57 protein-coding genes and 1 pseudogene (2 of these 58 only partly in view) are annotated in these 57,671 nt (G+C 39.0%); 38 read left to right on the top strand and 20 right to left on the bottom strand.

Translation table 11 applies throughout. The features are described 5' to 3' along the window. Positions 1–548: the 5' end (the start) of an adenylosuccinate lyase gene (gene purB, locus C7S20_RS16050; protein WP_107013424.1), read on the bottom strand. 790 nt of this gene lie to the left of the window's left edge; 548 of the gene's 1,338 nt are visible here — the first part of the coding sequence; it begins with the start codon at positions 546–548; the stop codon falls past the left edge of the window. A gap of 97 nt (positions 549–645) precedes the next feature. Next, positions 646–1,329, bottom strand: a complete 684-nt coding sequence (locus C7S20_RS16045) for an SIR2 family NAD-dependent protein deacylase (protein ID WP_107013423.1) — start codon at positions 1,327–1,329, stop codon at positions 646–648. Positions 1,330–1,428: 99 nt separating this feature from the next. On the opposite strand from C7S20_RS16045, the gene C7S20_RS16040 reads away from it, so the two are divergent. Then, positions 1,429–2,082, top strand: coding sequence for a TrmH family RNA methyltransferase (locus tag C7S20_RS16040; RefSeq protein WP_107013422.1), 654 nt, complete (start codon positions 1,429–1,431; stop codon positions 2,080–2,082). Between the two features lie 36 nt (positions 2,083–2,118). Next, entirely contained in the window at positions 2,119–2,649 is a 531-nt protein-coding gene (locus tag C7S20_RS16035; protein WP_107013421.1) for an SRPBCC family protein, read from the top strand. On the opposite strand, the gene C7S20_RS16030 is transcribed toward C7S20_RS16035, so the two are convergent. The 4 genes from C7S20_RS16030 to rlmH all read right to left on the bottom strand — a co-directional run bounded on the left by C7S20_RS16030 (position 2,646) and on the right by rlmH (position 6,472). After that, positions 2,646–3,398, bottom strand: a complete 753-nt coding sequence (locus tag C7S20_RS16030; RefSeq protein ID WP_107013420.1) for a carboxypeptidase-like regulatory domain-containing protein — start codon at positions 3,396–3,398, stop codon at positions 2,646–2,648. The genes C7S20_RS16035 and C7S20_RS16030 overlap by 4 nt on opposite strands. 72 nt (positions 3,399–3,470) lie before the next feature. Next, positions 3,471–5,231 carry a DEAD/DEAH box helicase gene (locus tag C7S20_RS16025; protein ID WP_107013419.1) on the bottom strand — a complete coding sequence of 587 codons (1,761 nt, stop codon included), beginning with the start codon at positions 5,229–5,231 and terminating at the stop codon, positions 3,471–3,473. A 185-nt stretch (positions 5,232–5,416) separates the two neighbouring features. Next, entirely contained in the window at positions 5,417–5,995 is a 579-nt protein-coding gene (locus C7S20_RS16020) for a non-canonical purine NTP diphosphatase (protein ID WP_107013418.1), read from the bottom strand. Positions 5,996–5,998: 3 nt separating this feature from the next. Continuing rightward, positions 5,999–6,472: a 23S rRNA (pseudouridine(1915)-N(3))-methyltransferase RlmH gene (gene rlmH, locus C7S20_RS16015; protein WP_107013417.1), complete on the bottom strand. Its 474-nt coding sequence runs from the start codon at positions 6,470–6,472 to the stop codon at positions 5,999–6,001. 51 nt (positions 6,473–6,523) lie between these two features. Here rlmH and nadC point away from each other — a divergent pair, with 51 nt between their 5' ends. The 5 genes from nadC to priA all read left to right on the top strand — a co-directional run bounded on the left by nadC (position 6,524) and on the right by priA (position 11,862). Further along, complete coding sequence (gene nadC, locus C7S20_RS16010) at positions 6,524–7,381, top strand: carboxylating nicotinate-nucleotide diphosphorylase (RefSeq protein WP_107013416.1); 858 nt, start codon at positions 6,524–6,526, stop codon at positions 7,379–7,381. Between the two features lies 1 nt (position 7,382). Next, positions 7,383–8,306: a YihY/virulence factor BrkB family protein gene (locus C7S20_RS16005; protein ID WP_107013415.1), complete on the top strand. Its 924-nt coding sequence runs from the start codon at positions 7,383–7,385 to the stop codon at positions 8,304–8,306. A 28-nt stretch (positions 8,307–8,334) separates the two neighbouring features. Next, positions 8,335–8,895, top strand: coding sequence for a chalcone isomerase family protein (locus C7S20_RS16000; protein ID WP_107013414.1), 561 nt, complete (start codon positions 8,335–8,337; stop codon positions 8,893–8,895). Positions 8,896–8,905: 10 nt separating this feature from the next. Then, on the top strand, positions 8,906–9,331 hold the full coding sequence (locus C7S20_RS15995; RefSeq protein ID WP_107014275.1) for a DUF2147 domain-containing protein: 426 nt from the start codon (positions 8,906–8,908) through the stop codon (positions 9,329–9,331). 77 nt (positions 9,332–9,408) lie between these two features. Continuing rightward, complete coding sequence (gene priA, locus C7S20_RS15990) at positions 9,409–11,862, top strand: replication restart helicase PriA (protein ID WP_107013413.1); 2,454 nt, start codon at positions 9,409–9,411, stop codon at positions 11,860–11,862. Positions 11,863–11,877: 15 nt separating this feature from the next. Here the strand turns inward: priA and C7S20_RS15985 are convergent, their stop codons facing one another. Continuing rightward, on the bottom strand, positions 11,878–12,597 hold the full coding sequence (locus C7S20_RS15985; protein WP_193510773.1) for a LytR/AlgR family response regulator transcription factor: 720 nt from the start codon (positions 12,595–12,597) through the stop codon (positions 11,878–11,880). A 169-nt stretch (positions 12,598–12,766) separates the two neighbouring features. On the opposite strand from C7S20_RS15985, the gene rpsF reads away from it, so the two are divergent. The 4 genes from rpsF to C7S20_RS15965 all read left to right on the top strand — a co-directional run bounded on the left by rpsF (position 12,767) and on the right by C7S20_RS15965 (position 14,416). After that, complete coding sequence (rpsF, locus tag C7S20_RS15980) at positions 12,767–13,105, top strand: 30S ribosomal protein S6 (RefSeq protein ID WP_107013411.1); 339 nt, start codon at positions 12,767–12,769, stop codon at positions 13,103–13,105. Positions 13,106–13,107: 2 nt separating this feature from the next. Next, the gene (rpsR, locus tag C7S20_RS15975; protein WP_107013410.1) at positions 13,108–13,407 is read left to right on the top strand and encodes a 30S ribosomal protein S18; all 300 of its coding nucleotides are present in this window, start codon (positions 13,108–13,110) and stop codon (positions 13,405–13,407) included. 12 nt (positions 13,408–13,419) lie between these two features. After that, a complete protein-coding gene (gene rplI / locus C7S20_RS15970) occupies positions 13,420–13,869 on the top strand; it encodes a 50S ribosomal protein L9 (protein ID WP_107013409.1) in 450 nt (149 codons plus the stop codon). Positions 13,870–13,942: 73 nt separating this feature from the next. Further along, a complete protein-coding gene (locus C7S20_RS15965; protein ID WP_107013408.1) occupies positions 13,943–14,416 on the top strand; it encodes a DUF6495 family protein in 474 nt (157 codons plus the stop codon). Positions 14,417–14,544: 128 nt separating this feature from the next. Here C7S20_RS15965 and C7S20_RS15960 read toward each other — a convergent pair whose 3' ends face one another. After that, the gene (locus C7S20_RS15960) at positions 14,545–15,783 is read right to left on the bottom strand and encodes an ABC transporter permease (protein WP_107013407.1); all 1,239 of its coding nucleotides are present in this window, start codon (positions 15,781–15,783) and stop codon (positions 14,545–14,547) included. 128 nt (positions 15,784–15,911) lie between these two features. Here C7S20_RS15960 and hisS point away from each other — a divergent pair, with 128 nt between their 5' ends. Beyond that, entirely contained in the window at positions 15,912–17,282 is a 1,371-nt protein-coding gene (gene hisS, locus C7S20_RS15955) for a histidine--tRNA ligase (protein ID WP_107013406.1), read from the top strand. On the opposite strand, the gene C7S20_RS15950 is transcribed toward hisS, so the two are convergent. Beyond that, complete coding sequence (locus C7S20_RS15950) at positions 17,283–18,236, bottom strand: aldo/keto reductase (RefSeq protein ID WP_107013405.1); 954 nt, start codon at positions 18,234–18,236, stop codon at positions 17,283–17,285. Positions 18,237–18,456: 220 nt separating this feature from the next. On the opposite strand from C7S20_RS15950, the gene C7S20_RS15945 reads away from it, so the two are divergent. Genes C7S20_RS15945 through C7S20_RS15930 form a run of 4 tightly spaced genes read left to right on the top strand, consistent with a single transcriptional unit; the run spans position 18,457 to position 21,072 of the window. Further along, positions 18,457–19,530, top strand: a complete 1,074-nt coding sequence (locus C7S20_RS15945; RefSeq protein WP_107013404.1) for an NAD-dependent epimerase/dehydratase family protein — start codon at positions 18,457–18,459, stop codon at positions 19,528–19,530. 1 nt (position 19,531) lies between these two features. Continuing rightward, positions 19,532–20,095: a vitamin K epoxide reductase family protein gene (locus C7S20_RS15940; protein WP_107013403.1), complete on the top strand. Its 564-nt coding sequence runs from the start codon at positions 19,532–19,534 to the stop codon at positions 20,093–20,095. A 1-nt stretch (position 20,096) separates the two neighbouring features. Then, positions 20,097–20,471 (top strand): SPW repeat domain-containing protein, encoded by a 375-nt coding sequence (locus C7S20_RS15935; RefSeq protein ID WP_107013402.1) that lies wholly within the window; start codon positions 20,097–20,099, stop codon positions 20,469–20,471. 40 nt (positions 20,472–20,511) lie between these two features. Further along, positions 20,512–21,072 carry a DUF4468 domain-containing protein gene (locus C7S20_RS15930; RefSeq protein ID WP_107013401.1) on the top strand — a complete coding sequence of 187 codons (561 nt, stop codon included), beginning with the start codon at positions 20,512–20,514 and terminating at the stop codon, positions 21,070–21,072. Here C7S20_RS15930 and C7S20_RS15925 read toward each other — a convergent pair. From C7S20_RS15925 to C7S20_RS15910, 4 genes are read right to left on the bottom strand one after another with little or no spacing between them, the layout of a single operon-like run. Next, on the bottom strand, positions 21,069–22,412 hold the full coding sequence (locus C7S20_RS15925; protein WP_107013400.1) for an amylo-alpha-1,6-glucosidase: 1,344 nt from the start codon (positions 22,410–22,412) through the stop codon (positions 21,069–21,071). The genes C7S20_RS15930 and C7S20_RS15925 overlap by 4 nt on opposite strands. A 39-nt stretch (positions 22,413–22,451) precedes the next feature. Beyond that, positions 22,452–26,363 carry an SDR family oxidoreductase gene (locus C7S20_RS15920; RefSeq protein WP_107013399.1) on the bottom strand — a complete coding sequence of 1,304 codons (3,912 nt, stop codon included), beginning with the start codon at positions 26,361–26,363 and terminating at the stop codon, positions 22,452–22,454. Positions 26,364–26,375: 12 nt separating this feature from the next. After that, the gene (locus tag C7S20_RS15915; RefSeq protein WP_107013398.1) at positions 26,376–27,485 is read right to left on the bottom strand and encodes an enolase C-terminal domain-like protein; all 1,110 of its coding nucleotides are present in this window, start codon (positions 27,483–27,485) and stop codon (positions 26,376–26,378) included. A gap of 2 nt (positions 27,486–27,487) precedes the next feature. After that, the gene (locus C7S20_RS15910) at positions 27,488–29,275 is read right to left on the bottom strand and encodes a thiamine pyrophosphate-requiring protein (RefSeq protein ID WP_107013397.1); all 1,788 of its coding nucleotides are present in this window, start codon (positions 29,273–29,275) and stop codon (positions 27,488–27,490) included. A gap of 237 nt (positions 29,276–29,512) precedes the next feature. Here C7S20_RS15910 and C7S20_RS15905 point away from each other — a divergent pair, with 237 nt between their 5' ends. The 15 genes from C7S20_RS15905 (at position 29,513) to C7S20_RS15830 (ending at position 43,363) form a co-directional block, all read left to right on the top strand. Further along, positions 29,513–29,884, top strand: coding sequence for a sensory rhodopsin transducer (locus tag C7S20_RS15905; RefSeq protein WP_107013396.1), 372 nt, complete (start codon positions 29,513–29,515; stop codon positions 29,882–29,884). Between the two features lie 258 nt (positions 29,885–30,142). After that, on the top strand, positions 30,143–31,066 hold the full coding sequence (gene coxB / locus C7S20_RS15895) for a cytochrome c oxidase subunit II (protein ID WP_107013394.1): 924 nt from the start codon (positions 30,143–30,145) through the stop codon (positions 31,064–31,066). Beyond that, a complete protein-coding gene (gene ctaD / locus C7S20_RS15890) occupies positions 31,063–32,721 on the top strand; it encodes a cytochrome c oxidase subunit I (RefSeq protein ID WP_107013393.1) in 1,659 nt (552 codons plus the stop codon). The genes coxB and ctaD overlap by 4 nt, the downstream gene beginning before the upstream one ends. Next, the gene (locus tag C7S20_RS15885; RefSeq protein ID WP_107013392.1) at positions 32,721–33,272 is read left to right on the top strand and encodes a cytochrome c oxidase subunit 3; all 552 of its coding nucleotides are present in this window, start codon (positions 32,721–32,723) and stop codon (positions 33,270–33,272) included. Before ctaD ends, C7S20_RS15885 begins: the two co-directional genes overlap by 1 nt. Further along, positions 33,269–34,108 (top strand): cytochrome c oxidase assembly protein, encoded by an 840-nt coding sequence (locus C7S20_RS15880; RefSeq protein ID WP_159039959.1) that lies wholly within the window; start codon positions 33,269–33,271, stop codon positions 34,106–34,108. Before C7S20_RS15885 ends, C7S20_RS15880 begins: the two co-directional genes overlap by 4 nt. Before the next feature lies 1 nt (position 34,109). Continuing rightward, on the top strand, positions 34,110–34,328 hold the full coding sequence (locus C7S20_RS15875) for a hypothetical protein (RefSeq protein ID WP_107013390.1): 219 nt from the start codon (positions 34,110–34,112) through the stop codon (positions 34,326–34,328). After that, a complete protein-coding gene (locus C7S20_RS15870; RefSeq protein ID WP_107013389.1) occupies positions 34,318–34,839 on the top strand; it encodes a QcrA and Rieske domain-containing protein in 522 nt (173 codons plus the stop codon). The genes C7S20_RS15875 and C7S20_RS15870 overlap by 11 nt, the downstream gene beginning before the upstream one ends. Beyond that, a complete protein-coding gene (locus C7S20_RS15865) occupies positions 34,836–36,296 on the top strand; it encodes a cytochrome b N-terminal domain-containing protein (protein ID WP_107013388.1) in 1,461 nt (486 codons plus the stop codon). Before C7S20_RS15870 ends, C7S20_RS15865 begins: the two co-directional genes overlap by 4 nt. After that, entirely contained in the window at positions 36,289–36,645 is a 357-nt protein-coding gene (locus tag C7S20_RS15860) for a SpoIIAA family protein (RefSeq protein ID WP_107013387.1), read from the top strand. Before C7S20_RS15865 ends, C7S20_RS15860 begins: the two co-directional genes overlap by 8 nt. Positions 36,646–36,819: 174 nt before the next feature. Then, positions 36,820–37,887, top strand: coding sequence for a CgeB family protein (locus C7S20_RS15855; protein WP_107013386.1), 1,068 nt, complete (start codon positions 36,820–36,822; stop codon positions 37,885–37,887). Positions 37,888–37,939: 52 nt separating this feature from the next. Next, positions 37,940–38,125 (top strand): hypothetical protein, encoded by a 186-nt coding sequence (locus tag C7S20_RS15850; protein WP_107013385.1) that lies wholly within the window; start codon positions 37,940–37,942, stop codon positions 38,123–38,125. A gap of 153 nt (positions 38,126–38,278) precedes the next feature. Continuing rightward, positions 38,279–38,962, top strand: coding sequence for a TetR/AcrR family transcriptional regulator (locus C7S20_RS15845; RefSeq protein WP_107013384.1), 684 nt, complete (start codon positions 38,279–38,281; stop codon positions 38,960–38,962). Continuing rightward, positions 38,955–40,613 (top strand): peptidase domain-containing ABC transporter, encoded by a 1,659-nt coding sequence (locus tag C7S20_RS15840; protein ID WP_107013383.1) that lies wholly within the window; start codon positions 38,955–38,957, stop codon positions 40,611–40,613. Before C7S20_RS15845 ends, C7S20_RS15840 begins: the two co-directional genes overlap by 8 nt. 3 nt (positions 40,614–40,616) lie before the next feature. Further along, the gene (locus C7S20_RS15835) at positions 40,617–41,972 is read left to right on the top strand and encodes an HlyD family secretion protein (RefSeq protein ID WP_107013382.1); all 1,356 of its coding nucleotides are present in this window, start codon (positions 40,617–40,619) and stop codon (positions 41,970–41,972) included. Further along, positions 41,969–43,363 (top strand): TolC family protein, encoded by a 1,395-nt coding sequence (locus C7S20_RS15830; RefSeq protein WP_107013381.1) that lies wholly within the window; start codon positions 41,969–41,971, stop codon positions 43,361–43,363. Before C7S20_RS15835 ends, C7S20_RS15830 begins: the two co-directional genes overlap by 4 nt. Positions 43,364–43,369: 6 nt before the next feature. Here the strand turns inward: C7S20_RS15830 and C7S20_RS15825 are convergent, their stop codons facing one another. Next, positions 43,370–43,720: a cupin domain-containing protein gene (locus C7S20_RS15825; RefSeq protein ID WP_107013380.1), complete on the bottom strand. Its 351-nt coding sequence runs from the start codon at positions 43,718–43,720 to the stop codon at positions 43,370–43,372. A 174-nt stretch (positions 43,721–43,894) separates the two neighbouring features. Here C7S20_RS15825 and C7S20_RS15820 point away from each other — a divergent pair, with 174 nt between their 5' ends. Further along, entirely contained in the window at positions 43,895–44,371 is a 477-nt protein-coding gene (locus tag C7S20_RS15820; protein WP_107013379.1) for a hypothetical protein, read from the top strand. Between the two features lie 186 nt (positions 44,372–44,557). On the opposite strand, the gene C7S20_RS15815 is transcribed toward C7S20_RS15820, so the two are convergent. Next, complete coding sequence (locus tag C7S20_RS15815) at positions 44,558–44,833, bottom strand: GIY-YIG nuclease family protein (protein WP_227009035.1); 276 nt, start codon at positions 44,831–44,833, stop codon at positions 44,558–44,560. A gap of 258 nt (positions 44,834–45,091) precedes the next feature. On the opposite strand from C7S20_RS15815, the gene C7S20_RS15810 reads away from it, so the two are divergent. Further along, positions 45,092–46,423: a tyrosine-type recombinase/integrase gene (locus C7S20_RS15810; RefSeq protein WP_107013377.1), complete on the top strand. Its 1,332-nt coding sequence runs from the start codon at positions 45,092–45,094 to the stop codon at positions 46,421–46,423. Between the two features lie 735 nt (positions 46,424–47,158). On the opposite strand, the gene istB is transcribed toward C7S20_RS15810, so the two are convergent. Together istB and istA are read right to left on the bottom strand one after the other, a co-directional pair. Next, a complete protein-coding gene (gene istB, locus C7S20_RS15805) occupies positions 47,159–47,896 on the bottom strand; it encodes an IS21-like element helper ATPase IstB (protein ID WP_107012810.1) in 738 nt (245 codons plus the stop codon). A gap of 20 nt (positions 47,897–47,916) precedes the next feature. Then, the gene (istA, locus tag C7S20_RS15800) at positions 47,917–49,470 is read right to left on the bottom strand and encodes an IS21 family transposase (RefSeq protein ID WP_107012811.1); all 1,554 of its coding nucleotides are present in this window, start codon (positions 49,468–49,470) and stop codon (positions 47,917–47,919) included. A 320-nt stretch (positions 49,471–49,790) separates the two neighbouring features. Here istA and C7S20_RS15795 point away from each other — a divergent pair, with 320 nt between their 5' ends. Together C7S20_RS15795 and C7S20_RS15790 are read left to right on the top strand one after the other, a co-directional pair. Then, positions 49,791–51,161, top strand: coding sequence for a sensor histidine kinase (locus C7S20_RS15795; protein ID WP_159039958.1), 1,371 nt, complete (start codon positions 49,791–49,793; stop codon positions 51,159–51,161). Beyond that, positions 51,154–51,834, top strand: a complete 681-nt coding sequence (locus tag C7S20_RS15790) for a response regulator transcription factor (protein WP_107013375.1) — start codon at positions 51,154–51,156, stop codon at positions 51,832–51,834. The genes C7S20_RS15795 and C7S20_RS15790 overlap by 8 nt, the downstream gene beginning before the upstream one ends. A 1-nt stretch (position 51,835) precedes the next feature. Here C7S20_RS15790 and C7S20_RS15785 read toward each other — a convergent pair whose 3' ends face one another. From C7S20_RS15785 to C7S20_RS15775, 3 genes are all read right to left on the bottom strand, one after another. Further along, positions 51,836–54,445 carry a carboxypeptidase-like regulatory domain-containing protein gene (locus C7S20_RS15785; RefSeq protein WP_159039957.1) on the bottom strand — a complete coding sequence of 870 codons (2,610 nt, stop codon included), beginning with the start codon at positions 54,443–54,445 and terminating at the stop codon, positions 51,836–51,838. A 64-nt stretch (positions 54,446–54,509) separates the two neighbouring features. Then, positions 54,510–55,304, bottom strand: a complete 795-nt coding sequence (locus C7S20_RS15780) for a GLPGLI family protein (protein ID WP_107014274.1) — start codon at positions 55,302–55,304, stop codon at positions 54,510–54,512. Between the two features lie 65 nt (positions 55,305–55,369). After that, positions 55,370–55,633 carry a hypothetical protein gene (locus tag C7S20_RS15775; RefSeq protein WP_159039956.1) on the bottom strand — a complete coding sequence of 88 codons (264 nt, stop codon included), beginning with the start codon at positions 55,631–55,633 and terminating at the stop codon, positions 55,370–55,372. Between the two features lie 447 nt (positions 55,634–56,080). Here C7S20_RS15775 and C7S20_RS15770 point away from each other — a divergent pair. From C7S20_RS15770 to C7S20_RS15760, 3 genes and pseudogenes are all read left to right on the top strand, one after another. After that, positions 56,081–56,459 (top strand): annotated as a pseudogene (locus C7S20_RS15770) (BfmA/BtgA family mobilization protein). A 10-nt stretch (positions 56,460–56,469) separates the two neighbouring features. Continuing rightward, positions 56,470–57,501, top strand: coding sequence for a MobB family relaxase (gene mobB, locus C7S20_RS15765; RefSeq protein ID WP_107013372.1), 1,032 nt, complete (start codon positions 56,470–56,472; stop codon positions 57,499–57,501). 13 nt (positions 57,502–57,514) lie between these two features. After that, a protein-coding gene (locus C7S20_RS15760; RefSeq protein ID WP_107013371.1) for a type IV secretory system conjugative DNA transfer family protein crosses the window boundary here: on the top strand, positions 57,515–57,671 show its start. It continues 1,427 nt past the right edge of the window; only the first 157 of its 1,584 coding nucleotides appear in the window; it begins with the start codon at positions 57,515–57,517; its stop codon lies beyond the right edge, outside the window.

The raw sequence follows: 57,671 nt of genomic DNA, 5'->3' as shown, positions 1-57,671 counted from the left end.
AAGACATTAATCTCTTTCCCGAGCCTCGTAGGTGAAGCTGGCTGACCATGGGTTCTGGCTAAAAGCGGAATGTCTTTCCATTCCTTGGCCAATTCTTTAAGCCTTTCCAGCAATGCGTTAAGCGAGGGGATATAAACTTCATTTACAGCATCTTTAAGGCTTAATGGAATAGCGGTATTATTGATATCCTGTGAGGTGAGTCCAAAATGAATGAATTCTTTTGATTCAGACATCCCTAATTTCTCAAATTCTTCTTTTAAATAATATTCAACTGCTTTAACATCGTGGTTGGTGACTTTTTCAATCTCCTTGACAGCCTGTGCATCAATACTGGTGAAATTTTTATAAAGTTCTCTAAGCTTTTCAAAATTTCCCGGATCTACCTGTTGAAGCTGGGGTAGTCCCTGTTCATAAAGCGCTATAAAATATTCTATTTCAACTTTTATCCTGTATCGAATTAGTGCTTCTTCACTGAAATAGGCTGCCAGTTTTTTGGTTTTTGACCGGTACCGGCCGTCTATTGGAGAAATTGCAGAAAGAGAGGTCATTTTTTAGCGTTTGTAAATTAAAGGACAAAGATACTTTTTAGGAATTTAGAAAAAAATTACCTGCTCAATTTAAGTTGGAAGAAAATACTATGAAAATTCAGTTTTGGTTCAACAATCTTTCCACCAGTTTGGGTACACCTTCAACAGCCTTTTTAGGAATAACTTCTAAATTTCTGCTTTCATGAATGTTAGGTTTGGGATCAATAAAATAGATCGGAATGTCATTTGGTGCAAAATCTACCAGTCCTGCAGCGGGATAAACCTGCATAGAAGTGCCAATAATAATCAGAATATCACTTTTTTCAGTGATTTTAAGAGCTTTTTCAAACATCGGCACCGCCTCTCCAAACCATACTACATGAGGCCTTAACTGAGAATTATGCTCGCAAAAATCACCTATCCTGATATCTTTTTTCCAATCCATTACAAGGTTTTCGTCAAAAGTGCTGCGCGCTTTTAACAATTCCCCATGCAGGTGTGTGACATTGGAACTTCCAGCCCTTTCATGCAAATCATCAATATTCTGGGTTATAATTTGTACATCATATTTATTTTCTAAGCGTACCAGTGCCTTATGAGCTTCATTGGGCTCAACTTCAAGTAACTGTCGCCTCCGTTTATTGTAAAAATCCAGAACAAGTTCCTGATTTTTTTGCCACCCTACAGGTGAAGCGACTTCCATTACATCGTGGCCTTCCCAAAGCCCATCGGCATCCCTAAAGGTTTTAATCCCACTTTCGGCACTTATACCTGCTCCTGTCAAAACAACAATTCTTTCCATACCTTATTTTTCAACTGTTTAAAAGATAAAAAATTTTCTCGAGGGAAAACAGCGAATTCCATTTGTTAAAGTAAGTTTGGATTTCCTATTTTTACCTCAATGACAAATACAAAAGTTTTAGAGTACCTTCTGGAATACCTTACTCCACGGCGCCGACAGCTTTTTGACAAAGTGCTGGCGCAAAGAACTAATTATCTTACAGTTGCTACTCAGGATGTGTATCAGCTGCATAATACCAGTGCCGTCCTACGGAGCTGTGATGTGTTCGGAATTCAAAACATTCATATCATAGAAGAGCGTTTTCCCAAGCGTATCGACAAGCAAATCGCGATGGGTGCTCAAAAATGGGTTGATGTGAACAGGTATAAAACTGCAAAAGAATGCATTTCTGCACTTCGGAATAAAGGATATAGTATTGTTGCGACGAGTCCGCATGAGAAGTCCATGACTCCTGAAGATTTTTCATTTGATCAGCCAACCGCTTTATTTTTTGGTACCGAAAAAGAGGGCTTATCAGAAGAAATACTCACAGAAGCCGATAGAACCTTACATATTCCCATGGTTGGATTTACTGAAAGTTTGAATATTTCGGTTTCCGCAGCCATAATACTGCACGTGCTCACTGAAAAACTCAGAAAATCAGAAAAACGCTGGCAGTTATCTGATGAAGAGAAACTGGAACTTAAAATGGAATGGACCAAAAAAAGCATTAAAAATAGCGACCAAATTATTGAGCGCTTTTTGAATCAGTAATTATTTGTAACTTTTAATCGCCCTAAGAGCTAACCAATGACGCTGTTTTTTTATATCATTATCGCAATCATCACATTTTTTGCCTTTCTGCACGCCTGGGCAAAGAAAGAATATGACATAAACCGAACCATCGTAATCAATAAACCTCGTGAAGAGGTATTTAATTTTGTAAGGCAGTTAAAGAATCAGCCCTACTGGATTCCCTGGTTTAAAAGGGATCCTGATGCGATTAAAAAATATAAGGGTATTGACGGGAAAATAGATTCCAGTTTTTACTGGAAAGGGAACAGTAAAGCCGGTGAAGGAATTCAGAAAATTGTAAAAGCAAAACAGGGCAGGGTACTGGAAACCAAGATACTATTTATAAAACCTATAAAAGTAAATGCCCTCACTTATATTGGTGTAAAGGAAATTGAGCCCGAAAAGACCAAAATGGTATGGGGAGCGCGGGGAGCTCTGGCATTTCCACTAACTATAATAAGTCTTTTTTATACTCCTGAAAAAGCCCTGGGAGAAAATTTTGAAACCGGATTGAAAAACCTGAAGCAGATTCTTGAATCCCGCTAATTTTTTTGAAGAGCTTTATATTCTTCGTAACAGCCATTGATGGCATCCAGGATCTGAAGATCATTGGCCGTTTTCATAAAATCTTTTGAGTAGTTGCAGTGATTTAAAATCTCTTCGATTTCTGATCGATTGACCTGTAATAAAGCCATCAGTGTTTCACGGTCGAATTTTCTGCGCAGTAGATCACGGATATTTTCATCATCTTTCATCTGCCTCAATTTTCGCATCTGCCTGGGCCGTTTTCCGAAGATATTATAGACCAAATCAGCCGGATTTGATAAGGATCGAAGTGTTTTTGTCACCGCGCCCGGAGAGTGGTCGCCACCTTCATAACCAGTATTTAAACCCGAAATACTATACCTGTGATTGTCGTAGATAGGAATATTTTTCGCATCGATCTCCAGGTAACCCGTAAGTTTTACCGAATTCAGGGTAACTTCTTCCAAAGCCATGCCTATTTCGGTCATTTTAACCTTTACGTTGCCGTACTTAAGCCAGTCGTTGGTCACGCGAACACGAATGGAACGAAAACCGAGATAAGAGAAATATAACGTATCATTTACCTCGGCTTTAATTTTAAAATTTCCTTCTTCATCAGTAATAGCTCCCACCACCTGATTAAGATTCACGATATTCACATTTTCGAGAGGCTGATCATTGGCGGCGTTCATCACAGTTCCCTTTATGGTTTGCTGGGCAAACGACACTCCGGAAATCATAAGGAATAGTATAAATAGGTTTCTTTTCATAACAATCGGGCCTAAAAATATAAAATCCTGATAAAAAACAATGCCAAACTGATGCTTATTGAAAAATGAATTCTATTTCTTAGATCTTCTTCGTTTTATTGAATTCTCGATGTTTTTACCGTGACTCACTTTGCGACCGTTTTTCTTTCCATCACGTCCCCTTGTTCTTCGGCCAGATTTCTTACCTCCAAAGCCATCAGAATCTGAATATTTACTGAATTTTCTTCTTGGTGATCTTTCTTTGCTCTGTTCTTTGGTGATTTCAATAGTCACATCACGACCCTGGTAATTGAAATTCTGAAAACTTTCCAGTACATGGTTCGCAAGGCGGTCATCGGTATTAAAGAATGAAAAACTGCCTTTAACATCTACCTTATAAACATCATCGCGTTCCAGGTTCAATTGTTCTTTCAGGAAATCTTTAAGGCTTTTCCAGTCAAAACCGTCTTTTGAGCCCAAGCCCAGGAAGTAACGTGTAGAACCATCTGAAGATTGTTTGGACGCGGTAATATCAGAACCAAGTTCAGGAGCATTTTTATAGTAATTATAAAAACGTGTGAATTCAACCGAAAAAACTTTTTTGATCAGCTCTTCTTTTGAAAAACCTTCAAGAACATCCATTATGGAAGGCAAATATGGATCGATATCATGGTTGATCTCGGTTTTCTTTATGTCGCTGGCCAGGTGGAAAAGCTGAGTCTTGCAGATCTCTTTTCCACCAGGAATTTGTTTTTGTACAAATTGCTGCTGAATCATCTTTTCGATGGTTTTAATCTTCCTGACCTCACTTTTGGAGATGATCACCATGGAAGTCCCGGTTTTTCCGGCGCGTCCCGTACGTCCGCTACGGTGGGTGTAAGTTTCAATTTCATCGGGAAGCTGATAATTTATCACGTGAGTGATATCATCAACGTCAATTCCTCGCGCAGCAACATCAGTCGCTACCAGCATCTGGATTTGTCTTGTACGGAAACTCTTCATTACCAGGTCACGCTGGTTCTGACTTAAATCCCCATGAAGTGCAGCTGCATTGTAGCCATCTTCAATAAGTTTTTCGGCAACTTTTTGAGTATCTCTTTTTGTGCGGCAGAAGATCACCGAAAATATATCGGGATTCGCGTCGGCCAGTCTTTTAAGGGCATCGTAACGATAACGATGGTTTACCAGGTAATATTCATGAGAAACATTATCGGTACCCATATTTTTAGAGCCCACGGTTATTTCTACCGGATTTTTCATGAATTTAGAGGCGATTTTAGCGACCTCTTTTGGCATGGTCGCAGAAAAAAGCCAGGTTTTTTTGGTATTTGGCGTATGCGAAAGTATCGATTTGATATCTTCATAAAAGCCCATATTCAGCATTTCATCGGCTTCATCAAGAATACAATAATCGATATTCGATATATCGGCCAGATTTCTTCTTATCATATCCTGCATCCTTCCCGGAGTAGCCACAATGATCTGTGCGCCTCTTTGAAGCTGTTTGGACTGATCGGTAATGCTCGCTCCTCCATATACAGCCACCACCTGAAGTGATTTTTTGTATTTGGAATAGTTCTTCAGCTCATTGGTGATTTGAAGACAGAGCTCTCGTGTGGGAGAAAGGATTAACGCCTGTGTTTTCCGGGATTCAGAAGAAATTTTCTGAATTAATGGAAATCCGAATGCAGCGGTTTTTCCTGTTCCGGTCTGGGCAAGAGCCACAAGATCGGTCTCCTGATCTAATAAAATTGGGATTGTTTTTTCCTGTACTTCGCTGGGGGTTTCAAAACCCATGTCAGCTATGGCCTGTAAAACCTGTTGGTCCAGACCAAGTTCCTCGAATTGGTTCATTTTAAATTGTAAGTATTCCGATTATGATATGTAGGTGTTACATAAGAAGCGAATCGACATACTTAAAAACCAAAACTTCCGGTAACACATCCTCACCCTGAGGAATTTCAAGCGGCAAATATACACTTTTATTTCTGATAAATAAGCTTTGAATTTTAAATGCAGAAAAACCCCGGAATGACCTTTTATTCCTGGTCTTTCAGAAAATCAATAAGTTTTTTGAATGCCCTTGCACGGTGGCTGATTTCCGATTTTTCTTCCAAATTCATCTCGGCAAAGCTTTTTTTATGTTTTTCTGGTTGAAAAACAGGATCATAACCAAAACCTTTTTCCCCCCGTTTTCCGGTTAAAATTTCACCTTCACAAATACCCGGAAAACTGTAGTGATTTTTGCCAAGTCGTAAGGAAATTACCGTTTTGAACCTGGCTTTACGATTAGAAATATTTTCCATTTCTTTCAGGAGTTTGTTCAGGTTGGCTTCGTCGCTTTTGGGTTCGCCGGCGTACCTGGCAGAATAAACACCTGGAGCTCCGTTCAAAGCCTCAACTTCAAGTCCTGTATCATCTGCAAAACAATCGTAACCGTAATTTTCTTTCACATAATCGGCTTTAAGCTTCGCATTTCCTTCAATGGTCGCCGCGGTTTCTTCAATATCTTCTTCGCAGCCAATATCATCCAGTGAAAGTAGTTTGATATGTTTGGGAAGGATGCTTTTTATTTCCCGGAATTTATTGGGATTATGCGTTGCAAAAACTAATTTCATACTTTATCTGTGGTGATAGGGTTCATTTTTAAGAATGGTAAACGCGCGGTAGAGTTGTTCGGTAAAAAAAAGCCTGACCATCTGGTGCGAAAATGTCATTTTTGAAAGCGAAATCTTTGCATTCGCCCGGGTGTAGACTTCATCTGAAAATCCGTAGGGCCCGCCAATGACGAAAATAAGCCGTTTCAGGCCTGTATTCATTCTTTTTTGAAGGTAAGCTGAAAATTCTTCCGATGTGTATTGTTTTCCTTTTTCATCAAGCAAAACTACAAAATCTGAATTCTCAAAACCCGGAAGTAACAATTGTCCTTCCTTTTGTTTCTGCTGATTTTCATTTAAATTTTTCGTTTTCTTTAGATCGGGAATGATATCAATTTCAAATTTTATATAATGCTGAAGCCGATCAGAATAAATTTTAAGGAGGTTGTCAAGTTCTTGATTATCGGTCTTTCCTATACAGACTAATTTTATGGTCATGCCCTTAATTTAGTGGAGACTTTATTACATTTACAAAAATAAGCAGAGAAAATGATCTCATCGGAACAATTTGATAAAGAAATTGAATTAATCATAAAAAATGCGCTGCGGGAAGATATAGGCGAAGGCGACCACAGCTCCCTGGCCTGTATTCCTGAAAATGCCAGGGGAAAGGCAAAATTGCTTGTAAAAGATAAAGGCATCCTTGCCGGAGTTGAATTCGCTGAAAAAGTTTTTAAGTACCTTGACAGCGACCTGAGATTTAAAAAAGAGATCAGCGATGGTACGTATGTGAAGTATGGAGATGTTGCTTTTTATTTGGAAGGACGATCACAAAGCATTTTAAAAGCTGAGCGAACGGTTCTCAATGCCATGCAGCGTATGAGTGCGATTGCTACCAAAACTTCAGAATTTGTAAAAAAACTGGAAGGAACGAAAACCAAGATCCTGGATACCAGAAAGACCACCCCGGGGATTCGTGCATTAGAAAAATGGGCAGTGAAAATTGGTGGAGGAGAGAACCACCGTTTTGCTTTGTACGATATGATCATGCTCAAAGACAATCACATCGATTTTGCCGGTGGGATCACTCAGGCCATTGAAAAAACCAAAGCTTATTTAAAAGAAAAAAATCTAAACCTCAAAATTATTGTTGAAGCCAGAGATTTGGAAGAAATAAGTGAAATTTTAGAATCTGATGGAATACATCGCATTCTTATAGATAATTTCAGTTTTATAGATACCCGTAAAGCCGTTGAACTTATAGATGGAAGATGTCAAACCGAAGCCAGTGGCGGGATTACCCTCGAAACTGCCAGAAGCTACGCCGAATGTGGTGTCGATTTTATTTCGAGTGGTGCACTAACGCATTCGGTTTATAATCTTGATCTTAGCCTAAAAGCTGTGTAATATGTCTCTAAAAGAGGCGATAAAATCAAGAATCCAAAGTATATCCAATTGGTGGAAACGCAAAACCAAACAAATTGTCCTGCCGGGTCTTGAAGGATTATCCCTGCACGATTTATGGGTGATTTACACAGGGGGAATCATAAAAGGAACTTTCTCCACAAGAGCAAGCTCTATTGCTTTTTCCTTCTTTATGGCAATATTTCCGTTCTTGTTATTCGTGCTAAACCTGATCCCGTATATCACCTTTATTGAAGATTTTCAGTTAGAATTTCTTGTTTTTATCGATAATCTCCTGCCGCCGGAAACATCCGATTTTTTTGGGGCCATTTTTGAAGATATTGCAAAGAATCCACGTGGTGGCCTGCTTTCCTTTTCGTTTATTCTCTCTATTTTCTTGATGACTAACGGCGTAAACGCTATTTTTACAGGCTTTGAATTCAGTTATCATACAAAAACCAATAGATCTATTATTCGTCAATATGTCGTCGCTATTGGTGTTTCCCTGGTGCTGGCACTGTTATTGCTCATTTCTGTAATACTGGTGGTTTTTCTGGAGTATGCGATAGATGATATTTCAGGGAATAGTTTACTAAGTCAGGATACTATAGAAGCATCTATTATTCAGTACTGTGCTTTTATTGTGCTCGTTTACATCGCTGTGGCAATCCTTTATTATTCTGGAACGCGGGAAGCCAGGCAGGCGAAGTTTTTTTCGGTTGGAGCTTTGTTCACAACTATTCTGATTGTAATTACCACAGTTTTGTTCAGTATATATATTACCAATTTTTCAAGTTATAATGAGCTATACGGGTCTATTGGAGCACTGCTGATACTGATGTTCTATATCTGGCTGAATTCTAACGTGTTATTGTTGGGATTTGAATTAAATGCCTCTCTTATTAAACTGAAGAAAAAATTTAAATAAATTTAGTACCACCAAAATACTTACTTATATGAAAATAACTTGCTTTATTTTATTCGCTTTTCTTGGAATGGGCATTTCTATGGCTCAAACCACTATTGCAGGCGTAACCTTACCTCAAAAGGAAACTTTCCAGAATCATGAGTTGGTTCTTAACGGCGCCGGAGTTCGGGAGAAATTATGGATAGACCTTTATGCCGGAGGATTATACCTTTCCCAAAAATCATCTAATGCCGAAGAGATCCTTTCGGCTAATGAACCTATGTCCATCAAACTTCATATTGTTTCAAAGCTTATTTCCAGTAAAAAAATGATAGAAGCGGTAGACGAGGGTTTTCAGCATTCTACAGGAGGAAATACCAGGGCGCTGGACCCAAAAATTGAAAAATTTAAAAGTTTTTTTATGGAGGAGATAAAGAAAAATGACGTTTTTGACATTGTTTACCTTCCTTCTTCAGGTGTGACAGTTTATAAGAATGGTGCAGAAAAAGGGAAAATTTCTGGAATGGACTTTAAAAAGGCGCTTTTTGGAATCTGGTTATCTAATCATCCAGCAGATGACGACCTCAAAAAAGCTATGCTCGGAAAATAAAAAATCAGCTATGAAAAATATCTTAACCTACTTATTTTGCATGGGATTTCTATGCTTTTCTTTAAATGCGCAGGACGTTACCGGTAAATGGAAAAACTTCAATAGTGACGGTAAAGTCAACTCCATAATAAAAGTCTATAAAAAAGATGGTAAGATTTACGGCAAAGTGGTGAAAATAATGAAGGAAGAAGATCGCGACCGTGTATGTACAAAATGTGATGGAGAGCTTAAGAATAAACCTATAGAAGGAATGGTGATCATGAGAGGGCTCCATAAAGAGGGTGATAAATATGTTGGAGGTCATATCGTTGATCCTAAAAAGGGCAAAGAATACCGATGTAAAATCTGGCTAAAAGAAAATAACCCCGATCTTCTTAAAGTAAGAGGATACCTCGCATTCTTCTATAAAACCAAAACCTGGGAAAGAGTAGAGTAAATTTTTTCTAGAATTCCTATATATAAGGCCAATTTTGATAAATTGGCTTTTTTTATTTCTTTAACCGCACAATTACTATGGCTTTTTTTGTTGATCTTATATTGCCTTTGCCTCTTGATAAGCGCTTTACGTACAGCCTTACAGAAGAGGAAGCAGCTTTTATAAGGCCCGGAATGAGATTGGCTGTTCAATTTGGCAAAAACAAGATTTATACAGCCATTGTTGGGAAAATACATAATGAAGCTCCGAAGGTATATGAGGCCAAACCCATCCACCAAATTCTTGATGTTAGTCCTATTCTGGATGTAAAACAATTACAGTTCTGGACCTGGATCGCGAATTATTATCTCTGTACGGAAGGGGAGGTGATGCGAGCTGCACTTCCGGGAGCCTTTCTCCTGGAAAGTGAAAGTGTGGTTAAATTAAATAAACAGGCGTCTTATGACGAAAATAATCTGGACGACGATGAATTTCTCGTTTTAGAAGCACTTCAGCGACAATCTTCTATGAAAATAAGGGAGATTGAAGATTTGCTGGACAGGAAAAAAGTGTTACCGGTGATCAATAAAATGACCGAGAAAAACCTGGTGATGCTAAACCAGGAAATTTATGAACAGTACAGTCCTAAACAGACGCGATATGTAAAGCTGAATCGGCAGTTTGAGGCTGAAAGCGAGATGCATCAATTATTAGATGAACTCTCCCGCGCCCCGAAACAGCGACAGGTAATTTTAACCTATTTTTCGTTAACTGCCGGTACCAAAAAATCTTTGACCGTAAAAAAGCTGTTGAAGGAGTCCAAAGCTACTTCATCTATTTTAAAAAGCCTGTTGGACAAGCAAATACTTCAGGAATATTTTCAGGAGACTGACAGGGTAAAATTTACGGGGGAGATCACCAATACAGGAATTTCCTTTAATAAATATCAAAAAAAAGCTTTTGATGAAATTCAGGGTATTTTTGACGAAAAAAAGGTGTGTTTGCTGCATGGTGTAACTTCCTCTGGTAAAACCGAGATCTACATTAAACTCATTGAAAAGGCAGTGAACGAAGGTAAACAGGCTCTGTATCTACTTCCGGAAATCGCGCTAACTACCCAGTTAATCAAGAGACTTCAGGATTATTTTGGTGAAAAGGTTCTGGTTTATCACAGTAAATATTCAATGAACGAGCGGGTGGAGATTTACCGGCATGTGCTTCAGAATTCAGAAAAAGGCAAAATTGTAATAGGGGCGAGGTCATGCATTTTCCTGCCATTCCAGAACCTGGGTTTAGTGGTAGTTGACGAGGAACACGAATCTACTTTTAAACAATTTGATCCCGCTCCAAGATATCATGCCCGTGATGCCGCAGTTGTTTTGGCGAAACAGTTTGATGCTAACATTATATTGGGGTCAGCTACACCTTCTCTTGAATCGTATTTCAATGCAGAACATCATAAATATGAGCTGGTGGAGTTAAATCGCAGGTTTGGGAATGTTTTGATGCCGGAAGTTGAAGTGGTAGATATAAAAACGGCCCATCGCAAAAGGAAAATGACGGGCCATTTTTCGGAAAGGCTTATTGAAGAAATACGAGAAAGTTTAAATGAGGAGGAGCAGGTGATCCTGTTTCAGAACCGCCGCGGATTTTCCCCAATTCTGGAATGCAATACCTGCGGACATTCGCCGCAGTGTCCCAACTGTGACGTGAGCCTCACTTACCACAGTCATAATAATCAGCTTCGGTGCCATTATTGCGGCTATCATATGGCAATGCAGGAAAAATGTATGGCGTGCGGGAGTCCGGAAATTTCAACCAAAGGTTTTGGTACTGAACAGGTGGAAACCGAATTGAAGGCATTGTTTCCAGAAGCGAAGATAGGAAGAATGGACCAGGATACCACCCGTGGGAAATATGCTTATGAAAAGATCATTGCGGCTTTTGAAAATCATGAAACCGATATTCTTGTGGGTACTCAAATGCTTACCAAAGGACTTGATTTCAGGAAAGTAAACCTGGTAGGGATCATGAATGCCGATAATTTGCTGAATTTCCCTGATTTTCGCGCCCACGAACGAAGCTTTCAACTCATGTTGCAGGTAGCAGGACGCTCAGGAAGAACACAAAAACGTGGGAAAGTACTTATACAAACTTACAATCCTTTTCACCAGATCATTCAACAGGTTTCCACGGGGAATTACGAGGCAATGTATAAAGAACAGCTCGAAGAAAGGTATCAGTATCAATATCCGCCGTATTTCCGGTTAATACGGTTAACCATAAAATGCCGTGATTTTTCAAAAACTAATGAAGCTGCAGCGTGGCTGGCACAGGCTTTGGAAAATGTTTTTGAAAGATATGTCCTGGGACCTGAATTTCCACCGGTGGCGCGTATCCGAAATGAATATTATAAAAATATCCTTTTAAAGATCCCACAGAAACAATCCCTAGGGAAAACTAAAAAAATGGTGGATCGTATTCTCAGCAGTTTCAGGGCCATAGGAGCCTATCGCGCGGTAAGAGTAATTGCGAACGTAGATCCTCAGTAAAAAAAATGTGGGAACTTATCCTTCCTGTTGTATGGCTTCGAGAGCCTCTACTAAATTATTCTTTTTATGTCGGCTTAGCGGAAGTTTTTCCTTTTCAATTTCCACATGCTTGCTGTTATAGCGTTCGATCTTTTCCAGGTTGACAATATAAGATTTATGAGTCCTTAAAAAACGGTCGCTGGGCAACTGCTTTTCAAAGGATTTCATAGTGGCAAGCACCACAAAATTATCTTTTTCGGTAACGAATTTCACATAATCACCCAAAGCCTGTATATACTTCAGTTTACTCAGGAAGACCTTGCGATTTTTAAGATTGCTCTTTACAAAAATGTAATCATCATCTTCGGGGACAGCAGTCTGGTGCTTCAGTTTATAAAGATTAACTGCTTTGTCTACCGCGTTATTAAAACGTTCTTTTGTAACTGGTTTATGAATATAATCTACAGCATCGTAGTCAAAAGCCTTAAAAGCATATTTTGTCTTCCCGGTTACGAATATAATTTGGGGTTTATTAGGAAGATTATCAAGTAATTCAAACCCTGAAAGAATGGGCATTTCGATATCCAGGAAAATTAGATCGGTCTCAACATCGAGCAGTCCGTTCTTTGTTTCTATGGCGTTGTTATATTCAGCAACTAATTTGAGGTTAGGATGATCCTTTATCAGCTTGACTATGGAGAGCCGCTGAAGGCTGGAATCATCTACAACAGCACATTTGAGTAAAACTTCTTCCACGATTAAGTATTGGTTAGACTTTAAACAATATTACTCATTAAAAATTAGAAATACAAGGCAAAAATGAGTTTCACCGACAAAAATAGTGTTTTATCCTTCTTAACAAGCTTTGAAATAAGAAATAATAGTTCTATTTTTGCACCCGATTTAATTTAAAGTAAAAGAATTTATGAACAACTATGAAACTGTTTTCATCTTGAATCCCGTTTTATCTGATGAGCAGATAAAGGAAACAGTAAAGAAATACGAAGATTTTCTTGTTTCGAGAGGGGCCGAGATGGTAGCTAAAGAAGACTGGGGGCTAAAAAAACTTGCTTACCCAATCCAGCACAAAAAAAGTGGTTTTTATCACTTATTCGAATTTAAGGCTCCCGGTGAAGTGATCGAGCCTTTAGAACTTGAATTCAGAAGAGACGAGCGTATGATGCGTTATCTAACTGTAAAATTAGATAAGTATGCGATCGAATGGGCTGAAAAAAGAAGAAAACGTAACAAGGAAAAAGCGTAATCATGGCAACATCTATTGAACAACAGGCAAAAGGAAAAAAAGACGGAGAGATCAGGTATCTTACTCCTCTTAATATTGAAACCACCAAGGCTAAGAAATACTGCCGTTTTAAAAGATCTGGGATCAAATATGTAGATTACAAAGATCCTAACTTTTTAATGGGTTTTGTAAACGAACAGGGTAAATTGTTACCCCGACGTTTAACAGGTACTTCTTTGAAGTTCCAGAGAAAAGTGGCTACTGCCGTAAAACGTGCACGCCACCTGGCATTAATGCCTTATGTAGGTGATTTATTAAAATAAAAAGAGGCAGATATGGAAGTGATTCTTAAAAAAGACGTAGAGAAATTAGGCTTTAAAGATGATGTTGTAGAAGTTAAAAACGGCTACGGCAGAAACTATCTTATTCCACAGGGTTTTGCTGAATTGGCAACTCCTTCTGCCAGGAAGGTTTTGGCAGAGACGCTTAAGCAGAGAGCCTATAAGGAACAAAAGAATATAGATGAAGCTAAGAAACAGGCTGAAAAACTTAATAGTATTGAGATCAAATTAACTGCCAAGGCAGGAGCTGGAGATAAGCTTTTTGGTTCAGTTACAGATGCCGATCTTGCTCAGGCCCTTTCTAAAGAAGGAGTGGAGATCGACAGAAAGTATATTAGCATCGCTGGTGGAAACATCAAAAGGCTGGGACAGTATGAAGCTACTTTACGTTTTCATCGTGAAGTTGTTTCTAACTTCACCTTTGACGTTGTCGCTGAAGCGTAATCTATTTTACTCATATTCTACAGCCTGTTCATCTAAAATGAGCAGGCTGTTTTATTTAAAGGAAAGTTGATCTATGAAATACGCCCGATTAACAAAAGAACAGTTTGAAGAAATGCATCAGGAATTCATAAATTTCCTTGCGACCCAATCTATAACTGTTGAGGAATGGGATAAGATAAAAAATGAAAAACCTGAGGTAGCCGAAGAGGAACTGGATATTTTCAGCGACCTTATTTGGGAAGGTGTGCTCAATAAGGTGGAGTATTTGGAGCATTTTTCCCCTAACCAGATGTATCTTTTTAATATAACGGCTGCGACTATGAACCTTATCGCGGTTAAGATTGAAAATGACGCCATTGATATTACCACGACTGAAGGTTATAATTGGCTCCAGAACAACCTCATGGATGATTCGGTAAATATTTATACTTCTACAAAAGCCATTAGTGACGACCGGAATAAAGACATTTTCGCGCTGATCAAACAGGGTGCCAATATTACCAAAGGAGATTTATACAGGTTTTTTGAAAATGTGGTTCAGGACTGATTTAATCAGATAATTAGAAAATCAGAAATTAGATGATTGTAACAGATGTATGTTTCAATGCGTTAATAAGAAAATAAGGACACCTATTTTCACATTCGTACATTTTTAAAATGATAAATTAAAATCTGTTACTCGTAGCGAAGCGACTCAATAGGATCCTGCTTCGCGGCTTTTGCTGCCGGATAACTTCCGGCGAGAATAGCAACCAGGATCGTAATTGTTGTGGCCCAGAACATCGCCATCCACGGAGTTGTGAAATCAAATTCCAATGATTTGGAAACCGTATAGCCTATCAGTATTCCGAAGATAATTCCTAAAATTCCTCCCATTTGACCAATTACCAGGGTTTCCAGGAAAAATTGTGTCGCAATGGTATTATTTTTCGCACCAAGGGCTTTTCTAACCCCAATTTCACGGGTGCGTTCAGCAACAGTAACAAGCATAATATTCATCAAAGCTATGGACGATCCGAAAATGGTAATGATAGAAATGATCCATGCGGCTACATTAAGTGCGCTGGTAATTGAAAGGGCCCGGTTAATCAGGTCGTCGCTATGTTCAATGGCAAAGTTGTTTTCTTCAATAGGATTGAGTCCGCGTATATTTCTAAAAGTGGTAATTGCTTCATCCTGAGCTGGTTCAAGAAAATTTTTATCTTTTACCTTGACGCTCACACTGTAATTAATATTAGGTTGTGAAAAAAGCGAGCGCGCATGCTGCAGTGGAATAAAAACTCGCAGATCCTGGCTATTTCCAAAGGTGCTCCCCTGGGATTTCAGCACTCCAATAACTTTAAATTTAGCACCTCTTATACTAATGGTTTTGCCAAGCGGATTGAGTCCTTTAAAAATACCTTCTTTAAAATCTGATCCCACAACCGCAACATTGTTATTATTCTTAATATCAAAAAAGTTAAAATCGCGTCCTTCTTCAACATCAAGTCCCGAATTGCCGAGAAAATTCTCATTTACCCCCAACACCGCCACATCAGGATCGGTCTTTTCATTTTCATATTTTACTTCTGCCCCGTTCGTGCCGGTAAATGAAATGGCCGTATTTGTTTGCGGATATTGATAGTCATTTTCAAATTGTTTCACCTCATTATAACTAATGATAGGATTCACCTTCTGCTTTTGATCGCCAAATTGCTGCCGTCTGAAGTCATATCTCTGCAAGCTGAAAGTATTGGCTCCCATTGAAGAAAAATTAGTACTGATAGTATTTTCCAGGGCGGCAACCGCACTTAAAATTCCTACGAGCGCGGTAATCCCAATGGCAATGATCAAAACCGTTAAAATCGTGCGCAGGGGCTGTGTGCGGATAGAATCTATAGCTATTCGGATATTTTCCCGGAACAGTGAAAACATATTTATTTTTTTCTTACTTACAGGTTAGACTCTAAAATTACAGCTTTGTTACTTAAAATTGTGAATTTGTTCGAGTTCGCTTAAAAATTAAGATATTTGCATTCCATAAAAAAGAAGGCGAAAATAATATGGCACAAAAACCATCCATCCCTAAAGGAACCCGTGATTTTTCTCCGGAAGAAGTTGCAAGAAGAAACTATATTTTTGATAAGATAAAAACTGAATTTAAAAAATTTGGTTTTCAGCCCATTGAAACCCCTAGTTTCGAAAATTCTTCTACTCTTATGGGTAAATATGGCGATGAAGGAGACCGGCTTATTTTTAAAATTCTCAATTCAGGAGATTTTCTTAAAAAAGCCGATAAAAATGCTTTGCAGGAAATGGATAGCCCAAAATTGACCCCTTCAATCAGTGAAAAAGCGCTGCGCTATGATCTTACCGTGCCTTTTGCCAGGTACGTGGTGCAACATCAAAATGAGATCGAGTTTCCGTTTAAACGCTATCAAATTCAGCCGGTGTGGCGTGCAGATCGTCCTCAAAAAGGCCGTTTTCGTGAATTCTTTCAGTGCGATGCCGATGTGGTTGGCAGCGACAGCCTCTGGCAGGAAGTGGAATTTATTCAGTTGTATGATTCCGTGTTTAGTAGCCTCGGCCTGGATGGAGTGACCATCAAGATCAATAATCGTAAAGTTCTTTCCGGATTTGCCGAAATGATCGGAGAGAGCGATAAACTGATCGATTTTACCGTGGCCTTAGACAAGCTTGATAAAATTGGCAAGGATGGGGTGGTAAAAGAAATGCGCGAAAAAGGGATTTCAGAAGAAGCCATTGATAAAATTCAGCCAATTTTTGGTCTTAATGGCGATTTTGCCGCTAAAATTGAAGGTTTGAAGAATATTCTTTCCGCTTCTGAAATAGGTAAAAAAGGTATTGCAGAGCTTGAATTCATTCAGAAAGCTATTGAAGAAATGCCTTTGAAAACGGCCAAACCAGACCTCGAAGTTACCCTCGCCCGCGGACTCAATTATTACACCGGCGCAATTTTTGAAGTTGCCGCGCCTGAAAATGTGAAAATGGGATCTATTGGCGGTGGCGGTCGCTACGATGACCTTACCGGTATTTTCGGATTAAAAAATATGAGTGGTATAGGGATTTCCTTCGGCCTCGACAGAATTTACATGGTATTGGAAGAGCTTGATCTTTTTCCTGAAACGGTTACTGCCGGAACAAAGGTCCTTTTTATCAATTTTGGAGAAAAGGAAGCCTTTTATGCAATGAAAGCGGTTAGGGAATTGCGAAAAGAAGGTATAGTTGCTGAACTGTATCCCGAAGACACAAAAATGGGCAAACAGATGAAGCACGCCGATAAACGGAATATTCCTTACGTAGTTCTGGCGGGTGATGAAGAAATGAAAGCGCAAAAATTTACCCTGAAGCATATGAAATCTGGCGAACAGAATGCCATAGACCTCAGGGCATTAATTGAAAAATTAAAATAACTATTTTGAGCTTGCTTTAGTAAGCGCGTCCATATCTTCTGTTTTCATCTGGAAATCAACCGCTTCATCAAAAGCTTTTAATTGGGATAATTTAGTGGCACTTGCAATAGGAGCCGTAATTCCCGGTCTTTGAATGATCCATCTCAAAGCGACCGCAGCTTCTGAGACTTCGTATTTACGGGCGGTATTTTTCAAAACTTCCAGGACTCTTTCTCCGCGCTCATCAAAATAATTTTTCAGAAATTTCTCACGTTCCCGGCCTTCAATGTCGCTTTTTGATTTGTATTTCCCGGTAAGGAATCCGCTGGCGAGCGAGAAATAACTAATTACGCCCAGGTTTTCCTTTTCACAGATTTCCCTGATCTCGCCTTCAAATTTTTCCCGTTGCATAAGACTGTACTCAGGCTGAAAAACTTCATATTTTGGCAATCCTTCATTTTTCGAGGCTTCCAGAGATGCTTTCAGGCGTTCGGGTGATAAATTTGAAGCTCCTATATATCTTACTTTCCCTTGTTTTATTAGCGTTTGATAGGCGTCGAGAGTTTCTTCAACAGGTGTTTTATCATCATCCCAATGCGTTAGATAAAGATCGATATAATCTGTTTGAAGTCGGCGAAGGGAATCATCAACAGCTTCCAAAATATGTTCTTTTGAAATATCTTTTTCACCTCCTTCCCGCATGCTGGATCCAACTTTTGTAGCGATAATGAGCTTTTCTCTATTCTTTCGTTCCTTCAGGTATCGGCCTATGATACTTTCAGATTCACCTCCGGTATTGCCTTTTGCCCAGCGCGAATAAACATCGGCGGTATCTATCATATTAAATCCTTTCTCGAGTATGCTGTCTAGTAGTTGGAAAGACTGTTTTTCATCGGCCGTCCAGCCAAATACATTTCCCCCAAAAACTATGGGTGCTGCCTTAAGTTCTGTATTACCTAATTTTTTGTATTCCATAATCAAAGTTTTTTTTAAAATAAAAATTCCTGCTTCAGAAGCATTTGTTTGACGAATATTTAACTATTATTTCAAAGTTATCCTTGCAGAAGGTTAAAATAAAGTTGTAGTTTGATAAAATTTGGTTAATTCCTCACCTGTAAGTGCCTCTTATTTTGGGGTTCTTGTCCCTTCTTTCTAAATTTAGAATAACCTCAAACCAAAAAATCAATCATTATTTATGGATGAAATCATTCATCACCCCACAAAAGGGGCGAGATTGGAAGATAAGGAAGTCATTGTAATTAGTGGCAGCAGTGGTCTTATTGGCCGCTCCCTGATCAAAAGGCTCGCGAAAAGATACAGGGTCGTAGGCCTCGATAGAGTAGGACCTCCATATCCGCCATTGGAAGCCGAATGTGTCAATTTCAATATAAAAGACGAAAAGGCTATCGACGCCGCGATGGAGCGAATTCGCTATGGTTATGGAAGCAAGATTGCTTCTGTCATTCACCTGGCCGCCTATTATAGTTTTAATACTAAAGATAGCCCGGGTTATGATGAGATCAATGTTAAGGGAACCCGTAAATTTCTGAATCAGTTGCAGGATTTTGAAGTAGATCAGTTTATTTATTCAAGTTCCGATTTGATTTATAAACCTGTGGAACCGGGAACTAAAATTCATGAAGATTGTCCCGTAGAAGCCAACTGGGGTTATCCCGAATCAAAAATCATTACCGAAGATCTTATCAGGAAAAATAACGAAAAAATTAATACCGTTTTTTTAAGAATTGCCGGTATCTACAACGAAATGGGACATTCCATTCCCATTACCCAGCAGATCAAACGTATTTATGAAAAAGAACTAATAAGTCATTTTTATTCGGGAGATGTCAACCATGGTGATGTTTTTGTTCACCTGGAAGATGTGCTTGATGCGCTTGAAAAAACCGTGGAGCATCGTCATGACCTGCCTCATGAAATAGCGATCAATATAGGTGAACCCGAAACTCCCACCTACCAGGAATTGCAGGATAAAATAGGAAAACTTATTCACGGGAAAGCATGGGAAACCCATGAAGTGCCAAAATCTATTGCCAAAGCCGGTGCCTGGACACAAAATCTAATAGGAGATCCCTTCATTAAGCCCTGGATGATAGACCGGGCAGATGACCATTATGAGCTTGATATTTCAAGAGCGAAAAAACTTATAGACTGGGAACCAAAACATCGGCTAATGGATACTTTGCCCGTGATCATAGAAAACCTGAAAGAAGATCCTGATGCCTGGTATAAAGCAAATAACCTGAAGTGATATGAGCAATAAAAAAGAAAACATTCCACCGGGCTGGGATTATAATCCCGCCACCTGGTCCCAACGTATTCCTATTGTAATACTGGCAATTTTCGGTTTTCTTATAGCCAGTTACCTGGCAGTGTACCAGCTCCATATAACCAATGATGTGTGGGATCCTTTCTTCGGAAACGGAAGTATTAAAATTCTCGAATCAAAAGTTTCTAATGTGTTGCCCATACCCGATGCCGCTTTAGGGGCCTTCGGATATCTGGTGGATGCCGTTACCGGAATAATCGGAGGTACACAAAGATGGCGAAAAATGCCATGGATCGTGATCGTTTTTGGACTGGCGGTGGGTCCGCTGGGTTTTGTAAGCGTGATGCTGGTGGTCTTTCAACCGGTATTATTCTCGGCCTGGTGTACACTTTGCCTTTGTTCGGCAGTGATCTCCATAATGATGATCGGTCCTGCAATGGACGAAATGCTGGCAAGCTTGCAATTTATGCAACGCGTGAGAAGATCGAATGCTTCAACATGGAAAGCATTTTGGGGAGTGAAATCTGAAATTCAAAAAGTAAAATAATATGTGGGGAGGAATTTTAAATAGCATTATAGGATTATGGCTGATGAGCGCGCCGGGGATTTTTCAATATGGCTCGGCGGCCTCCAATAACGGTCATATCGTCGGGCCGGTGATTGTTACTTTTGCGGTTGTTTCTATGTGGGAAGCAACCCGCGGAGTGCGAAAATGGAATTTCCCCATGGGTGCCTGGCTGCTCGTCGCACCCTGGATCCTTGGCTATGACAGTACTTTGGCGATAGTTAGCAATATGCTTAGTGGAGTTCTGGTGATTTTCTTTGCCACAATAAAAGGAAGTATTGAACAACGCTATGGCGGTGGATGGAGTTCATTATGGCAGAAAAATCCACAACATCTGAAAGAAGCTGAAAAACAATAAATTTTAACCTAAAAATATAATTTTGAAAAATAACCGAAGTATGAAAACTTTTACACTTAGCCTGATATTTAGCTTTATATTCCTTGGAACTTATGCTCAGAAAACAGCCGAAAAATTTACGCTTTCTTCAGCGGGATTTGAAGATTCGGTGATTCGTGAATATCCTGGTAAATCGGCTGCAGAACTTTATCTCGCTGCAAAAATGTGGGCTGAATTTACTCTCGATAATCCCGAAACAGCAGTTAGCCGTGATATTAAAAATGACTATTTGGAGTATCAGGTCTTCGTGCCAAGTGCTTTTACGATCAAAGACAATGGGAATAGCTATACCTGGGATGCCATGTTTGATCTTGCTTTCCGTTTTAAGGATGGAAAGATCAGGTATGATGTAGAAATCGTCGAAATCAGTAGCCCTAATGCTCCGGCTTTTGCAATAGTTGGCGGACCTAAACAATGGGCTTTTTATTCCCTCAACAATAAACCACTTCCTTTAACTTCGGAAGCACGCAAAACCATGGAAGATATTGTGAACGATTTTATTCGCGGAGTATCTTCATTTGTAAACCGCGATGCAAAAGTTCCTGAAAATGGAAAAAATTAACCTGCTTTTTTATTTGATTCTTTTGATTGATTAGAACCTTCTGATTTTCCCGATTTTTTCTTTTTGTATTCTTCATCGCGATGGATCATATCGAGAACAAGACCTCCCCATGTAAAATTATGGGCGCCGTAACCTTCACCGGTAAACGGGTTATAGTATTCGCGAAAACCACTTTTATCGATCAATTTTTTGATCGCATCTATGAGGTGTTTGGCTTCTTCTTCATTGCCCTGTTCCAGGAAGAACTGGTGCATGAACCAGTTATTAAAGATCCAGGTAGGCCCTCTCCAAATATACATTGACTGCCCGGGATTAAATGCCGGATCGTTTATTGATAAAGAGGGTACAGGATATTCTGTATGGAATTCTTCTTTATTGAAAAAGTGATTTTTTATAATATCCTGGCAAATTTCTTCGGGCATTCCTTCAATGATCACCGGGAAGAAAATGGTAGCGGTAAGAATTTTGATTTTTTCGTCATTTTTTCCGTACAGGTCATAGAAGGCTTTATCTTCTTCATCATACATCTTTTCGATCATGGTCTTGCGAACCTGTTCAAAGCGTTTCTGATAAAGCCTGGAATCCTCATCACCAATATCTTCACATAATTTACCCATGGCTCTCAGATTCTGAATATAGACCGTATTAAATCCTGCATCCTTAACCCTGAACTTATCTCTTTTTGCGATCTTCTCATGGTCATAATCACGCCAGAAATTCCTGTAATCTATTCCCACCATTTTCCAGAATAATTTTTTATTGGCTTTTCCGTGGTGAAAATTAACTACAGGATCATAAGAAGCTTTCCAGTCCATTCCTGATTCAAACGGACTGATAATTGAAATTAGCCCGTCATCATCAAAATCCCTGTTTTTCGCAAGCCACTCAAAATAAAGTTTAAGTTTGGGAAGCATTTCCCGAAGGTAATCTTCATCTTTTGTAGTTTCCCAAATCTTCTGAAGTGCCTGCGCGATTAAAGGAGGCTGAATGAGGGAACTCATGTGGGATTGAACTAGTTTTCGCCCTAAACCTATTCGATTTTGGAAAATATCAGTGATTCGCGCCGGCATTACATTATTCCAGTAATGTATATGGCCAACGAAGCCGTTTTCAGACTGCATGGCGAATTGGGTACGAAAACAGTCTTTCGCCAGGCCTGTTTCTCCAATAGCGCATAAAATATAAATATGAAAACAGGTATCCCAGAAATACTGGTAACTGTAAAATTTTTTCGAAGGTTTGATAAAAGTGTAAGAGGTGTCCTGGCTTTCGCTGTAACCCTGAATAAGGTTTTCAAAGATCACCTCCGTTACTTTTTCTTTAAGCTTTTTTTTGTCCATTTTTAAATTTTATATGAAGTAGTAAATTGAAATGTTATTTTACCTTCCAAATAACATTTTAAATAGTGCTCCACCGATTATTGTTCCTCCAACAAGGGCTAGAGATTTTCTATTTTCGTAGAGTTTATCGTAGATACTATAATTCTGCGCTTTTTTGTCAAATTCTCCATGAGAGCCCTGGTCGCCGGGAACAGGTTCCCATAAGTTGTCCTGCCTGTTGGGATCTTCAGGTTCATCGGTAAGCTGGCCGCTTACCCCATTTTCGGCCATAAAATGATCCAGAAAATCCGGAGCAAGTTTATTTCCCCAAACTGTTTGAACGGTAGAGAAGCCAACCATTCTCAATCTTTCTCCGCTCTCGGCTACTTCAACTACAGCCCTGGCAGCTACTTCTGGCTGGAATATTTTGCCCATTGGCCGTGGTTTTTTATCAAACCTTGATTTTACCCAGCCAAATTGGGTGGTATTCATCGCCGGAAGATGTACTATGGAAAGATCTATATTTATACCATCATGTAACAATTCTGCTCTTACCGATTCAAAGAATCCCTGGATGGCATGTTTCGAACCGCAGTAAGCAGATTGAAGCGGAATTCCACGGTATGCGAGCGCAGAGCCGATGAGGATAATTTTTCCGCAATTTCTTTCTTTCATTTTTTCAATGGCAGCGAGGGTTCCGTAAACCTGACCGAGGTAAGTTACTTCGGTGACACGTTTATATTCTTCCGGTTTCATGTCTTTTGCCATGCTGAAGACACTTACCATCGCATTATTGATCCAGATATCGATCGGTCCAATATTTTTTTCAGCATAATCTGCTGCTGCATGAACGGCATCGGCATCAGCCACATCGGCTTCATAGATCCAGGCTTCACCACCTAATTGTTCGACTTCTTTTTTAGTTCCTTCCAGGCCGTCTTTTCCACGAGCAACCAGAAGGATTTTGGCTTCCTGTTTCGCAAATTCCTTTGCAATTGCACGGCCTACGCCGGCTGAAGCTCCTGTTATAACTACTACTTTCCTTTTCATATTCATCTTGTTTTTCCTTTTATTTTCTATTAATGCTTTTTCTATAAGTTCGGCTGTATGTAAAGGGAGTTTTCCTGTTCCATGTTTAATTTGTTCTCTACAACTAAAACCGTCGGTGATTAGATATTTATCATCCATATCCCGTACTGCGGGCCATATCACCCTTTCGCCTTCTTTGACTGAAACTTCATATTTGTCGCCCTCTTCAAATCCGAAACTACCGGCCAGTCCACAACAACCGGCATCAGGCACATTTACATCAACACCTATTTTTTTCAGCACCTTAAGGTCAGGATCATAGCCCATCACCGCGTTATGGTGACAGTGTTTATGCATAAGGGCAGAGGTATTCAGATTTTTAAATTTGAAGCGATCTTCGTGCTCCATTATAAATTCGGGCAATGTTTTAAAGTTTTTCTGTAATCTTTTCGCGTTGTTGTCATTGGGGAAAAGATTACCGAGTTCATCCCGGAATACTGCGATACAACTTGCTTCCAGGCCGATAATTGGCACATCTTCCTGGATAAAGAAGCTCAAGCCGTTCAGTATTTTTTGAAGATATGATTTGGCCATATCGAGCATACCGAAATCATATAATGGCCTACCGCAGCAATAATGTCTTTCCGGAACTATTACTTCAAAACCGGCACTTTCGAGGATATTGGCTGCGGAATCGAGTACCTTCGGAAAGAAATAATTATTGAAAGTATCTGGCCAGAGCATTACCGTGTTTTCCAGATTTGTGAATTTTTCATCATATTCTGAAGATCTCGTAAAAGGTTTCTTAGCAAATTCAGGCACCTCTCGTTCCTGCGCGATACCGCCAATTTTCTTAAATGCCGGAGCCGTAATTTTACTGTGGGTCAGGAAGTTTGTGAGATCACTAAACCTGGAAGCTACCTGAGCATATTTATCAATGATCCCAAAGGCATAAGCAGATCTTGGCCTGATACGGTTTTTGTAATAATGTGAAAAATATTCGGCTTTATAGGTAGCCATATCCACGCTTACGGGACATTCACTTAAACATCCTTTGCAAGCCAGGCAAAGATCGAGTGATTCTTTTACCTTTTTGCTTTTCCATCCGCCTTCGATCTCTTTTCCCTGCATCATTTCCCACAAAAGGTGAGCCCGGCCGCGGGTAACCTGTTTTTCATCGCGTGTTACCATATAACTTGGGCACATGGTACCGCTATTTGTTTTCCGGCATTCTCCCACGCCTACACAGCGCATGGTAGCACGGTGAAAACTTCCTTTATCTTTTGGATATTTAAAATGGGTTTCATCATGTTCGCCTGGCCGGAAATTTTTCCCGTAGCGTAAATCTGAATCCAGTGGCAGCGGATCAATGACCTTGCCCGGATTCATTTTCCAGTCTGGATCCCATATTTCTTTAAATTCATGAAAAGCCTGCATAAGTTTTTTTCCGTACATCCTTTCTAGCAGGGGTCCGCGGGCCTGTCCATCTCCATGTTCCCCGGAAAGGGATCCACCATAACTTACCACGAGGTCTGCGGCTTCTTTGACAAATTTTTTATAGGTTTCAATTCCTGTTTTTGATTTAAGGTCAAAACCTACACGGCAATGTATACATCCCTGGCCGAAGTGTCCGTAAACGGAGGGATGATAATCGTATTTTTGAAATAGCTCTCTCAAATCTCGCAGATAATCACCTACTTTTTCAGGAGCTACCGCAGAATCTTCCCAGCCAGGCCACATATCAGGCAATCCCTGTACGAACGCGGTGGCCCCAAGCCCTGATTCCCTAATTTCCCATACCCGGCTTTCTTCATCAGGATCATCATAAAGTTTCATAGAAGGAGTATTCCCGTTGGCATTTTTCTTTAGATCAGCCATCATTTTTTTTGCCTTTTCATCAGCTTTTTCTTTCGATTCTCCTCCAAATTCCACCAACAGCCAGCCATTTCCATCGGGCAAAAGACCAAGATCTTCCTCGTGAAGTTCTTTTTTGTGCATATAGTTCACAAGCTTGTTGTCCATTCCTTCCAGGCCGATGGGCTTGTGGTCCATAATTTCGGTCACATGGTCCCCGGCTTCGAAAATATCATTGTAACCCAGCAGAACCAGTGATCTTTTATTTGGGCGGTTTATAAGTCTTACAGTGGCTTCCAGGAAAATCGTACAGGTACATTCAGTACCTACCAGGCTTCGGGCAACATTGAAATTATTTTCCGGTAAAAGATCGTCAAGGTTATATCCTGAAACCCTTCGGGGAATGTCTGGAATGCCTTTCCGGATATCTTCAGCGTATTTATTTCTTAGATTTCGAAGGCGACCATAGATCTTTCCTTTTTCATCAGCTTTAGAAATGATCTCCTGTAATTCTTCTTCAGTATTTGGACCTACTTCAAACTTTTCACCTGAATAAGTCAGAATTTCGGCAGATTCTACAAAATCAGAGGTTCGAACACCGCCATCTTCCACCTGTGCCATCACCGAATGTATTCCGCAGGAATTATTACCCATCATTCCACCCAGCGTACAGTGATTGTGAGTGGAAGGATCGGGCCCAAAGATCAAACCATGTCCTTCCAGGGCCCTGTTGAGATCATCCAGTACGAGACCGGTTTGTATTCTGGCGGTTTTCTTCTCAGGATCAATATCGATGATCTTATTATAATATTTACTGAAATCCATTATCAGGCCAGTATTACAACACTGTCCTGCCAGGCTGGTACCTCCACCGCGCGTTAAAATGTGAAGATTATGTTTGCGGCAAAGGGAAACCGTTTTAATAATATCCTGCTTGTTTTTTGGAAATACTACTCCTACAGGGAGCTGCCGGTAATTGGAAGAATCGGTGGCATATAGCGCCCGGTAATCATTTTCAAAAGAAACTTCGCCATCCAGGCTGTTCTGTAATTCTTCTTCAAGTTGGCTATATGAGGTGGTTGTTGACATAATTTTGTAATCTTAATTAATCAGGTATTTTTTAGCATTCGCATGTTTAAATTCAATTCCAAGGCCGGGCCTGGAAAGATCGGGAACCATCTTCCCATCGGTAGCCTGGACAAAACCTTCAAATAATTCGCTTTCTATTCTCACATGATCCCTGAAGTATTCAATGTGCTGCATATTGTGCAATGCCACACCCGGATGCATATGAAGACTGGGGGCACAATGAGCTGAAAAAGGCATGTGATAGGCTTCACATATTTCATGGGCTTTGATAAAGCCGGTGATCCCACCGCACCTGGTTGCATCGGCCTGAAGTACATCCACACTTCCGGAAGAAAGCATACGGTTAAAATAGGTTGGGGTAAAGCCATATTCTCCGGCGGCAACCCTGATGGCTGCCGGCACATGTTCTTTTACGAAATGAAGCCCATCAAGATCATCTGAAGTAACCGGTTCTTCATACCACTGAACATTAAACTCCTTGAGCACTTCGCCCATGGCAACCGCTTCTTTTGGAAAATAGGCGCCATTGGCATCAACGAAAAGCTGCGAATTTCCTATACAATCGCGTGCCGCTTCAATTCTTTTATAATCTTGTTCTTTATCGCGGCCAATTTTCATTTTGAAGATATGATGGCCTTTTTCTTTCCATTCCTCGAATTTGCTTTTAAGCTCCTGCGGATCATAAGAAGTAAATCCTCCACTGGCATAGGCTGTAATAGATTTCCTTAGCATACCTAAAAGCTTGCATAATGGGACTTCCATTACTTTTGCTTTTAGATCCCAAAGGGCATTATCTACTGCAGAGATTGCCATGGCAGCGATCCCTGGTCTTCCAAAGTTCCGTACCTTCTTCTGCATAAGATACCAGAGACCTGTAATGTCCAGTGCGTCCTTATCTTCCATGGCAGATAGAAGTACATCGCTTATAATTTTCGCGGCAGCAGGGCTGGCGTAAGAATAACCAATCCCGGTTTTGTTTGCTGCTTGCAGTTCGACCAGAATTAGATCTGTATGATCCCATTTTAGGGTACCGTCAGACTCGGGTTCTTCGGTTGGAATTCTATAAGTCCTGACGGTACCTTTTTGAAGTCTGGCTTCAATATTTAGGGTTTGAGTGCTCACTTTTAATGAGTATATTCAGAAATCATATCCTTCCATGACTGTTTGATCATATCTATGGAATCTGGATCTCCTTTTAGAAGTGCCGATACGAAAGCCTTGGCCTGGCCGGGTTTGATATGAGGTGGCATTGGGGGCACTTCCGGATCAGTATAAACATCATACACAACAGGCCGATCGGCATTAAGAGCTTCATCTAAAGTGCGTTCAATATCATCGGGATTATCTACCTTAATACCTTTCAATCCAAGCATTTCAGCATATTGAGCGTATGGGAAATCGGGGACTTTCTGTGATCCTTCATATTTTGGATTACCGGTCATTACTCTTTGCTCCCAGGTTACCTGATTAAGGTCGCGGTTATTTAGCACCAGGATCATCAGGTTAGGAGTTTTCCAGCGTTTCCAGTATTTAGCAATGGTTATCAATCCGTTGTTACCTAACATTTGCATGGCACCATCACCTACCAGGGCGATGACAGGTTTTTCAGGAAATGCAAATTTCGCTGCAATGGCATAAGGCACACCCGGGCACATTGTGGCCAGTTTTCCTGATAAAGAACCCCTCATTCCTTTTCTGAATTTGAGATCTCTCGCATACCAGTTGGCTGAAGAACCAGAATCTGATGACATTATACAATTATCAGGTAGTCTTTTGCTCAACTCCCAGTAAACACGTTGGGGATTAATAGGATCGGCATCCTTCATCGCTCTTTTTTCGAGTGTTTTCCACCATTCTTTGATCTCTTCCTCGATTTTTTCTCTCCAGGAACGGTCTTCTTTCCTTTTAATTAATGGGATCAGCGCCTTTAAAGTATCCTTACTGTCTCCAACAAGATTTACATCAGTAGGGTATCGGGTTCCTACTCTTCGGCCTTCAATATCAATCTGTACTGCTTTTGCCTGTCCTTCTTTTGGAAGAAATTCAGAATATGGAAAATCGGTACCTATCATTAATAAGGTATCGCATTTATCCATTAAGGTAAAACTCGGATTTGTTCCCAGTAAGCCAATAGATCCGGTTACAAAAGGAAGATCATCGGGAAGAGCATCTTTCCCCAGCAAAGCTTTTGCGACACCGGCACCTAATAGGTCGGCAATTTCAGTAACTTCATCCGGAGCATTTCTGGCTCCTGCACCAATAAGAATAGCCACTTTTTCACCTTCATTTAAAAGATCGGCGGCTCTTTTAAGGTCTTCGGTATGCGGCACTACTTTAGGAATGGTAATACCAACTCCCGAAAATACAGCCCCATGTTTTCTTGGTGGCGGAGAAGGCGCATCTAATTCCTGAAGGTCATTGGGAAGAATTACACAGGTTACGGTTCTTTCAGAAATCGCGATCCGTACAGCGCGATCTATTAAATGCCTCACCTGTTTCGGATCTGTAGCCATATGAACATATTCCCCCGCCACATCTTTAAAGAGGGAAATAAGATCTATTTCCTGTTGGTATTCACTGCCTAAAGACATTCTTGCCTGCTGACCTACGAAAGCGACAACTGGTTGTTTATCAAGTTTGGCATCATATAAACCATTAAGCAAATGAACAGCACCGGGACCCGAAGTGGCCATACATACACCTACATCTCCGGTCCATTTGGCATGGGCACAGGCCATAAACGCAGCCATCTCTTCATGCCTTGTTTGTATAAATTCTACTTTTCCATCATCTTCAGCACGTCGTACCGATGCCGTCAACGCATTTATTCCATCTCCTGGAAATCCATAAATCCTATTCACTCCCCACTCATTGAGACGGTCGAGAATGAAATCACTCACTGTTGCACTCATTTGAATAATTTTAGGTTTGATTAATCGGTTTAATACATAATAGCCGGCAAATTCAAAGCAAATTTTTTTATCCGGAATTATGCTTCTTCTCTAAATTAGGGAATAATAAAGGTCGCATTCAAATCTTTAAGAAAGTTTGACGTTCCTGCTGCTAATTTTGACTTTTCTTTAATAAACTGAGCGGCATAGAGTATTTAATTTGGAGGTGATTTATAAAAAACCAGTAAAATCTTTATTATGAAACACCTTGGAAAACAAACATGGGTAATTGCGGAAGGCTATATACCTAAATATGGAAATGGACCGGAACCTGAATTCACAAGCCATGAAACCGCCTGTATTCTGAATACGGGAGATGAGGAAGCAAACGTGAAAATAACCATTTTCTTTTCAGATAAAGAACCGGTAGGACCGTATCATGTAAAAGTAGCCCCGAGAAGAACTTCACATCTGCGCTTCAATAATCTTGAAGATCCGGAACCCATTCCGAAGGGAACAGATTATTCATCGGTGATCGAATCAGATGTTCCTATTGTGGTTCAACATTCCCGACTTGATTCCAGGCAGGCCGAAAATGCATTGCTTACAACTATTGCGTTTTCTCAATAAGAAGAATTAGAAATACCTAATTTTTTCTAAAATTTTCTTTTAAGAGGAATGTTATTTAAACCTGGTGCAATATCTACCAAAATTAGAACTGGCAGGGCTGCAGCTATATTTAAAAGATCATTACCATCTCGACTTGAGGTTAAACTTCTGTTAAGGAGCAGCAGCAAATTTTTCTTTGGAGAAAAAATCAGCGTAAATTGAAGTTGATTCTGCACTGAAATTCATAACTGATAATTATAACTTAAATGAATACAGATTTTGGATCTTCCTGAAGTTAGTAGTATAAACATCATTAAGGATTTGTTTTTCTATTTCTTGGGAGCGGCTGTAATTGTTCTCGGACTTGTAAGTTTTTATACCATCTTCTATTCCTGGAAATACCGCAGGCGAAAAAATTCTAAAGATGAGGAACCGGAACAAATCCACGAAAACAGGAAATTTGAATTCTGGATGATCGGTCTTGCCCTGGCCCTGGTAACAGGCTTTTTCTTTTATAGTCTGAATGCAATGAACAGGATCCAGGGAGTACCTGAGCATCCCGATCCGGAACTCGTGATTGTTGGGCACCAATGGTGGTGGGAAGCCAATTATCCAAAAGACAATATTAGCACAGCAAATGAAGTGCATATTCCAGCGGGAAAAATGGTGCATGTAAAATTTACTTCAGCAGATGTGATCCATAGCTGGTGGATCCCGAAAATTGGAAGAAAGATGGACCTTATGCCCGGCTATGATAATTATATGTCTATTTACGTCGATAAGCCCGGCGTGTATCGTGGATCCTGCAGTGAATTTTGTGGTGACCAGCACGGATGGATGAAAATCAGGCTCATTGCCCATACCCCAGAGGGTTTTGAAAGATGGAAAAAACAGGAACATACCCACGCACCGGGAGAACAGGACAGCCTTTTCTATAGAGGTCAGCAGCTCTTTCATACAAAAAGCTGTACCTCCTGCCATTCAACCATTGTCACAAAGAAAAATCCGAATATCGGGCCAAATCTGGCAAATTTTGCCTCCAGAGAGTATTTTTTAAGCAATGTGAAAAAGAACAATACAGCAAATCTCAAGGCCTGGCTTCGCGATCCACAGCAACTAAAACCGGGAGCCCATATGCCCAATTTTGCACTTACTACCGAAGAAGTTAATGCACTGACCCATTATTTACAGAATTTAAAATGAGCTTATACCAACCCATACCTGAGCCAAAGGATGAATTGCCATCCCCAAAAAGATCAACCGGATTGTTATCCTGGTTTTCCTCGGTAGATCATAAGCAAATAGCCATTATGTATATGCTTTTGGCTTTGTTCTTTTTTATTATTGGCGGACTTGAGGCGATGGTGATCAGGATTCAGCTGAGTATGCCGCAAAGCGGATTTGTAACTCCGCAAACCTATAGCCAGATCTTTACCATGCACGGTACCACTATGATCTTTTTGGTGCTTATGCCGTCGCTCATTGGTCTGGGAACCTATTTTGTCCCTATGATGATTGGCGCCAACGAAATGGCTTTCCCGCGCCTGAATGCATTTAGTTTCTGGATCACCTGCCTTGGAGGTTTTGTACTCTATTTCAGTTTTTTCGCTGGAAACGCACCAAATGCCGGTTGGTTCAATTATGCGCCCCTTAGCGAAAAACCCTATACTGCTAATATTGGAATAGATTATTACGTAATAGGCCTTTCTATTACGGGAATCGGAAGTATTGGTGCGGCGCTAAATTTTATAACTACCGTACTTACCAGGCGCGCCAAACAAATGAAACTTAATATGCTTCCTCTTTTTGTATGGATGGTTCTGGTAAATTCATTTTTGATTTTGGGAGCATTTCCTCTGCTTAACTCCGGTCTTTTTATGTTGCTTATTGACCGGCAGTTAGATGCTCACTTCTTTGTTCCTTCAACAGGGGGATCAGCGCTTGTTTGGCAGCATATTTTCTGGTCATTTGGCCACCCCGAAGTGTATATTCTTATTTTGCCGGCCTGGGGAGTAATTTCAGAAGTTATTCCTGTATTTTCAAGAAAACCCATTTTTGGTTACGCTTTCGTGGCAGTTTCTTCCATTGCCATAGGTTTGCTTTCATTCGGGGTTTGGATGCACCATATGTTCGCTATAGGAATGTCTAATACGGTAAACGCCTTTTTTGGCGCGAGCAGCTTATTGATTGGCGTTCCTACGGGAGTGAAGGTGATCAACTGGATCGCGACCATGTATAAAGGCTCGATACGTTTTACAGTGGCTATGTTATTTTGCCTGCTTTTTCTGATCAATTTCACCATTGGCGGCCTCAGCGGAATTTCATTTGCACTTGTACCCGTAGACTGGCAATTAACCGATTCTTATTACGTGGTTGCGCATTTGCATTACGTTTTCTTAGGCGGAACGGCTTTCGCGGTTTTTGCCGGCGTTTATTACTGGTTTCCAAAAATGACCGGCAGGTTTTTAAGTGAAAAATTAGGAAAATGGCATGTATGGCTGTTTGTTACCGGTTTCAATATGACCTTTTTGGTGCAACATCTCTTAGGGATCTTTGGTATGCCCCGAAGGGTTTATACCTATATGGATGACCTTCCCTATGGATTTTTACTGAATGGCATTTCAAGTGCAGGAGCTGTACTCATGTTTATCGCTGTAGCCATTTTTCTGTGGAACCTTTACATTTCCTATAAAAAAGGAAAGAAAGCAGGACCAGATCCGTGGAATGCATGGACTTTGGAATGGGCAACAACATCGCCGCCAACCTTGCAGAATTTCAAAGAATTACCTCCCATACATAGCAGAAGACCTTTATGGGACCTGAAACACCCCGAAAACCAGGATAAAAGACTAAACTGATGAAAGATAAAGGAAAATTACTGGCGCTATTATTTATAGGTTCGGAAGCCTTCTTTTTTCTGACCCTTTTGATGACTTATATCTATTTTAGAAGGGATACCCTTATTCATGATTCGGTTGCGCCACATTTGAATGTGAAAAGAGCTGCTTTCCTCACAATTTGCCTTGTTACCAGCAGTGTGACGTTCATGTTGAGCAAAAAATCACTTTTTAAAAACAAGATCAGGCGTTTTAAAATTGGAATGTTCATAACCATGCTCCTTGCGGCCATTTTTCTTTTAGGCCAGGGGAAAGAATATTACGATCTCTATAAAAAACAGATTACAATCAGCCGTGATATTTTTGGCTCTAACTTTTTTACGCTTACTGGCTTTCATGGTCTTCACGTATTCCTGGGCCTTACCTGTATAAGTTTACTTTTTGCATTCTCATTTAGTAAATTTAAAATAGTTACTAAAGCAGGGATCAATGGTGTAGAGGTTTACTGGCATTTTGTAGACGGAGTATGGTTGTTTATTTTCTTTTATGTTTATATAACACCCTTATTATGAGTTTTGAAGAATATATTTTTTGGTCACGAAACTGGTCTTCAGCCTGGGCTGTTGCATGTTTTATAGCACTGGGTGTATTTACGATCTGGTTTAGGCCTGGCTGGCGAAGATTTTTCACTATGCTGGCAGCAATTCTTGGTATTTATGTGGTTTTCGGCTCACCTTTAAATCATCTTCTGGAATTTGGCCTTCATAGTATGGCCATGATACAACATGTAGTAATTATCATGCTGGTGCCTTTGCTTTTGTGGATAGCCTTCAAAGGAGAGTATATTCCGAAACAAAGTGAGGTAGCAGTTAAAAGAAATTTTGTGCTGCTGGCATGGTTTGCCGGAACTTCTTCAATGTGGATTGCCCACTTCCTGAGTGCCGCAAAGATTTCTGCAGAAACCGGACTCGTGATCTGCGGAATAAGTGCTTCGAGCTCCAGTTTTGCTGTCCAGATTCCAAATTCGTTATTATTAGGAGTGGTACTGATTGCCGGAATATTTTTCCTGACCCCCGTTTTTAGCCGAAATCCTAAACATCAAATAAGACCCTTATCAGCTGTAATTTATCTTTTTACTGCCTGTGTAAGCTGTTCGCTTCTTGGCCTCTGGGTGGCTTTTTCAGCCGGGGCATCCCAGGCAGTTCATGCGGCTCCACTTTTAACTACCATTAGAAATCCAATTCCCATGACGCTGGTTCAGGATCAGGAGCTGGCGGGAATGATCATGTGGGTTCCGGGTTGTGTGATGTATGTGGCTACTTCAGTATATATTGCGCTGACCTGGCTTGAAGAAACAAAACATGAAAAGATAATTTCAGAAAAAGAAGTTATACAAAATAGAAAATAAGATGAGTGATTCAGAGAAATTTAAACCAGACCCAATAGAACTGCCCGAGCCAACGATCTGGCCTTTTTTCCTGGCTTTGGGAGTCACTTTTTTACTCTGGGGAATTTTAACCAGCATGCTCATTTCAGCTATTGGGCTAATCGTTTTTATAATCGCTTTGGGCGGATGGATGTCTGATCTTTATCATGAATTAAAAAAACCTGAAGAAGATGAGCTGTAATTGCGAAAATGACGAGAATAAAAAGAAAAGCCGAAGGAGCTTTCTTCGGAAATTATCTATAGGGCTGGGCGGACTTATTGGCGCTGCAATGTCTGTTCCACTGATTGATGCAATTCTGGAACCTGTGGTAGGAAACAGAAAGAAAACCTGGAGAAAAATTGGAGTATCTTCTGATTTTAAAGTTGGTAAAATGACCCACGTAAGGTTTAGGAATGCCTCGACCTACGACTGGAGTAAAAAGATTGAAGAATCTGAAGCTTACCTCTATCGCAACAGGGATAATACTTTAAAAGCCTTTAAGGTAAACTGTTCCCATTTAGGATGTCCCGTAAGATGGCAGGAGGGATCTCATATGTTCCTTTGCCCTTGCCATGGCGGAGCTTTTTATTCAGATGGGAAGAGGGCAGCAGGACCTCCAAACCGTCCGCTTTACCAGTATGAAGTACGCGAAGAAAACGGGATTGTTGAACTTTTAACTGGCCGAATTCCAATTACAAATATCGACGTGTGAAAAAGAAATTACGCAAAATATGGAAATGGATTGATGACCGTGGAGGAGTAACCGAAGCTCTTAAACCTCTTCTTAAACATCCGGTGCCACCGGGAACAGGATGGAATTATGTTTGGGGGAGTGCGACCTTGTTTTGTTTTATCATTCAGGTGATTACTGGTATCGCACTTGCCTTTATGTTTCAACCTTCGGTAGATTCAGCTTATCAATCATTACAATACATAGAACATAAGGCTTTTTTAGGACACTTTATCAGAGGATTACATAACTGGGGAGCTTCGGGAATGGTTGTCCTCATTGGTATCCATATGATTCGGGTTTACCTGAATGCTGTTTATAAATATCCGCGAGAAATGAACTGGCTCACAGGAGTGGTACTTTTTGGAACCACCATTACCCTCGCTTTTACCGGCCAGTTGATGAGGTGGGACAGCAATGGTGTCTGGACGGCCATTCTCGCCGCTGAGCAGATGGGAAGGATCCCGATTATTGGTGATTATATCGCTTATTTTTTCCTTGGAGGTACAACACTGGGAGGAGAAACTTTTAACCGGTTCTTTTCACTCCATGTTTTTGTGTTGCCGGGAATTATTGCCATGCTTATCGTGGTTCATCTTTATCTGGTAATCAGGAATGGAATTTCGGAACCGCCAAAAGCAGGAAGGCTGGTAGATCCAAAGACCTATCGTGACTGGTATGAAAATCTTTTAAAAGAGAAAGGAGTGCCTTTTTTTCCTGATGTGATGTGGCGGGATGTGGTTTTCAGCTTCGGACTTTTTATAGTGCTGGCCGGCCTTGCGATCTGGATGGGAGCACCCGAACTAAGCGATCCTCCCGATCCTACAATTCTTGAAGTAGAGCCGCATCCCGATTGGTATTTCGAATGGATCTATGCCACTTTCGCCACTATGAACAGGAATCTGGAACCATATTACTTATTCTTTGCACCTCTTATTGTGGCAGTAGTACTGCTTTCTGTTCCTTTTTTGTGGAATAAAGGGGAAAGGAGCCCTAAAAGAAGGCCATGGGCCGTGGGAATCGTAGTATTCATGTCTGTTGCCATTATTTCCCTAACCATATTAGGATTAAGGGCACCATGGGTTCCAAAATATGATGCAGATCCTCTTGTATACACTTCTATTCCAGGAAATAGCGAAAAAGCTGCGAAAGGAGTGGAGGTTATGAATAAGATGAAATGTCTCTATTGTCATAAAATAGGAAAACACGGCGGGCAAAGTGGTCCGGAGCTCAAAAATGTTCAAAATAGAATGACCAGATCGCAACTTATCATTCGTATTGTAAATGGTACAGACGATATGCCCGGATTTGGAGGTTCTTTAAAAAGTGATGAACTGGACGCGCTTGTTGAATATTTAATGGTGAAAAACAAAGAAAAAGGACTTTTGCCACCTCCACCTAAAAAGAAAGAAATAATAAAAAAACAAACTCATGATTAAAGATTTAGAAATTCGCGAAGAAAAGATCATTTATTCCAAAGTTACAGGAGAACTTCAAAAAGGGGATATAAAAAAAATGCATCCGCTAATCCACCAGCTTATAGAAAAAGATAATAAGATAAGGTGGTATTTTGAAATGGTCGATTTTGAAGGTTGGGACCTTAAAGGATTTTACGAAGATGTAAAGATGGATGCCAGTCATGCTAACGATTACGAGAAAATTGCCATGGTTGGAGATAAAAAATGGGAAGATATGCTCGCTAAAGCAATGAAACCTTTTACTACGGCTGAGGTGAAATTCTTCGAACTTAATCAAAAAGATATGGCCTGGGAGTGGATACGATCCTAAAGCTTTAATTTTTTAAGGAGGCTTTCTAAATAGGTTATACCATTCTCATATTCAGCTTGAGTTTTGGCTCTTAAATAAATTTAGAGAAACTCATTAATCAAAAGTTGCAAAAACATTCGGAAATGATAATAAGAGAATTGTATCTGACCAAAGAAAACAAATAAACAGTAACAAATGAAATATATAGTTATTGGCTTATCGATAACTTCTTCCTGGGGAAATGACCACGCGACCACTTTTCGGGCGCTTTTGAAGGAATTGACTGCACTGGGAAATGAAGTCCTATTTTTGGAAAAAGATGTTCCCTGGTATGCCGGTCACCGTGATATGCCAAATCCTGATTTTTGCAGGCTTAGACTGTATGAAACCAATGAAGAACTAAAAACAAGGTATGCCAACGAAGTAGCAAAAGCCGATGCGGTGATCGTAGGATCTTTTGTTCCCCAAGGGGTTGAAATTGGAAATTGGGTGATAGAAACCGCCAGGGGAGTTACCGCATTTTACGACTTAGATACGCCGGTTACCCTGGAAAAGCTCAGGAATGAAAATTACGAATACATCAATGAAGAGCTAATAAAAAAATACCAGCTCTATTTATCTTTTTCCGGTGGAAGGGTTCTTGATTATCTGGAAGAGCATTATGATTCACCCAATGCTAAAGCCCTCTACTGTTCGGTCGATACTAATTTATATTTTCCTGAAGACCATGAAAAAAAATGGCAAATGGGCTATTTGGGGACCTACAGTGACGACCGGCAAGCATCAGTTGAAGAATTGCTTAACGAAACGGCAAAACAGAAGAAGGATATGAAATTTATCGTTGCCGGCCCGCAATATCCTGAAGATATTCAATGGGCTGAAAATGTGGAAAGAATTGATCATTTACCCCCTTCTGAACATCGCCGGTTCTATAACTCCCAAAGGTATACGCTAAATATTACGCAACAGGATATGATACGTGCCGGCTATTCTCCCACTGCACGTCTTTTTGAGGCTGCTGCCTGTGGAGTTCCTATTATTTCCGATTTCTGGAACGGCATAGACAGTATTTTTGAGATCAATAAAGAAATTTTAATAGCAGGTTCCTCCTCAGACGCTATTGAATGTTTCGATTCCATAGACGAGGAAGAAAGAAAATTAATCGGCCAACGGGCACGGCAAAAAGTCCTGAAATATCACACTTCCCGCGCGCGTGCACAACAACTGGAATCTTATGTTGAGGAGGTAATGGAAAAATCATAAAAATCATAAAAATGTCTAAAGCTGGCTATAAAAAGAGCTTTAATTCCGATTTATGAGTAAGAAAAATTATCTCGGACAAAAAGTGCTTATTAACTACAACAAATGGGTTGCTGATCGGGAATACCAAAAATTAATTTCAGAAAAACTTAAGCTGAATTTTTCAGATGAAGGTATTTATGAATCGGTTAAAATTTGGAGTTTCTTGTACAGAAATACCAATTTAAACCCCTTTGGTTAGCTGAAGGGGTTTTTTGTTGGCTATTTAAATTCACTTTTTCCGATATAATTATTTCCAGATTTCCTAAAATATTTTCTTCAACAATAGTTAAATAAAAGTAAAACATTTAAAAGTAAAAGTAATACTATTACATTTGGCAAAAATATTTTTGTAATGGATGCTTTGCTCAAAAATTTAAAAATTTCCGTTAGTGAAAATCTGTACCTGAAAGATCCTGAATCAACTGCCTTAGGAAAGAAAATTATTGGTAACGGAATTTTACTGATCGATGAGATCGGATTTGAAAAATTCACCTTCAAGAAACTGGGAAAGGAGATCAATTCAAATGAAAGTTCGATCTATCGCTATTTTGAAAACAAACATAAATTTCTGGTATACATCACTAACTGGTTCTGGGGCTGGAAGGAATATCAGCTTACTTTTTCTACCTACGGCATCCAGGATCCACAGCAAAAATTGATGACTGCCATAGAAGTTATGGCGCAGCCGGTAGAAGAGGATATGCGTTTTCAGCATATTAATGAGATCGCGCTTAATAATATTATCATTAATGAATCTTCGAAATCTTATCTCACAAAAACAGTGGATGAAGAGAATAAAGAAGGTCATTTCATGCTTTATAAAAGGCTGGTTAAAAGGCTTAGCGATATGATTGTTGAGGTGAATGCTGGCTATGAATTTCCTTTTTCCCTCGCCACCACTATTATTGACGGAGTGCTGCACCAGCATTTTCTCAGGCAACATTTTAGCAGTATTACCGATCCCATTGAAGAAGTTACGCCCTCGATGTTCTATAAAACAATGGCCTCAGGTTTATTAAAATTAGAAAATGGATAAATTAAAACCATTTCAGAGATTCACCGGCCTTTTAAAGCTGGAGCGAAAGGATTTTCTTCAAATCTTTTATTATGCCATCTTCGCCGGACTGGTGAGCCTTTCGGTTCCGCTGGGAATTCAGGCTATAGTGAACCTTATGCAGGGAGCCCGAATTTCTACTTCCTGGTTTGTACTGGTAATCTTGGTTACGCTGGGCGTCGCTTTTGTAGGTGTACTTCAGTTAATGCAGATAAGGATTTTAGAAAACGTTCAGCAAAAGATCTTCACCAGGGCTTCTTTTGAATTTATTTACCGTTTTCCGAAGATCAAAATGGAGGAACTGCGCAATTTTTATCCGCCAGAACTGGCCAACCGCTTCTTTGATGTACTTACGGTACAGAAAGGCCTTTCCAAGGTGATCATCGATTTTCCCTCAGCGCTTGTACAGGTATTTTTTGGGCTGATCTTACTTTCGTTATACCATCCATTCTTTATTATTTACGGATTCCTTCTGGTGTTCCTTATTTACATAGGTTTCAAAATTACCGGGAAGAGGGGGCTTGATGCCAGCATCGAAGAATCTAAATATAAATATCGCATCGCTCATTGGATCCAGGAAGTTGCCAGAACCCTTATTAGTTTCAAAATTTCAGGATTAACCAATCTTGCCATTTCGAAAAATGACCGAATACTGAATGATTACCTGGATGCCAGAGAAAGCCATTTCCAGGTTCTGAAAATTCAGTTTATACAACTTATCATTTTTAAAGTTCTGGTTACGGCCGGTCTGCTTGCCATAGGTGGTATTCTTGTTCTCAATCAGCAAATGAATATTGGGCAGTTTGTCGCGGCTGAAATTATCATTCTTCTCATTATAGGTTCTATTGAAAAGATAATAGTAGGACTGGAATCCTTCTACGATATATTGACTTCCTTAGAGAAAATGGGTCAGGTAGTCGATAAAAAACTGGAAGACCAGACGGGGGAAGAACCTTTTAAAATTGGGGAACCTCTGAATATTGAATTAGACAGCGTTAATTATACAGGTTTTAATGAAAAAAAGATCCTGAAGAACTGTAATTTAAAGATCAGGCAGGGAGACAAAATTTTGCTGAAAGGAGCAAATGGAGCGGGTAAATCTACTTTACTTAAGATGGTGGCAGGCCTTATTCAGCCGAATATCGGGGAAATTTATGTAAATGATATTTCACTGAAAAGCATTAAACTAAACCACTACAGGGCCCTACTTGGACATTCTATTGCCGAAGAATCTCCATTTGAAGGCACTATACTTGAAAACATCACTTTGGGAGAACTAAATATTCCGAAACAAGATATTCAATGGGCCCTTGATAAAACCGGTTTACAGGAGTTTGTAAAACAGCAGCCAAAAGGCCTTAATACTATGATCTATCCTGAGGGTATCCAGATGCCTTATTCAATTTCCAGGAAAATCATTCTCGCGCGTAGCATTGTAAAGCGGCCGTCTTTACTGATCCTGAACGAGCCGCTGGACCAGTTGGATCAAGAGGAAGAAAACAGGATCATCGAATTTTTATTTAACAAAGAAAATAACTGGTCGATTCTTGTTTCCAGCAAAGACGAAAAATGGGAAAAATATTGTGACCAGGTTATCTGTTTAGAAAACGGAAAAATTAAATCTAACACCTAAAAAATGCTGAATATTACCAAAAACAGCCTGCATGGTAAAGTAGATCTTAGACAGTATGCTTCCGGAAAAAAGGTGTTTAATGACAGAAATCAAAAATACTTTAACCGGTTCCTGATCATTTTTGGGATCCTTTTAATTATCATGCTCTTTTTGCCCTGGACGCAAACCGTGCCGGGCAAAGGTTATGTTACCACATTAACGCCTGAGCAGCGGCCACAAACTATTCAATCTCCCATTCCCGGGCGTATTGAGAAATGGTTTATCAATGAGGGAGATCACGTGAAAAAAGGCGATACCATTTTATATATCTCAGAAATTAAAAATGATTATTTCGACCCACAACTGGTTGACCGAACCGGAGATCAGATCCTTGCCAAAAAAAGTTCACAAAATTCTTATACCAGTAAAATTCAGTTTTTGAACAATCAGATTGTTTCACTTGAGCAGGAAAGAAAATTAAAGTCAGATCAGGCTCACAACAAATTACAGCAAAGTCAATTGAAATTTCAAAGTGATTCCATTGAACTTGAAGCTGCAAAAACCAATCTGGAAATTGCTCAAAGGCAATATGAAAGGATTAAAACCTTGAATGAAGAAGGCTTGAAATCAACCACCGATATGGAAAACTATCGCTTAAAATTTCAGGAAGCGCAGGCGAAAAAAATCGCGCAGCAAAATAAAATGCTGGCTGCGAAAAATGAGATCATCAACGCCAAAATTGAACTCAATCGTGTAGATGCCGAATACAGCGAAAAGATCTCCAAAGCGCAAAGCGACCGCTCTTCAGCCGAAAGTTCAATGTTCCAAAATCAGGTTGATATTAGTAAGCTCGAGACCTCTTATGCAAATTATGATAAGCGCAGAGACCTGTATTACATTCTTGCGCCGCAGGATGGCTACATTAATAAAGCGATCAAAGGTGGAATAGGAGAGACCTTCAAAGAGGGCGAAGCTCTGGTTGGGATCATGCCTTCTAATTATGAATTAGCGGTAGAAACTTATATAGACCCTATTAATATGCCATTGCTTCACCTGGGGGAAAAAGTGAGAGTGCAATTTGATGGCTGGCCGGCAATTGTGTTTAGCGGATGGCCAAATAGCTCTTACGGAACTTTTGGCGCGGAGATCGTGGCCATCGAGAATTTTATCAGCTCTAACGGGAAATACAGGGTTTTACTGGCTCCTAATGAGGATGATTATCAATGGCCAAAAGAGATAAAAATTGGTTCCGGCGCTTCCACGCTTGCTTTGCTGGAAGATGTTCCTATCTGGTATGAGATTTGGCGACAACTCAATGGTTTTCCGCCTAATTATTATTCTGCTGAAAATGCCGTAAATGCCAAAGATCAGAAAAAATGAAAAAACTAATTCTCGTTTTATTATTGCTGTCGGGCCTGACTCACGGAGTTTTCGCACAGGAACCAGATACCTTAAAACTTGATTTTAAAGAGTATCTAAGCATCGTTAAGAAATATCATCCGCTGGTGAAACAGGCAAGCCTAATAGTGGAAGAAGGTAATTTTAAGTTAATGAAGGCCAGGGGCGCTTTTGATCCTAAATTAGAAGCCGATCTTACAGAAAAAGACTATAAATCCACCGAATATTACAACCTGTTAGGCGCGGCATTTAAGATCCCTACTTATTACGGATTGGAACTGAATGCGAAGTACGAGCAAAATTCTGGCAAATATCTAAATCAGCAAAACCTGGTTCCCGAAGAAGGCCTTTTTTCGGCGGGAGTTTCGCTAGATGTCACAAACGGAATATTTCTCAGCGAACGTATGGCGGCTTTGAAGCAGGCAAAAATATATCGCGAACAGTCCGCAATGAAAAAAGACCTTATGTCAGCAGAAATTTTATATGATGCTTCCAAAGCATATTTTGAATGGTTTGCCGCGCACCAGGAATTACTGCTGTATCAGGAATTTTTAAGAAATGCCGAATTCAGATTGAAATCGGTAAAAATTTCCTTCAAGCTCGGTGACAAGCCCGCTGTGGATACCCTGGAGGCTAATATTGCCTATAATAACCGTGAAATCGGGTTGCAGCAGGCAGAACTTGATTATTTAAAAGCATCTTTAAAATTATCAAATTACCTGTGGGCAGAAAATGATATTCCTTTAGAGATCACTTCTTTAGTGAAACCCAATGAAAATCTTTTTGAAGAAGTCAATGAAATGTGGCTTGAAAATGAGATCACTGCTTCGGAAAATATCCTGCAAAATCCGAAAATCAGGTACCTGGAATATAATGTGGCTATCAATGATGTTGAAAAGAGGCTACGGGCAAATAAACTTTTACCTAATATCAATCTAAGTTATAATTTTCTAACGGAGCAGCCCCAAGACTGGCAGCGCCTGAATACCGAAGATTACAAATTCGGATTTAAATTTAGTTTACCACTTTTTATGCGAAAAGAAAGGGGAGACCTTCAACTGGCAAAACTCGAGCTGGAAAGTTCTAATTATGAACTTATTAGTGCAAGGCAGGAAATACAGAATAAACTTCGATCGCTTCAGATGGAAATTAACTCCTTCAGAAATCAGGGTTTTAAAATAAAAGGGCTGGTAGCCGATTATGGCAAACTGGTAACTGCAGAACAGCGAAAATTTGAGTTGGGGGACAGTTCTCTGTTCCTTGTAAACAGTCGTGAAAATTCTTTTGTTTCAGCTAAACTGAAAGAAATATCAGTGATCGTAAAATATTTAAAAAGCCAGGCTGAACTTCAGAAGGTCACCGCCAATTTTTAATCACTTTTACTTAGAAGAATTATCGGCTACTCCTTTTACCCTTTCTGCCGAATCAGATTTTGAAAGACTTAATCTCACTGTGCTGTCTACTTCAGCTTTGAGAATATGCGGTACGGCGCCTTCCAGGTAAACCAGATCTCCTTTTTTAAGCTTATGGCTTTCTCCATTGGCACCAAAAGTTATCTGGCCTTCAAAGATCTCCACGACAATGGGGTAGGGAGTTTGATGCTCCTTCATAACCTGTCCTTTTTTCATGATTATCCTTAATTCCCGGGTGGTATCGGTATCTAAAAGCACGGTTACTGCAGGTTTTTTATCATTATATTCCAGATCTTTTGTTAATGAAGCGTATATCATGAGTGAAAATTTAATTTTTTGAACAGCATTATTCTTTACAGAAGTAAAACTAAAAGCTTAAATTCTCACAGGATATGATGAGAATCAGGTTTCTTTAAAACTATGATAGGGAAAGGAATTTAATTTTAAAAGCTTTTGTAATATTAGCCATCTCAAAAATTTGAAATTTCGATTATGGATTATTTAAGCCTCGCAAGAGTTATTCATGTACTCGCGGTTGTCTTTTGGATTGGCGGAGTGGCCATGGTTACCACGGTAATTATTCCAGCGGTTAAAAGAATGAATTCTCCTGAAGAACGGATGGAAACTTTTGAAAAGATTGAAGGCAGGTTTTCTTTACAGGCAAAGATCACCACCGTTCTAACTGCCTTAAGCGGACTTTTTATGTTGTATTCCATGGATGCCTGGGAGCGTTTTAAATATATTCAGTTTTGGTGGTTGCACGCGATGGTTTGCATTTGGTTGATCTTCACCATTGTTTTGTTTATTCTGGAACCTTTCGTGCTACATAAGCTTTTTAAAAAATATGGCATAAAGAACCCTGAAAAGACTTTTAATATTCTTCACCGGGCGCATTGGGTTTTACTTATTTTAAGCTTAATTACCATCATTGGTGCAGTGGCAGGCAGCCATGGCTGGTATTTTTTCTAATAAATCAGATTTTAATTTGAGGCAATCCAGAAATGGTCTTGATCCGAAATATTTTTTTCAATAGGAATCCTATCTCTCCACCAGTCACCAATTCTTCCATAAAAAAATCCCCCAAAAAGATCGGGGGATTGTAGTAGCGAGACCGAGATTTGAACTCGGGTCCGCCTCTGGCGGATATGAATCCGACTATATGTAATTGGGTAAAATTTGTGTTTTGATCATTTCACGCCCTTTACCTGATTTGAGAAATTTTTCCCTTTTTAATGCTTCGGTTTTAGATTTGTGAAATTCAACTAAAATCACCATCCACGGCCGGAATTTTATCGTATAACCTTTGGTGGCCAGCAGGTTATGAGAGTAGAATCTTTGAATGATAGAAGAAGTGAACCCGATGTATATTTTATCGAATTTCTTGGAATACAGCACGTAAGTCACCAATTCTTCCATAAAAAAATCCCCCAAAAAAGATCGGGGGATTTATGTAGCGAGACCGAGATTTGAACTCGGGACCTCCGGGTTATGAACTTGATGTTTTATCTATGCAATTTCAACTAAAACCACTCAAAATATTTGATTTACAGTGCTTTATATATTATCTGATTATAATTAGAAGGTATTAAATTCAAATTATTCTGTACTTATTCTGTACTATTCTGTACTTATTCTGTACTAAGTGCCTAAACAATTCACTATCTTTACTAAGTTTTAAATCAGATCATTATGGCTAATGTAAAGATTGTTTTACGGAAGAACATGATAAGAAAGGATGGCACAATTCCACTTGCATTGAGGATTAGTGAAAATTATAAAACAAACTATCATTGGCTTGGACAATATGTTTTTGAAAAGGACTGGGATAAAACTGCTGGAAAAGTTAAAAGAACTCATCCCAACTATAGAAAATTGAACAATTTTTTGATGAAAAAGTTGACCGAGGTCAATGATATTTATTTTGAGTCAAAAGATCGTATTACTCCCAAACAAATCAAACAAAAATTAAAAGGACCTGGGGGCTTAAAATCTTTTTTTGCATTAGCAGCTGAACGTATAAAAGACAAATATGAAAGGGGGACATTCTCTGTAGCCAAATCCGAATTGTCAATCCTCTATAATTTAGAAGAATTTTTAAATCTAAAAAAATCTAAAAACAAATCTACAGTTACTAAAGAGATCAAAGAACGGCGTAGAGAGCGTATAAGTAGGGCAAAAAAAGCCGAATATATGTGGATGGATGGAGTGAACTATTTCCAAAAAAGTACAGCTTTACGATTTCAGGAAATTGATGAGGCATTTATAAATAAATATAAAACTTTTTGTCTTTCTTATTTAAACCAAACAACCAGAACTGTTACTAATCAGCTTATTTTTATTAGAACACTTTTTAACTTAGCAATAAAAGAAGGTATTATTGATCAAAAGTATTATCCTTTTGCAGGGGAAAAAGAGAAAATTCGAATTGGTTCTGGTAATAAAATCGGACTAACTATAGAAGAGGTTGAAAAAATAGAAGCTCTAAAATTTGAAGAAGGTGCTTCAATTTGGCATACTCATAATGTATGGCTGTTTGCTTTCTATTTTGCAGGCATACGTATTTCTGATGTGGTTAAACTGAAATGGTCTGATTTTAAGGATAATCGTCTTTATTATGTAATGAATAAGAATGAAAAGGCGTTGAGCTTAAAAATTCCTCATAAAGCCGAAAAAATATTAAGCTATTACAGAAAGGATAAGATACTTTATAATGGATATGTATTTCCTTTTCTAAAAAATGTCCATCCTAAAGATGCTGAAGAAATTTATATTAAAACAAAAAATGCTACCAAACTTCTCAATAAATATCTAAAACGAATTGCAGAGGAATGTGGTATAGATAAAAATTTGTCCAATCACATTGCAAGACACAGCTTTGGGAATATTGCAGGTGATAAAATTCATCCTTTGATGCTGCAAAAGCTCTATCGTCATAGTAATCTAAAGACTACTCTGAATTATCAGGCCAATTTCATTCATCGAGATGCTGATGAAGCTTTGGATAGTGTGATAAATTTTTGAATATGTGAAGATTATTTTGTGAAGAATATAATTAGCAACCAATATGAGAAGGTGAAATTCACGCTCTTATGGAAGATTATGAGTGTGGCAGGATATTCTTTTTGAGAGCAATCTCTTTATCCACGGTACCTCGCCCAGTATATCTTCAATTTGTTCACCGAATCATTCACTAATATCTAAGAACTTGAGGAGAAAATATTATTTGCTCTTTTCTGTTCTGTAAAGGTAGTAAATGATTTATTTTTTACCGATTATTCTTGATTGCGCATGTTTATTAAGAACATCTTCCATACAAATTCTAATGATTCCCTTGGCTTTTTAATTTAAAAACTGAGGCTGAATTAAATTTTGTTTAAACCAAAATACATTTACATCTTTGACTTAATAGACTATTCTACATGGTGTAGGAAGTTTTTGTCGGATTTTGTAGCCGAAAACAAAAAGTTGGAATTAAGATCCATTACTGCCATCTCAAAAGTTTAAAAAATGATATAGGAAAAATCTTGTCATTGATACTTCGTTGGCAGCTCGCATTTTTTAAGGTTATTGACTTACAGTAATTACTCCTTTCTTTCTGGCAAAAAAAATAAAGATTAATTCTTCAATTAGGCTCCTCCCATTCCCGTATTGTACAAAACCGGGTTCTAAAAATGGCTATTTCGGAGTGACCGTGCCACCTATTTCGGTTCAAACAGTGCCACTTTAAAAGATACTGCAATTATATAAAAATTTAATCTACTCGTTTTTTAAAACACCTTTCCTCAACGACTCACCTTTGAGATCTATGCGGTGTGAGGAGTTGACGATCCGGTCTAAAATAGCATCTGCAATAGTGCCTTCTCCAATAATGTCGTACCAGGCGGAGACGGGGATTTGGGATGAGAGGATGGTTGAACTTTTATTGTATCGATCATCAATGATATCCATGAGAGTTTCCCTGGCGTGATTATCAAAGGCCTGCAGACCAAAATCATCAAGAATAAGAAGATCTGCCTTGAGGAGTTTTTTCAGCTCCTTAAGGTAAGTACCATCCATTTTGCTGAGCTTAAGCTTTTTGAACAGACGTGCAGTGTTGGAGTAAATAGTTCTGTGCCCCATTATACAAGCTTCATGACCTAAAGCCTGAGCCAGGTAACTTTTCCCTACTCCAGAAGCGCCGGTAAGGATAATGTTTTCCTTTCGGTTCATAAAGTCAAGGGTTCCAAGACGGGTAAACATGTTCTTATCCAGGTTTCGGTTTTGGGTGTAATTCACATCTGTAAGGTTTGCTTTTTGCCTGAAGTTAGCCTGGCTCAGCAGCCGGTCGATCTTTCTGTTCTGACGATGATCCCACTCATGATCTGTCAAGAGAGCCAGGTATTCATCGGCAGTGAGAGACTCCAGGCGGTTATCCTTGATGTGCTGAAGGTGCAGGGAGGCCATAGCACCCAGGCGCATTTGTTTTAATTTTTCGATAGTCTGATTGTTGTTCATGATATTGATTTAAAGATTCTTTACTGATAGGCTGAGGCGCCTCTTATATTCTGGTGTACCGGGATATGGGTTTGATTTTCTTCCAGGTCCTGATGGAACAGGGAGTTTTTGTCCATGTTATTCTCCAGGATGTTCTTGATCCGCTTATAGGATGATGTATCTGCTGCCAGAGCCCTCTTACAGGCGCTGTCTAATCTTTTAGATCCATAAGCTTTGTGGAGCTGGATCAGCCCCATAGCGCGCTTATATCCTATTTCCGGATATTCGGTAGCTGCCAGTATTTTTTTTACACAACTCAGCACATGAGCTCCATGAGGAGCAGCTTTGTTTTCGAAGAACTCCGGGCTCCAGTCAGTATATCCTTTATGGGTGCTGCTCAGATGTTCTTTATTGGTAATGTAGGTGCCTTTTGCCGGATTCCGCTTGTGAAGGGCTATCCGCTGATGATTGTAATACACCTCTACTGTAGTTCTTGTGTAATGGATCAAGGTTCTTTTTCCGATATAGCGGTAAGGAACACTGTAGTAACTTTTATCCGGAGAGAAGTACACGTATCCCATCTTCTGGACTTTGGCTCTTTTGTAGTCCTTCATTTCGTATGGCTGTGACGGCAGAGGCTTTAGATACTCCCGTTCCACGGATTGAAAAAGTTCTCTGCGGCTGGCTTCCTTTCGCTGGAACAAAAGCGTGTTGTAGTTCACAAGCAAGCGCTTTATCTCTCGGTTTAGTTCTTCCAGGGAGAAGAAGGTCATCTCACGCATCGGATAGTAGATCCGCTGGTAAACCAGGTGTACAGCATTTTCCACCAGGGCCTTATCCTGAGGTGCATAACTACGGGTAGGATTGATGACACAGTTGTAATGCCTTGCAAAGTCTTTAAAGCTGCGGTTTATTTCTGGTTCGTATTTACTGGCTCTTGTTACTGCAGATTTTAAATTATCCGAGACGATAGCCTGGGGAACTCCACCGTAAAAGCGAAGAGCATTGGCGCAGCAGGAGATAAGATCTTCTCGTTTCTGACTCTCACAAGCCTCCACATAGGTATACTGGCTATTAGGCAATATAGCTACAAAGACCTCCATTGGTACTAACTCTCCGGTTTCCTTGTTAACCACATGAAGCTTTTTGCCTGTAAAGTCGATGAACATCTCTTTCCCGGCCTCGTGCTCCAGTTTCATAGATCCTTTGATCTTGGAGTACTTCCTGCGGTAATGCTCCATGAATTGGGTGTAGCTATAGGGTTCTCTGGCCCTTTGGGCATACTCCTGATAGTGATGGAGAAAGGTAAACCCAGGATGATTCCGGGCCTTATTGACCCCCTCAAAATATACCATCAGCTCATCGTAACGCTGGTTGTCGATGGTGGAATGAGAGGGAAAGAGTTCTTTCAGAGCGGGATCATCAAAGCGCAGGAGCTCTTCATAGCTGTAGTCACATGCCTTGAAGAGCTTCATGTAGGAGTTCACCGTATTGCGGGAGATGCCAAGAGTAATCCCTATTTTACGGTTGCTATACCCGTCAAGATGTAAAGTAATAATTTGTTTCAGGTCCATAGGATCAAGTGTATTGGCCATATCTTCTCACATTTTGCGACAAGATAGGAGTTACTTGATCTTTCAAAGTGGCACAAAACGAACCGAAACGGGTGGCACAATTTGAACCGTTACAGATTTAATCCACACCGGAAGTGGCACAAATCAAACCGAAATACCTGGCACTAACCGACCGAAATGACTGGCACAATTCGAACCGAAATAGCCACTAAAAATATTTATTTCAAAAATTGCTGTTCTCATTAATCTGGAAAATATATGATAAATCTTTTACAGCATTGTTAGCACCCACAATCATAAATACCTTGATGAATTTATTAATTAGTATCTTCAACGGAATAATGAAAAAATCATATCAACGTATCCCTTATTTATTAATTATTGTTATAGCTGTAACTATAACCATTCAGCTCTATTGGAGTTATACAGAATACCAGAAAAATACGGTGGCTTTTAAAAACGAAATACAAAATGCACTGGACGTTGCTATCGATAATTACTTTGTGGATTTTGCGAAGGAAAATTCGGTTTCGTTGAAGGTTGAAAGAGAATCCGGTAAAAATCCTGACAATTTTACCATCACTGGTGGGAATAAAAAAATTATAGATAAATTCCGTCCTGATACTACCGATTCAAAGAATGTTAGTAAATCTTCGGACAGTCTGAAGATGTTAAATAACATAAAGGATATTTATATATCAATCAATGAAGACTCTATTAATTTTAAAAAATTAAAAAGTCTCCTAAACGCCGAACTCAAAAGAAGGGATTATAACATTCCGTATAAATTAAATCATTATAAAAAAGATTCACTTTTTGCTACCTCTCTGAGCAAATCCTTCTCATCAGGTGAATTTAGTGTAACTGGAAAATCTACCTATTTGAAAAATCGGGAGAGCTTAGAGTTGCAATTTCCAAATGCAATTCAAATCATCGTAAAAAAAAGTCTTCTAAGTATACTTATTTCCCTTTTATTAATGACCTCAATCCTATTTGCATTATTTTATTTGCAATGGGTGATAAAGCAGCAGAAACAACTCTCTGAAATAAAAAATGACCTTATTAGCAATATAACACATGAATTTAAAACTCCAATCGCAACTATTGGCGCTGCCATTGAAAGCATACGTTTTTTCAATACAAACCACGATGTTGAGAAAACAAATAGATATCTAGACTATTCTGATCAACAGCTTAAAAAGTTAGAAAAAATGGTTGATCAACTTATGGATACCGCACTTTTAGATTCTGAAAATTGGACACTTGACAAACATTCGGTAGATATCCCAAAATGGGCAGCAGATATTGTTGAAAATTATAGGATGAATTCTAATGGAAAAGAAATTATTCTTAAAATTTCTGAAGATTCGAAAAGCAACTCCAATATTGAACCGTTCCATCTTGGTAATTGTTTAGGGGCTTTACTGGATAACGCTATTAAGTATGGAGGAAATCGAATTGAAGTAAACATTGAGAATAAAAAGGAATTAAAAATTCGGGTCAGCGATAATGCAAATACCTTGAACAAAGAGCAGGCGACTAATATTTTTGATAAATTTTATCGTGTGCCGCAAGGCAATCTTCACAACGTAAAAGGATATGGTATTGGTTTATATTATGTTAAAAAAATAGCCGAAAAACATAATGGTGCTGCAGAAATCGTTTTAAAAAATAATAAGACCTCATTTATCATTTCTATACCTAATGAATAAAATAAAACTGTTATTAGTTGAAGACGAAATAACTATGGCTCAGATAATTAAAGAAAGCCTGGAAACACGTGATTTTATTGTACTACATTCCCGAAACGGGGAAGAAGCTTTCCAAATGTATCAGGATCATTCTCCTGATATTTTGGTGGTTGATATTATGATGCCTGTAAAGGATGGACTTACTTTAACAAAAGAGATTAGAAGTAATGATACTCAAACACCAATCATTTTTCTTACTGCCAAATCTCAACCCCAGGATGTAGTTACTGGTTTTGACACTGGTGGAAATGATTATCTCAAAAAGCCTTTTAGTATAGAAGAACTAATTGTACGTGTAAAAAACCTAGTAAACCGGAAACCTAGGCAGGATAACATGCACGAGCTAATTTTAGGGCAGTATAAGTTCAATCCGAATAACCAAACACTGCAGTATAAGGAAGAAAAAATTGAGACCCTTACAAGCAGAGAGAGTCAATTGCTCTTATTTTTAGCCCAGAATAAAAATCAGATAGTAGAACGTAATACGGTTTTGGATTTAATGTGGACAAATAATGATTTCTATTCATCCAGGAGTATGGATGTATTTATAAGTAAACTCAGGAAATTGTTGCATAAAGATAAAACGCTGAAAATTTTGAATGTTAGAGGAGTCGGTTATAAGTTAATCGGCTAAGTTAAAATCTGTATTTGATACTCAATAGCGCATAGGCAGGGACAAGACTAATCCGTTTCTGATACGACTTAAAGGAATTAATACTTTGTAATAGATATTCACGCTCGTTTAATAGATTGTTCAATTGAACGGTTCCTGACCATCTGCTTTGCTTGGGTTCGTATACGATATTTGCGTTCATAAAGGTGTAATTTTCTTTGTTTAAAACGTAAAGTTCATTGTTGAGATTGAACTTTATAGATTCAAAAATCTTTATATCGAAGTCAGCAAAGACTTTCGATGTTTCAAAAGAATTAGTTTCATCTCTAAGCTCGGAAGAAGAATAACGATAGGCAAAACCACTTGAAAAATTAAACCATTTATCAAAATAGGAACTCACGGAAAATGAATAATCTCCTGAATAATTCTGAAGCTTAAGCTCACTAGTTTGATCAATAGAAAATGGAGACTGAATGAAGCTCTGGTTGGTTTCTACCTTAGTTGCCAGTTTAAGCTTACTGAAATAGTTAGTTAAGATCAAATTAGCTAAGGTATTTTTACCGTTAGGTGAAGGTATGAACTCATTAAAAATAAAATTTTCATTTGTAAATGCTCCCGGAGCATATCCAGAATGAGTTATAGTATGTAAAGCAGAGGCATTTATTGAGAACCCTTTAATATCATTATATAAACTATAGTTTAAAGAAAACACAGAGTTTCCCAGTTTTTTGATATCATCAGAACCACTGATAAAATCCTGATACGAATTCAGCGCATAATTAGGTAAAAGTAATTGCAACTCAGGTAATTCTTCCTTAAAACTATAACCTAATCGAACTACTCCCTTATTTTTCAATTTATGCCGTAAAGTGAAATTGGCATTTTTAAGAAGATATTCGTCACCATTAAACCAACTCCTCTTGAGAGAAATACCTCCCCTTAGGTAATTATCCTGGGTGAGTTTAAATTTTAAGGAATTACTTATTGCTACAAAAATATTATCAATTTTCAGGTTATTAGTGTATCCTTCAAAACTTTCTTCCTGTTCAGTAATAAGACTGCTTTTTGCAGTTTCTACCTCATTATGAATATGTAACTGCAAATGATTTTCCCATTTTTGAGATTTGGTAAGCAGGGTGCTTTGCAAACCATAATAATTGAACTTATTGCGAACATCCTGATAAAAGGTTTCATCGATTTCCTTCTTAAACAGCTCACTCAAACTTGGATAAATAATTTCTGCACTTTCTTTAGAATCACCATACCCGAAATAAAGGTAATTGTTCAATGCGCTTTTTTTAGTAACCAAATATGTATGTTCTAAATGGTTGTAAAACTTTTCTGAATTAATATCATTTTGTTGTCTAATCTCTTGATCACTTAATGTGATGCTATTCAAGGCATCGTGAGGATTCATATTGTAACTTACAGTATTAATGAGGTAATTGCTAGAGTTGGGGGTAAATTTAATTTCTAGCTCCGTATCTCCTATTCTATTGTTATTCTTATAACTGCTGGTTTCAAAAAAAGTAGTGCTGTTCGCACCCGTGAAATATTCGGTCTGAGCCTGATAATCTTGCGTGGTTATGTCTGAAATAACAGTTACATCCCCTCTTAAAGATAGTTCATTATTCATTTTAGTGGATAATCCGATTGAATGCAGCATGGATGTGTTGAAAATACTTCTGTTATTGAAAATATTTTCTTCTTGTTCATCAATCGAAAAAATAGTTAATGGCTGTTTCTCGATCTTTTGAAACATTTGGGATAGATCGATTACTGTTCTTTCACTTTGTAATAAGTTGGCTGCTTTGTTCCCGGTATTATTAGCATTACTAAATTCTAATAATTTAATTCGCTTTCTAAGTAATCCCAAGGTTAAGGCTGTTTCATATCGGTTTTTCAAACCGTACCCTCCGGAAATATTACCAAATAAGACATATTTGAATTTATCCTTGAGCTTTAAATTAAGAGCTACTTTTTCAGAGCTTGATAATTGTTTAAAAATAGGATTTTCTTCATAATTTTCTAAAATCTGTACTTCTTCGAGGGTTTCTGCATCTAGATTCTTAGATAGAATTTTATAATTTTTATCAAGTATATTTTCTCCTTCCACTAAAAGGCTTTCAATAGGCTTACCATGGGCTTTAATACTTCCGTCGGGTAAAACTTCAATACCAGGCAATCTTTTTAAAAGGTCTTCAACCGTTTGTTCCGTATCGGTAGCATATTGTGAAACACGGATAAACGTGGTATCAGAATTTATTCTAATTTTTTGATGACCTTCAACAATTACTTCTTTTAAAGACTCCGCTTTTTCTTCCAATTCGAAATCCAGAGCCTCCAACATTTTTTGATCGGCAATTGTTACTTCCTTTTTAATAGATGAAAATCCTAAACTGGAAGCTTCAATAATTATTAACTCGTTGTTTTTTATAAAATTTAAATGATAATGTCCATTTTGGTCGCTGTATGTATAGTCAAGAACTTGATTTTGTGAATTCCTCGCTTGTAATAGAACTGTTGAAAGAGGTTGAAGTTGCTTATCCCTAATAGTTCCCCGAATAACCATTTCCTGCGCATAATTGCTTCCGCAAAGGAGAAATAAAAAAAGTAGGAGAATGTACTTCATTAAGGATGGATAAAAATAAAACCCCATTTTACATGGGGTTCTTGTGTATAATAAGAATATTGTATTAATCAAATATTTCAACGCTAAGGGTTTCAATACCCCCAGGATTAACCGTCACATCACCACCCATTTGTTTTGCAATAAGAATAGCTTTTGTCTTATTACGTTCAACTAATTTATCTAGGGTTTGCTTGTATTCTTCAATTGAAATATATGGATATTGACTATCTACTTTAGGTTTATCCATCGGTCCGACAGTAAGATTTCTCTCTAGCGGATATTCAACAGATTTAAAATAAAGATACATCTCCTTCTTATCATCGTATGCTTCTAGAATTAAGCCTGGCAGCCCTTGTAGTTTCCATGGACCATAGGGTAATGGTATTGCATCAGTATACCATGCCGTATAATTTTTTCCTCTAAAAGCACCGGTTGCTTTATGGCAGGTAAGATCACCGAAGGTTTTTGTTTCAGAACCTAACTTCCAATCTATTTGGGTTCGTTTCTCTCGTCCGTAAACTGGTTCTTTATATTTTTTATTCCACCACAGACTGTCTTTTTTACGGTTATAGTAAACCTGCTTACCTTGCGGTAGTGTATGTTTTCCTAGGTAAATTTGTTTAGTTCCATTTACCTCTTTGATTTGGTTTTCTTCTAATTCCATCTGCTTTTCAAGAGAATCTTTAGCTGAAACGTAATAGGATGCTTCTTTATTAAAAACTAGATATGCATTAAAGTCGAGACCGACTGGACCGCCTTTTCCCGGACTCTCAATGTGACCATAATAAACAATACCCTTATCCTGAGCCTGGCAAACCGTAATTGAGGTTATAAAGAAAAAAAATAATAAAAATCTCATATTATTATAGTTGTATTTAATTGAAAAAAACCCTTCCCCTGGTAATAAGAGGAAGGGCATGTTGTCTAGGCGCATAAAGCCATTGCTATTCCCACAAGCTGAGAGGTACTACATGTATCGCAACTTACAGTGTAAGAAGATCCATCCTCACAGTTTACGATGATTTCAGCCCTTACGACGTCAATAGTTGTTTCAGCTTCCATGGTTTCCATGCTGCTTCCGATAACTTCAGTCTCGAGATTCGAAAACTCTGGTTTTGCTTTGTCATTAGCGGCAAAAGCTCCCATAGACATAAGTCCAAATGCTGAAAGTAAAAATAACTTTCTCATAATTTAAATAATTTGTGATTAGTAATGGTCTAAAACAAAGCATTCATTTACCGGAACATAGTTAATCATTGTTATTTAATGTAAAAAAGTGTTAATCAAGAATGATAGCGTCAGTTGATTCGGAGCGAGAAGGGAAAGCAACTTCCATAAACCCAGTTGATGGCCATTACAGTGGAATTGCTTATGAAACGGGCATGATACTAATAGTGATTAGGTTCATGTTCTGCCTCCCATGAATTGAAGTAAAAAAAGCATTCCATGGTTGAGTGGTAAAACAAGCAAGCAAGAGGGTAACACGCGATGCGATGTTAAGCACTCCTTTCTGTTTTTAGTACGCTCATATTCAGCGTATTGTAAAAAATATAAATTCCCGACTTTCTACACTTTGCGACAAATGCCCTGTGAATGCCCATTTTTAGGGAAGGATTTGCGACAAATCGGCGAATTATGGACTCATTTATCGGCATCAGGTTTAAAAAGAAAACGGCAAAACGTTTTCAGGAATTTTCAAAAACACTTCAAATCACACACTGAAGCATTAGATACAATGCTTGACTTTTTCTTCTACAACGAAATTTCCCCAAAGGAAAAACTAGGGCCTACGGGAAGGACAATCGAAGCTTCAATCAAGAAGCGAATCAATGCGGTGATTGCCATTATGAGGGATATGGAAAAGAGCCAGACCAAACCCACCGTCGCAATGTTGGAATCTCTTTTCCAAACCGAGGAACCCAAAAAGAAGCCCTTGATTCTGGAAAAGAAAATCCTTCAAGAAAAGAATGAAGTAGGTTTTCGGGAAAAGCTAAACGACAACAGCGAACTCTAATTTTTGAGCTATGTACATCACCATCACACCCCAAAAATTAGGGAACAATTACTCACAAAGTTCAGCGGATTTTGTGGGCTATCTGGAGAAAGAAAACCAGGGCTTGGAACAGGGAGCTATGGAACATTTTTTCAATCAATATGATGAGGGAATATCAGCGGATGAAGTTGTAAAGGAAATTGATGGAAATGGTGCCAAGCTTAAAAAGACCGAGCCGAAATTCTATTCGATTACGGTCAGTCCTTCCAAATATGAACTGAACCGGTTACAGAATAACAGCGAGGATCTAAAGAGATACACCCGTGAACTGATGAAGGACTATGTGGCATCCTTCAATCGGGAAATCAACGGAAGACCGATTAACATCGATGATATAAAATATTACGCCAAAATAGAACACCAACGAACTTTTAAGGGAACGGATTGGCAGATTTGGGAAAACCAACCCTTTGCTACCAAAATATTGCAGCTCAAAACTGAAATCAGAAACGTTAAAGAGGGGCGAGCTGAAGGCAATATTAAACTATTGCAGAATAAAATTGACCGATTGGAAAAGGAGGCTCCGCAGCAACAAGACGGGAAGCGAATTGTCCAGGGGATGCCAAAGGCAGGAAATCAAAGCCATATCCATATCATCGTAAGCAGAAAAGACGTATCCAATACCTTTAGCCTTTCACCCGGGAGCAAACATAAGGCCTCGGAAGTCGAGATGCACGGTAAGAACATAAAACGGGGCTTCGACCGGGATAAGTTTTTTGACCGGGCAGAAAAGACCTTTGACAGAACTTTTGGCTACCAAAGAAACTTTGCCGAAACCTATCAGGCTCGCAAGGATTTTATCAGAAACCCTAAAATCTATTTTGCTTCGCTTATGAAATTGCCGACCAGTGAAAGAGCGATTGCCTTTAGAATAATGAAAGAAAGTGATGTTCCAATGTTACCAAGTATTCCGGTTACACAGGCACAACTGGCAATGAAAGTATTTAATCGCTTAAGACGTGGTGTGGACATCGCTATAAAATCAAGTTCAATAGGTATCTAAAGGGAAAAGTCTAATGCAACTAGCTAATCCACTACACATACTTTTAATGATCGTTTTGACAATTTCAGTATTTTACGCACTGTATCGGTTATCAAAATATGCCTTTTTGATAAACATCATGCTGCTCTTTGGAATACTAGCCTTTACGTTTTATCCTCATAATGCGATAA

This window comes from Christiangramia fulva (assembly GCF_003024155.1).
GTDB lineage: Bacteria > Bacteroidota > Bacteroidia > Flavobacteriales > Flavobacteriaceae > Christiangramia > Christiangramia fulva.
Note: the sequence above shows the minus strand (reverse complement) of the source record. Positions and strands in the feature narration are given on the sequence as shown.

Excerpts from the sequence above, each read along its gene's own strand:
- hisS (WP_107013406.1), top strand. The coding sequence starts at position 15,912 with ATGGCACAAAAACCATCCATCCCTAAAGGAACCCGTGATTTTTCTCCG.
- C7S20_RS15860 (WP_107013387.1), top strand. The coding sequence starts at position 36,289 with ATGATTAAAGATTTAGAAATTCGCGAAGAAAAGATCATTTATTCCAAA.
- C7S20_RS15945 (WP_107013404.1), top strand. The coding sequence starts at position 18,457 with ATGGATGAAATCATTCATCACCCCACAAAAGGGGCGAGATTGGAAGAT.
- C7S20_RS16020 (WP_107013418.1), bottom strand. The coding sequence starts at position 5,995 with ATGAAATTAGTTTTTGCAACGCATAATCCCAATAAATTCCGGGAAATA.
- C7S20_RS15870 (WP_107013389.1), top strand. The coding sequence starts at position 34,318 with ATGAGCTGTAATTGCGAAAATGACGAGAATAAAAAGAAAAGCCGAAGG.
- C7S20_RS16040 (WP_107013422.1), top strand. The coding sequence starts at position 1,429 with ATGACAAATACAAAAGTTTTAGAGTACCTTCTGGAATACCTTACTCCA.
- C7S20_RS15950 (WP_107013405.1), bottom strand. The coding sequence starts at position 18,236 with ATGGAATACAAAAAATTAGGTAATACAGAACTTAAGGCAGCACCCATA.
- istA (WP_107012811.1), bottom strand. The coding sequence starts at position 49,470 with ATGGCCAATACACTTGATCCTATGGACCTGAAACAAATTATTACTTTA.
- mobB (WP_107013372.1), top strand. The coding sequence starts at position 56,470 with ATGTACATCACCATCACACCCCAAAAATTAGGGAACAATTACTCACAA.
- C7S20_RS15930 (WP_107013401.1), top strand. The coding sequence starts at position 20,512 with ATGAAAACTTTTACACTTAGCCTGATATTTAGCTTTATATTCCTTGGA.
- C7S20_RS15840 (WP_107013383.1), top strand. The coding sequence starts at position 38,955 with ATGGATAAATTAAAACCATTTCAGAGATTCACCGGCCTTTTAAAGCTG.
- ctaD (WP_107013393.1), top strand. The coding sequence starts at position 31,063 with ATGAGCTTATACCAACCCATACCTGAGCCAAAGGATGAATTGCCATCC.
- C7S20_RS15830 (WP_107013381.1), top strand. The coding sequence starts at position 41,969 with ATGAAAAAACTAATTCTCGTTTTATTATTGCTGTCGGGCCTGACTCAC.
- C7S20_RS16025 (WP_107013419.1), bottom strand. The coding sequence starts at position 5,231 with ATGAACCAATTCGAGGAACTTGGTCTGGACCAACAGGTTTTACAGGCC.
- rplI (WP_107013409.1), top strand. The coding sequence starts at position 13,420 with ATGGAAGTGATTCTTAAAAAAGACGTAGAGAAATTAGGCTTTAAAGAT.
- C7S20_RS15810 (WP_107013377.1), top strand. The coding sequence starts at position 45,092 with ATGGCTAATGTAAAGATTGTTTTACGGAAGAACATGATAAGAAAGGAT.
- nadC (WP_107013416.1), top strand. The coding sequence starts at position 6,524 with ATGATCTCATCGGAACAATTTGATAAAGAAATTGAATTAATCATAAAA.
- rlmH (WP_107013417.1), bottom strand. The coding sequence starts at position 6,472 with ATGACCATAAAATTAGTCTGTATAGGAAAGACCGATAATCAAGAACTT.
- C7S20_RS15960 (WP_107013407.1), bottom strand. The coding sequence starts at position 15,783 with ATGTTTTCACTGTTCCGGGAAAATATCCGAATAGCTATAGATTCTATC.
- C7S20_RS15820 (WP_107013379.1), top strand. The coding sequence starts at position 43,895 with ATGGATTATTTAAGCCTCGCAAGAGTTATTCATGTACTCGCGGTTGTC.
- C7S20_RS15780 (WP_107014274.1), bottom strand. The coding sequence starts at position 55,304 with ATGAGATTTTTATTATTTTTTTTCTTTATAACCTCAATTACGGTTTGC.
- C7S20_RS15825 (WP_107013380.1), bottom strand. The coding sequence starts at position 43,720 with ATGATATACGCTTCATTAACAAAAGATCTGGAATATAATGATAAAAAA.
- C7S20_RS15925 (WP_107013400.1), bottom strand. The coding sequence starts at position 22,412 with ATGGACAAAAAAAAGCTTAAAGAAAAAGTAACGGAGGTGATCTTTGAA.
- C7S20_RS15880 (WP_159039959.1), top strand. The coding sequence starts at position 33,269 with ATGAGTTTTGAAGAATATATTTTTTGGTCACGAAACTGGTCTTCAGCC.
- C7S20_RS15835 (WP_107013382.1), top strand. The coding sequence starts at position 40,617 with ATGCTGAATATTACCAAAAACAGCCTGCATGGTAAAGTAGATCTTAGA.
- C7S20_RS15855 (WP_107013386.1), top strand. The coding sequence starts at position 36,820 with ATGAAATATATAGTTATTGGCTTATCGATAACTTCTTCCTGGGGAAAT.
- C7S20_RS15875 (WP_107013390.1), top strand. The coding sequence starts at position 34,110 with ATGAGTGATTCAGAGAAATTTAAACCAGACCCAATAGAACTGCCCGAG.
- C7S20_RS16045 (WP_107013423.1), bottom strand. The coding sequence starts at position 1,329 with ATGGAAAGAATTGTTGTTTTGACAGGAGCAGGTATAAGTGCCGAAAGT.
- C7S20_RS15795 (WP_159039958.1), top strand. The coding sequence starts at position 49,791 with ATGAAAAAATCATATCAACGTATCCCTTATTTATTAATTATTGTTATA.
- rpsR (WP_107013410.1), top strand. The coding sequence starts at position 13,108 with ATGGCAACATCTATTGAACAACAGGCAAAAGGAAAAAAAGACGGAGAG.
- C7S20_RS15995 (WP_107014275.1), top strand. The coding sequence starts at position 8,906 with ATGAAAAATATCTTAACCTACTTATTTTGCATGGGATTTCTATGCTTT.
- C7S20_RS15910 (WP_107013397.1), bottom strand. The coding sequence starts at position 29,275 with ATGAGTGCAACAGTGAGTGATTTCATTCTCGACCGTCTCAATGAGTGG.
- C7S20_RS15775 (WP_159039956.1), bottom strand. The coding sequence starts at position 55,633 with ATGAGAAAGTTATTTTTACTTTCAGCATTTGGACTTATGTCTATGGGA.
- C7S20_RS15790 (WP_107013375.1), top strand. The coding sequence starts at position 51,154 with ATGAATAAAATAAAACTGTTATTAGTTGAAGACGAAATAACTATGGCT.
- C7S20_RS15885 (WP_107013392.1), top strand. The coding sequence starts at position 32,721 with ATGAAAGATAAAGGAAAATTACTGGCGCTATTATTTATAGGTTCGGAA.
- C7S20_RS15850 (WP_107013385.1), top strand. The coding sequence starts at position 37,940 with ATGAGTAAGAAAAATTATCTCGGACAAAAAGTGCTTATTAACTACAAC.
- C7S20_RS16000 (WP_107013414.1), top strand. The coding sequence starts at position 8,335 with ATGAAAATAACTTGCTTTATTTTATTCGCTTTTCTTGGAATGGGCATT.
- C7S20_RS15845 (WP_107013384.1), top strand. The coding sequence starts at position 38,279 with ATGGATGCTTTGCTCAAAAATTTAAAAATTTCCGTTAGTGAAAATCTG.
- C7S20_RS15920 (WP_107013399.1), bottom strand. The coding sequence starts at position 26,363 with ATGTCAACAACCACCTCATATAGCCAACTTGAAGAAGAATTACAGAAC.
- C7S20_RS15965 (WP_107013408.1), top strand. The coding sequence starts at position 13,943 with ATGAAATACGCCCGATTAACAAAAGAACAGTTTGAAGAAATGCATCAG.
- C7S20_RS16005 (WP_107013415.1), top strand. The coding sequence starts at position 7,383 with ATGTCTCTAAAAGAGGCGATAAAATCAAGAATCCAAAGTATATCCAAT.
- C7S20_RS15940 (WP_107013403.1), top strand. The coding sequence starts at position 19,532 with ATGAGCAATAAAAAAGAAAACATTCCACCGGGCTGGGATTATAATCCC.
- C7S20_RS15905 (WP_107013396.1), top strand. The coding sequence starts at position 29,513 with ATGAAACACCTTGGAAAACAAACATGGGTAATTGCGGAAGGCTATATA.
- rpsF (WP_107013411.1), top strand. The coding sequence starts at position 12,767 with ATGAACAACTATGAAACTGTTTTCATCTTGAATCCCGTTTTATCTGAT.
- C7S20_RS16035 (WP_107013421.1), top strand. The coding sequence starts at position 2,119 with ATGACGCTGTTTTTTTATATCATTATCGCAATCATCACATTTTTTGCC.
- C7S20_RS15785 (WP_159039957.1), bottom strand. The coding sequence starts at position 54,445 with ATGAAGTACATTCTCCTACTTTTTTTATTTCTCCTTTGCGGAAGCAAT.
- C7S20_RS16030 (WP_107013420.1), bottom strand. The coding sequence starts at position 3,398 with ATGAAAAGAAACCTATTTATACTATTCCTTATGATTTCCGGAGTGTCG.
- C7S20_RS15935 (WP_107013402.1), top strand. The coding sequence starts at position 20,097 with ATGTGGGGAGGAATTTTAAATAGCATTATAGGATTATGGCTGATGAGC.
- priA (WP_107013413.1), top strand. The coding sequence starts at position 9,409 with ATGGCTTTTTTTGTTGATCTTATATTGCCTTTGCCTCTTGATAAGCGC.
- istB (WP_107012810.1), bottom strand. The coding sequence starts at position 47,896 with ATGAACAACAATCAGACTATCGAAAAATTAAAACAAATGCGCCTGGGT.